The following is a 53,457-nucleotide window of genomic DNA, read 5'->3' as shown; positions in this document are numbered from 1 at the left end:
ACCCCGACCCCGACCCCCGCACGCTTCACCGGCCGGACCGTCCTCGTCACCGGCGCCGGCACCGGCTTCGGCGCCGCGATCGCCGTACGCGCCGCACAGGAGGGCGCCGATGTCGCCGTCCACTACCGGAGCTCCCGCGAGGGCGCCGAGGCGACGGCCGAGCGGGTCGCCGCGCTCGGCCGCAAGGCCTTCGTCGTCCAGGCCGACATCGCCGAGCACGACCAGATCAGGCAGCTCGCGGACGACGTCTGGGCACACTTCGGCCGCCTCGACGTGGCGGTCAACAACGTCGGCGACGTGGCCCGCGAGCAGATGTCCTGGCGGGACATCACCGAGGAGTCCATCGACCATGTGCTCGCCGTCGACATCAAGGGCACGCTGCTGTGCACCCATGAGTTCGGGGCCCGGATGCTGGAGCAGGAGGGGGGCGGCGCCATCGTCAACATCGGCTCCACGGTGGTGGTGCGCGGCAGTGCGCGGGCACCGCAGTACGCGGCCGCGAAGTACGGGATCATCGGCCTGACCAAGTCGTACGCCCATGCCTTCGCACCCCGTGTCCGGGTCAACGTCTTCGCACCCGGGTTCATCGAGACCGAGGCGACCCTCGGGCGGGACGACTGGAAGAGCGGGCGCGGCGAGGTGCTGCGCGGGGCCACGCCGATGGGTCGGATTCCCGGCCCCGAGGAGCTCGCGGGGGCCGCGCTGTTCCTGGCCACACAGGACGCGAACCACATCACCGGGGGCTTCCTCGTGGCGGACGGGGGCTACAACATGATCGGGGCCTAGCGAAGGCCCATCGACCATGACGACTCCGGCCCCCGGAACGGTGAAGCACCGTTCCGGGGGCCGAGCGCTCTTCGTGCGGTTACGCCACGGTCAGGGTGATGGCTCCCGTGTACGCGGTGCCCGCGGTGATCGCCTTGGTGGTCCCGTCGACCGTGAGCGTCACCGTCTTGCCGGACGGCGCCTCGATCGCGGCGTCCGACGCCAGGGTCAGCGCGCTCAGGTACGAGGTGCCGGTGACCGTCCAGGTGGAGCCGGCGCCCAGGGTCACCAGGACGCCGTTGTTGACGACCGCGCTCGCGGTGTTGGTGACCTCGCTGATCTCGCGGTACTCGGCCGAGGTGATCGTCGACACGCTGTGCTTGGCCGTGGACGCGGAGATGACGCCCTCGATCGTGGAGCCGGTGAGGCTCACGGTCAGGTTCTGGCCCTGGAGGCTCGCGTTGCCGCCGCCCCGCACCGAGTTGTAGAGGTCGCCGGTCAGCGCGATGTCCGTGAAGGTGGCCTTCGCGTCCGTGGACTGGGAGCTGGTGGTGGTCCAGCTGGACGACTTGGTGGGACTTCCCGTGGGTTCGGTGTAGGTGCCGATCGTCTCGGTCTTCCAGGGCTTGCCCGACACCGTCACGCTGCTGGGGCGGTCGGTGTCCATCAGCTGGAAGATGACGCCGTTCCCGGGGTTGATGGCGGCCCCGTCGGAGCCGTCGACGGTGACGGTGCCCGCGACAGCCTTGCACATGAACGTGGTCTCGGCGGTGTTGACCTGGGTGCCGCCGTCGATGGTGACGGATCCGGCCGCGTACCACAGGACCATGAATCGGCCGGAGTCGATGACGGTCGACTTCACCGGAAGGCCGCTCAACTCGGCGCTGGTGAGCCCGATCTCCAGGGACTCGTTGAGTGCGGCGACCGCGGCGGCGGTGCTGTCGCCGTAGTGGGCGGAGGCGCCCCAGTGGATGAGGGCGTAGTCGCCGACGTCGAAGGTGCAGCCGAGGAAGTGCTCGGTGACGTTGCCGATGGCGTAGGAGCCGTAGCCCTGGCCGCCGGTGTTGGCGATGGTGGAGTTGATGGCGGTGAGGGTGCAGTAGCTGCCGCCGTCGACGGACAGGGCGCCCCATTTCTCCGAGGAGATCGTGGAGTTGACGAAGGACGCGCGGGTGCTGGTGCCGAGCAGGTTGGTGGTGCGGACGTTGCCGGACAGGCCCAGCATCCACGGCACGGTGATCATGTAGCGGGTGTCGCCGGTGCCGGCGGTCGGGTACTCGGCGGGGACGGTGCCGTCGGCGCAGTGCAGGGTGGAGTTCTTGACGACGACGTTGGCGGTGGCGTCGGCGATGACCGCGGTACGGACCACGCCCACGTTGTTGATGGTGGCGCCGTCGAGGACGAGGGTGGTGCCCTCGCCGGTGCCGACGACGGAGGCGCCGTAGCCGATGAAGTCGCAGCGGCCGTTGCCGTCGAAGGCGATCTTCGGGTTGGTGAGGGTGTAGGTGCCGCCGCCGGTGACATAGACGCCGTTGAACGACTCGCCGTTGGACAGGAGTTGGATGTTCGAGGCGGAGGTGTCGGTGACGGTGCCGCCGCGTACGTCGGAGGGGACCGACTTGGCCTCGTCGACCCCGTCGGCGTCGACGTAGATCGCCTGCCGGAAGGGGAAGGTGAGGTCGCTGTAGGCGAGGTCGGTGGCCTCGGCGACCGTCAGGACGATCGTGCCGCGGTAGGTGCCCGCGGCTATCGCGACGGCCGCTCCGCCGTAGCCGTCGGTGAGGGCGGCCAGCTTGGCGCCGGTCTCCACGCCGTTGACGGTGAGGGTGAGGTTGTAGCCGTCGGGGACGGTGATGACGCCGCCCTCCGCGATGGTGAGGCGGCATGCGGTCGTCGTCTCGGTGAGCTCCAGGGTCTCCCCGGAGCCGACGGTGATGCGGGTGCCGGCCTTGGTGGACGCCGCGTGCGCGCTCGCGGGGACGACGAGCGTCGGGGCGAACGCGGCGGCCACCGCCACGAGCAGGGCGCGGGGACGGGCCCGGTAGGTGACCTCTGGGCCTGGCGCGCTGGTGCGTGTCACGTGAACTCCCTTGTTCCTAGTGGTTTTCAGGCATGGCTGACCGACGGGGGTGGCGGTCGGCCGGGGTGAGGGGTAGGTGAACCGGGCGGTCAGGGGGCCCGGTTGATCAGTTCGATGAGATTGCCGAACGGGTCGGACACGAACGCCATCCGTGCGTCCGGCCGCGGTGCGGGGCACGGGCTGATCCGTACGCCCGCGCCGGCGGCGACGAGCCGGGCGTACTCGGTGTCGACCTCGTCGGGGGTGTCGACGCTCAGGCACAGATGTCCGTAGCCGAGCGTGCCCGCGGCCTGCACGGGGCTGTCGGCCGCGATACCCGGTGCGGCGGCCGGCCGATGGAGCAGTTCGACGCGGTAGCCGCTGGGGTGACGGAGCATCACTCCGCGCAGATCGGTGCCGGGGACCGCGAAGGCGCGCTCCTCGGTGAGGTGCAGCGCCCTGCGGTACCAGATGACGGCGGCCAGCAGGTCCGGCACGGAGATGCCGATGTGGTCGAACCTGGTGGTCACCGTCGTGCCGCCGCCGGACCCGAGGGCACCTTCTCGCCGCGGATCAGTGCCAGGACGCGGGTGCGCAGTTCGGCGAAGCGGGGGTCGGCCCGGGTCGTGAGCTGGTCGCGGTCGGGGCCGAGCGGGATGGTGAGGTTGTCGAGGACCGCGGTCGGCCTGCCGCCGAGCACGATGACGCGGTCGCCGAGGTAGACGGCCTCGTCGATGTCGTGGGTGACGACGAGGACGGTGATGCCGAGTTCGCGGCGCAGTCGCAGGGTGAGGTCCTCCAGGTCGAAGCGGGACTGCGCGTCGACCGACCCGAAGGGCTCGTCCATGAGCAGTACGGGGGCGTCGTAGGCGAGTCCGCGGGCGATGGCCACCCGCTGCTGCATACCGCCGGAGAGCTGCCAGGGGTATTTGTCGCCGACGTCGGGCAGACCGACCGCCTCCAGGCACTCCAGGGCCCGCTGTCTGCGTACGGCCTTCTTCACGCCCCGCCCCTGGAGGGGGAAGGCGACGTTGTCCCAGGCGCGCAGCCAGGGCAGCAGGGAGCCGCGGTAGTCCTGGGAGACGACGGCGATGTCCGGGTGGGGCTCGGTGAGCGGTTGGTCGCCGTAGCGGACCCGGCCCGCGGTGGGGCGGGTCAGCCCGGCCAGGCAGCGCAGCAGGGTCGTCTTGCCGGCGCCGGAGGGGCCGACGATGCACACGGACTCCCCCGGGTCGACGCTCAGGGCCAGGCCGTCGAGCACCCGGTGGTCCCCGAAGGACATGGAGAGGTCCTCGACGTACAGGGTGGATCCTCGTGTCATACGGCGACTCCGTTGCTCTTGATGCTCTCGGTGACGGCCGGTCGCGGTGAGCGGGTCCGGGGTGCGCGCTCGTGGTACCAGCCGAGCAGGCGGTGTTCGACGAGGAGGAGCAGCACGCTCAGGGCGTAGCCGAGGATGCCGATGAGGATGGTTCCGGCCCAGGTCTCGGCGACGTGGAAGCTGGAGCCGCTCTGGAGGATGAAGTTGCCGAGGCCCACGGGTGAGCCGTAGATCTCGCTGACGACCATGAGGACGACGGCGATGGACAGGGCGACCCTGATGCCCGCGAGGATCTGGGGCAGTGCGCCGGGCAGGATCACCCGGCGCAGTCTGAGCGGCCAGGGGATGCGGTAGCCGCGGGCGGTCTCGTGGACGGCCGGGCCGATGGCCTGGACGCCGCTGACCGTGTTGAGCAGGATCGGCCACACCGAGCCGAGGAAGATCAGGAAGATCTTCGGTCCCGATCCGATGCCCAGGGTGAGGATGATGACGGGGACGAATCCGACCGTGGGGGTGGCGCGGGCGAAGTCGAGGAGGGGGCCGGTGGCCAGGCGCAGGGTGCGGATCTCGCCGATGACGAGTCCGGCGCCGACCCCGACGACGGTGGCCAGGGCCAGTCCGCACAGGATGTTGCGCAGGCTGAACAGCAGGTCGCCGAAGAGTCCCTCGTGCAGGAGCTCGTCCCACAGGGTGCCGAGTACCTCGGTGAGGGGCGGGAAGTAGAAGCTGGTGCTGCCCGCGGTCGCCATCAGGAGGACGGCGAACACCAGGGCGGGCAGCCAGAGTTGGCGCAGGATCGGCTTCCAGGGCACGCGGTTACTCCTCTCCCGTGTGCGTGGGCGGGCGCCAGCGCAGCAGCCGGTGCTCGGCGGACTGCGCGAGCAGGGTGATCGTGTAGCCGATGGTCCCGGCGGTCAGGATGTAGGCGTAGGCCCGTGCGGAGGCGCCCGCCTGCTGCGACTCCATGATCATGTGGCCGATGCCGGGCAGGGTGGTGAGCACCTCGACGCCGATGGAGACCAGGACCGAGGTCGTCGCCGCCAGTCGTAGCCCCGTCATGATCGAGGGGGCCGCGGCCGGCAGGACCACCCGGCGCAGTTGCAGCAGCCAGGGGATGCGGTAGCCGCGGGCGGTCTCGCGTACGGCCTGGCTGACGCTGCGGGCTCCGTACTGGGCCTGGAGCAGTACCGGGAAGACGCAGGCGATGAAGACGACGGTGGCCTTCATGCCCGGTGTCGAGCCGAGGACCAGCAGGAACACCGGGAGGAGGGCGATCACCGGGAAGGATCTGAGGATCTCCATGAGCAGCCGGGAGGATTCCTCGGCCGCCGCGTACACGCCGGTCACCAGACCGATCGGGATCCCCACGGCGATCGCCACCACCAGTCCGGTGACCGCGCCCCGCAGGGTCTCCCCCACCGCCTGCCAGAACGCTCCGCTGCCGAGCAGCTCGCCCAGGGCGGCGGCCACGGAGGCCGGGCCCGGGAGCGCGGTCGAACTGACCACGCCCACGGCGGAGACGATCGCCCACAGCAGCAACACGGCGCCGAGGGCGCCGAGTTGCAGCAGTCGGACCTTGGCCATCGTTACTCCCCGGCCGAGGTCGGGGCCTGGTCCCAGTAGACGGCCTCGTCCTTGGGCTCGTTGTCGAGCAGGTCGAACTCGTGCATCTTGGTGATCACCGTGCGCATGACGGTCGTGTTGAGGGTCCTGTCGTAGTGGTTGGTGTCGTGTGCGTCGATGAAGGCGGCCGGGACCTGGGTGTACTTCTTGTCGATCGCCTTGACGGCGGCGGGGTTCTCGTTGGCGTAGTCGATGGCCTTGGCGACGGCCTCGATGAACTTCTTCGCGGTGTCCTCGTTCTTCGACAGGTACTCCTGGCTGGAGAACAGCAGGCCCTGGACCATGCCGGGCACGTCGTTCATGCCGTTGCCGATGGAGCGCAGTCCGCTGTCGAGGCCGGCGAAGTAGAACGGGCCGAAGGAGAAGATCGCGTCCGTCTTGCCGGAGGTGGCGGCGTCGGTGAGGGAGGTCGTCGGCAGGGCGACGAACTTGACCTTCTTCGGGTCGCCGCCGTCCTTCTGCACCAGGTACTCGCAGATGAACTGGATGGTGCCGCCGAGGGCGGAGATGCCGACGGTCTTGCCCTCCAGGTCCTTGAACGACTCGATCTCGCTGCTCTTCTCGACCAGCAGTCCGTCGGTGGGGTCGGTCTTCGTGGTCGCCGACTGGAGCCCTGTCACGATTCTCAGCGGCATGTCGGCGGCGGCGCTCTTGAGGAAGCCGGAGCTGTCCGTCATGGCGAACTGGGCCTCGCCGTTGAGGACGGAGGGCGCGTTCTGGGAGGTGTCCTGGGCGCCGGCCTTGATGGTGACGTCGAGGCCGGCGTCCTTGAAGTAGCCCTGCTGCTGGGCGATGTAGAGCGGTTCGAAGATGGCTCCGTTGGAGCGCAGGACGGTGACCTTCGCCTTGCCGTCGCTGGTGGTGGCGGCGTCCGAGTCGCCGCCGCAGGCGGTGGCGGCGAGCGACAGGGTGACGGCCAGTGCGGGGAGGGCGAGCAGGGTGCGGCGCCGCGGGTTTCTCGTGGTGTGCAGGGAACGGTTGTGCATGGAACGGCTCTCCTTCAGTGGGTCCGCGCGCGTCCCGCGGCGGCGTAGGCGGTCGTGGATTCCTGCGGGGTCATATAGGTGCGGAACAGTCCGTCGGGGTCGTACAGGGAACGGATCTGTTCCAGGCGTGCGGAGTTGGCCGGGCTGAGTCCGTGGTCGAAGCGGTCGGCGAGGTTGTTGTCGGAGAACTGAAGGCCCTTGGACAGGTGCTGGATGCCGGCGAGGAGGCCGTGGGTCCAGTGCTCGTGGGCGAGGTCCTCGGCGGGGTCGGTCCAGCCGGCGTTGGGTGAGAGGTAGAGCTTGGCCTGGCTGGACCAGCAGGCGTTCGGCCGCTCCGGGAAACCGCCCCACAGCATCCACAGCACATGGCTGGTGGTGTCGGGGATGGCGTCGAACAGCGGCCGGGAGGCTTCCAGGACCTTGTCGACCGGTTCGTCGGTCCAGATCCCGTCGAGGGCCCAGCGCATACCGGGCGGGGTCATACGGTCGGCGTAGTCGTACAGCTCGGCCATGGTGGTCTCCTGCGCGACCACCGCGCGCACGGCCCGGTCCCGGAAGGGCGCGTCCTCCAGGGGGGCGAGGGGGTTCTCGTCCGTGTCGCAGAAGGCGGTGGCCGTGACGGAGACGGTCTGCCGTTCGAGCCAGGGGGAGAAGCCGACCTTCGCCGAGAACTCGACGGCGGGATCGAGGTGGTCGAGGGTGTCGTAGGACCAGGCGAGCACCTCGTCGAGCAGGTCGAGGGGGTAGGTGTGGGCGGTGCGCAGGATGCGGCGGGGCAGGTCGTGCAGGTTCAGGTGGAAGCGGGTGACCACGCCGAAGAAGCCGGGGCCGCTGCCGCGTGCCGCCCACAGCAGGTCGGGGTGGGTGTCGTCGGTGGCGTGCACGAGGGTGCCGTCGGCGAGGACGACGTCGACGGCCTCGATGCTCAGACAGGCGGGGCCCAGACGTCGTGAGTCCCAGCCGTAGCCGCCGCCGAGGAGGAAACCGCCGACGCCGACCGTGGGTGCGTGGCCGGTGGGGAAGAACAGGCCGTGCGGGGCGAGCTGTTCGAGCAACGCCGGTCCTGTCACGGCCGGTTGAACGGCGGCCGTCCGCTGCGCCGGGTCGACGGTGATGTCCGCCAGGCGTGACAGGTCGAGGAGCATGCCGCCGTCGCGCACCCCGTTGCCCACCCAGCTGTGGCCACCGGAACGGATCCCGATGGCCAGCCCCTCGCTCCGTGCGAGGCGTACGGCGGCGACCACGTCCCGCTCGCTCTCGGCGAGCACGATGACGTCCGGGTGGCGGTCGGGCTTGCGTTCGTTCCAGACCGCGTCGAGGCGGGCCCGTTCGTACGCCGGCTCGCCGCGTCGGAGGAGCCTGTCGCGGGGAAGCTCAGGCATGGCCGTTCTCCTCACGTGGGGTTCGAGTCGGGACACTACTGTCGACACTTTGGCGCTTCAAGGGATGTGACAGCGAAATACCTGGCATCTCTGCCGACACTCGTGAACTCATATCGCGCTCTCAGGAAAGTCAGGAAGCTGACGGGAAGTCATAGAGTTCGGCCGGGTTGTCGACCAGCAACCGCCGCAGATGCGCGGGGTCGGGTGCGATGCGCCCGACGAGGTCGACGAGCAGGCCGTCGTCGGGGGCCTCGCCGACGATGTTGACGTGCGGATAGTCGGTGCCCCACACCACGCGTTCCGGCGCGTGGGCCACCAGTGAGGCGGCCACGGCCACGGCGTCGCCGTAGGGCGGCCCCTGGCGCGAGATCCGGTCGACACCGCTGACCTTCACCCACACGCGTCCCGTGTCGAGCAGGGCACGCAGGCCGCGCAGCGCCTGGCTGTCGAGCCCCTCGGCGAGGTCGACGCGGCCCATGTGATCGACGACCGTGCGCCCGGGCAGAGCCCGCACGACGGCATCCAGTCCGGCGATCTCCCCACCCTGGACGTGGAGTTGGGCCGCCCAGCCGAGTCCGTCGACGCGTTCCAGCACCGAGTCGATCTCGGCCCGGGTGGGCGGGGTGCGCAGATGCGGGAGGAAGTTGAGCCGGAAGGCGCGTACCCCGGCGAGGTGGAGCCGCTCGATCTCGGCCCGGGTCGTCGTCTCGCCGACCAGCGCCACTCCCCTCAGCCGCCCGCCGCCGGACCGCAGCGCGTCCAGCAGCACGGCGTGGTCGTGGCCGTGACAGGAGGACTGGACGACCACGGCCCGGGTCAGCCCCAGGTGGGCGTGGAGCGCCCGGAGTTGTTCCTTGGGCGCGTCGAGCGGGGTGAAGGTGCGGTCGCGGGCGTACGGGAAGACGTCGGCGGGGCCGAGGACATGGCAGTGGGCGTCGCAGCTGTCCCGCGGCAGCGCCAGGACCGGCCTGCGCGGAGCCGGGTGCGGGGGCGGGCAGCCCGGGGAGGCCTGGAGGGCGGGCTCAGTCACAGCGCGCCGTCATTCCGCCGTCGACGACGATCTCCGTACCGGTGACGAAGCGCGCCTCGTCGGAGGCGAGGAAGAGTGCCGCGTACGCGGTGTCCCGGCCGTCGCCCATGAAGCCGAGCGGGATCCTGGCCTGCCGTTGGGCGAGCAGCTTCGTCACGTCACCGTCCGCGCGCTGGTGGGCGAGCCGGGCCTCGACCATCGGGGTGTGCAGCTGGCCGGGGACGACGGTGTTCACCCGGATGCGGTCGGGCGCGTACTCGACGGCCGTGACGCGGGACAGCTGGATGACCGCGGCCTTGGCCGCCGCGTACCCGACCTGTGCCGCGCCCGTCCAGCGCAGCCCGGACGCCGAGGCGGTGTTGACGATGGCGCCCCCGCCGCCGCGCCGCATGACCGGGATGACGTGCTTGCAGGCGAGGAAGGCGCTGGTCAGATTGGTACGGAGCTGACTCTCCCAGTCCTCGACGCTCAGTTCGACGGCGCCTCCGGCGCGGGAGCCGCCGACGTTGTTGACGAGGACGTCGATCCGGCCGGCCGCCCGCTCGCACTCGTCGAAGTAGGCCTCCACCGCGGTCGGTTCGGTGACGTCGAGGACCGCCGTGTGCGCGGTGCCGCCCTCCTCGCGGATCTGTCGTGCGGTGACCTCCAGGGACTCCTTGTCCCGGTCGGCCAGGAAGACGGTGGCGCCCTCGCGGGCGAAGATCACGGCGGTGGCGCGGCCGTTGCCCCAGCCGGGGCCCACGCTGCCGGCGCCGCCGATGACGGCGACCCGCCCCGCGAGGCGGCCGCGGCGTTGGTCGGGCAGGTCTTGAGTCACGGAAGCTCTCCTCCATCAGGGACTCCATCAGGGACGAAACTGTCGACAGTTTTAGCGAGGTGTCGACAGAAAGTAAACATCCAGACCAGATCTGGACCAGCGACGCAGATCTATTGCCTTTAGTGTCGACACCGAGCTTGGATGGTCGTATGGAGAAGCCACCTGTGTTCACACCGGAGGAGATCGCCCGCTTCCGCGCGGAACTCGCGCGGCGCCGCGAGCCGGGTGCCTACGAACCGGGCCGCTGGTCGGTCAGCCCGCTCAACCGCCGTACGGACGTGGTCGGTTCACTGCCGGCCTCGGTCCGGCTGCGCGACGCGACCCTGCGCTCGGTGGAGACACTGCCCGGTGTCGTCGCGTCCGCCGACACGAAGGCGGAGTTCCTGCGCCGGCTGGTGGGCAGCGGGGTGGCCGAGGTGGTGACGGCGGGCCTCGGCGGGCGGGACGGCACCGCCCTCAAGGCCGAGGTCGAACTGGTCAAGGGCGAGAACCCCGAGTGCCGGATCGTCTGCCCGCTGATGCGCTCCCCCGAGGACATCGACCGCGCCGCAGCCGCGGGCTACGACGCCGTACAGGTGTGGGTGCAGGGCTTCGGCGAGACCTCGCTCATCTACCAGGCGCCCGTCTACGCCCAGGCCTGGCGCGGCGAGGAGTGGCGCACCGGCGCGACGGCACGCGACCGGACCGCCGTGCTGACGCGCGCCGCCCGGCTGGTCACGTACGCCAGGGAGCGCGGCCTCGACGTCGTCGTACCGCTGCTCATGGTCTCCTACGCCACGGACGAGATCCACGCGGAGTCCGTCACCACGCTCGCCGCGGCGGGGGCCACGGAACTCACCCTCTTCGACGGCCCGGGAGCGATGAGTCCGGAGGCGTACGCGCATCTCGTACGGCTCACCCGGACGCTCGCGCCCGATGCCGAGGTGGGCCTGCATCCGCACAACACGTTCGGGCTGGCCGTGGGCTGCGCGGTCGCCGCCGTCCGCGCCGGAGCCACGGCCGTCGAACTGTCGGTCAACGGCTACTGCGGCGGCCCCGGCAACGCCGACCTGGCGGCGACCGCCCTCGCCTTCGAGGCGCTGTACGGCGTGCGTACGGGCATCAGAACCGACCGCCTGACCGAACTGGCCCGCACCGCCGAGGCCCTGACGGGCTATCACCCGGCGTGGAACCACCCGGTCACCGGCACCCACGCCTTCTGCTGGGGCGGCATGGACCTCATCACCCAGGAGACCGAGGTCGACCCGCTCCTGCACAACTGCCTGGAGCCGGCCCTCGTCGGCAACACACGCACCGTGCCCTTCACTCCGGACAGCGGCCCCTACACACTCACCGACAAGCTGGCGCAGGCCGGCGTCGAGCTCGCCCCCGCCCAGGTGGACGAAGTCCTCGCCCGGGCCCGGGAGTTCATGGCCACGCACGAGCGGCTGCTCACGGACGAGGAACTGGTGGCGCTGGCGGAGGAGGTGCGATGACCCGTCTGGAGCGGCTTCCTCCCTCCCGGCTCGACGCGGAGCAGGGCGTGCTCTACGCGGAGATCACCTCGGGCGCACGGGCCTCGGGACCCCAGCACTTCGCCCTCACCGACACCGAAGGGCGTCTGGAAGGGCCGTTCAACGCCATGCTGCTCAGCCCCGGTCTCGGCCGTGCGCTCCAGGACCTCGGCGCGGCGATCCGGTACCGGACCCGGCTGGAGCCACGGGTACGGGAGATCGCCGTCCTGGTGGTGGCGCAGTACTGGGACAGCGCCTTCGAGCGGCACGCGCACGAACGGGTGGGCGCGGCGGTCGGCCTGACGGAGGCCGAGCTGGCGGCCCTGCGGGAGGGCCGGGATCCACGGTTCCCGGACACCGTCGAGTGTGCGGCCTGGGAGTTCACCCGGAGGCTGGTGCGTCACGGAGGTTCGATCAGTGACACCGGGTACGAGGCCGCGCGGGCGGCCCTCGGCGAGCGCACACTCTTCGAACTGTCGACACTGGTCGGGTACTACAGCATGCTGGCTCTGCAACTGCGGCTGTTCACCGGGTGATCAGGAGCAGCAGTCGGTGTCGAGGCGGCAGAAGCACGACGCCTGGATCGGTACGTCCGCCTGTGCGACGGCGATCTTCAGCTGCTGTGCCACGATCTGTGCCTCGCCGGTCCTGCCGAGCCGCACGAGACACTCGTGGAAGCCGTGCAGCGCCCACACGTTGCCCGGGTGCTGCACCGCTCGCGGCAGCGTGTCGTCGAGTCCGAGGTCGGCGCGGTAGACCGCCTCGGCCTCCGCTACCCGTCCCTGTTCCAGGAGCAGGGCGCCGTAGGCGTGCCGGGTGGGCTGCATCCATCCCCACGGCTCGTCGTAGGGCAGGTTGTCGTCGAGGTCGACGGACCGCTCCAGCGCGGCGAACGCGGCGTCGAAGTCGCCCTTGCGGTAGTCCAGTTCGCCGTCGAGCATCGCGGACGCGATGGCCAGGACGTCGGCGCAGGTGTTGTTGAACAGCATCCGCGTCTCCGGGACCCGGGCCACCGCCTCGTGGAACAGGACGCGTTCGGCCTCGGCCTCGGCGATCCGGCCGGTGGCGGACAGGGCGACGCCGCGGGCGTAGTGCAGCATCGCCGTCGTCACGCTGTACAGCTCCTGATCGGCGGGCAGGGGCAGTGCGAGGATGTCGGTCCAGCGGCCGAAGCGGATCAGCACATGGACCCGCATGGCGAGGAAGCCCTCCAGCCAGTCGGCCATGGGCGGGCTCTGCACCCGCAGCAGTTCCTCCGGGACGCAGGCCTCCAGCCCGGCGGCGGCATCCAGGGCGGTCCGGGACCGGCCGAGGAACATCGCGCCGTAGATCTTGAAGTGGTGGTTGTGCGCCCGGTACAGGGTGTAGAAGTTCATGGCCCCGGACCGGGCGTGGACCTTCTCGTCGGCGGTGATCGCGGCGCTGTTGTCCGACACGACCCGCCGGTAGTCGCCGCACAGCACGTCGAGGTGGGTGGGCATGTGCTGGAGGTGGCCGGCGTCGGGGACCAGTCCGCGCAGCCGGTCGGCGACGGGCAGCGCCGTCTCGGGTGTCGGGGACATCTCCATCAGGTGGATGTACAGGTGCAGCGCGCCCGGATGGCGTGTGCCGGCGTCCGTCGCGACCGCGCGGTCCAGTACCGCCTTGGCCTCCAGGGTGCGGGAGCCCTCCTCCGGCTCACCGGTCCTGAGGTTCCACAGCTGCCAGGGGGTCAGGTTCATCAGGGCGTCGGCGTACAGGGTGGCGATGTCCAGGTCGTCGGGGGCGAGTTCGTGGACGGCGCGCATGCTGTCGGCGTACGGCGCGTTCCACACCGAGCAGTCCTCGACGGCCTTCGCCTGCGGGTAGCGGCTGCGCGGGGCGCCGATCAGGGCCCGCTCGACGGGCGTGGCAGCCGTCCGCGCCTTCTCGTGCGCCAACTCCACGGCGGCGTGGGTGCGCTCGACGGTCCGCAGGAGGTCCTCCCCGTCGAAGAACTCCCACGGCTTGTTGTAGTTGGGGCCGAGCGCGTACGCGATGCCCCAGTGGGCCATGGCGCAGTCGGGGTCGGCCCGGACGGCGGCCTCGAAGCAGGCGACGGCCTCCTCGTGGTGGAAGGCGTACGTCCACACGAGACCGCGGTCGAACCACAGCTGGGCTTCCGGGGACGAGGTCGTCACGGTACGGCCGTGCGTGCCGAGGTCGTAGTAGTCCATGCGCTGCCCCCGAACACGAGCCGGTCTGAGAAGGGTGACGTTACCGGTTGTTTTGATACCGAGACACCAGAAAGCGGTGACAAACGAGCAATCGGACGAAGCGGCCGCGGCACCCGCCGCGCGAAATTCCGTTGCACGCTCCCGCGCTCCCCCGCACTCTGGCCCTCATGTCCTACCTCCTGCGCCCCGCCGTGCTCGCCGACGCCCCCGCCGTCACCGAACTCCTCAACACCGTCGACGAGATCGAGATCGGCCGGCGCGAGACCGACCTGCACACCGTCGAGGCCGATCTGAAGCGGCCCGACATCGATCTGGAGCGCGACTCCTGGCTGGCCTTCGACGGAGACCTGCTGGTGGCGTACGGGCTGCTGTGGGACGACTCCGGGGACGAGCGCGTCGACATCGACCACTACGTCCTCCCCGACCACCAGCCGGCCGGCGAGCTGCTGCTGGACGCCATGCGGACCAGGGCCGTCGACAAGGCCCGGGCGAACGGTGCGGCGAGGGCGGTGGTGCATCTGCATCTCAACACCGAGCCCACGCTCGACACCTCGCTGATCGAGGCACGGGGCTGGCAGGTGGTACGCCGCTACCACGTGCTGCGGCGCCCTCTGGACCCGGCACGTGACCTCGCCCCCGAGCCGCCCGCCGGGGTACGGATACGGCCGTGTGCCACGGACGCCGACCGTGAGCGCGTCCACCGGCTCTACCAGGCCTCTTTCGCCGAGCACTTCGACTTCCAGCCGCGCACGTACGAGCAGTGGCTGCACGACGTCGACGCCGAACTCCTCGACTGGTCGCTGGTGTGGATCGCCGACACGCAGGAGTCGGGGGACTGCGGGTTCCTGATCTCCCGGGACGACCGGGAGGCGATGGGGTGGATCCGCAGCATCGGGGTGCTGCGCGAGGCCCGTGGTCTGGGTCTGGGCGGACTGCTGCTGCGGCATGCCTTCGGCGCGTTCGCCGCGCGGGGGCGGGACACCGTGGGGCTCGGCGTGGACACGGCCAACGCCACGGGTGCGCCGGAGCTGTACGGACGCAACGGCATGACGCTCCACTTCGCCGTCGACACCTGGGAGGCGGTGCTTGACTGACCGCATGTCGGATTCCTCGGTGCGGCGCTTCTACGACGATCTGGCCCGCGACTACCACCTGATCTTCGCCGACTGGGACGCGAGCATGGCCCGCCAGGCGGTGGCGCTCGACACGCTCGTCCGGCAGCGGCTCGGAGCGGGGCCGCGGCGCGTTCTCGACTGCTCCTGCGGCATCGGCACCCAGGCCATCGGGCTGGCCCGGGCCGGACACCGGGTCGTCGGCGGCGATCTGAGCGCCGTCGCCGTGGCACGTGCCACGGCCGAGGCGACGGCACGAGGCGTCGAACTCCCGGTCGTCGCCGCCGACATGCGCCAACTGCCGTTCCCCGACGCGGGGTTCGATGTCGTCGTCTGCGCCGACAATTCGCTCCCGCACCTCCTGTGCGCGCAGGACGTCATCGCCGCGCTGCGCGACATGCGACGCGTGCTGCGCGACGGCGGACTGCTGGTGCTGACCGTCCGGCCCTACGACGAGCTCCTCGCGGCCCTGCCACCGGCGCCGCCGCCACAGATCGCCGAGACCCCCGAGGGCCGGGTCGTCACCCTTCAGCTCTGGCACTGGCACGAGGACGGCGAACACTACGACCTGGAGCACCTCCAGCTCCTCCCCGCGGGCGACACCTGGACGGTTCGTACCCGCCGGACCACCTACTGGGCGCTGACGCGCGCCCGGCTCACGCGCTTCGTGGCCGAGGCCGGTTTCACCGAGGCCGAGTGGCGCGCACCGGACTCGACGGGGTTCTATCAGCCCGTGCTCACCGCGCTGCGGGCCAGCAGGTAGGCGCGGCGGGTCTCCACCTCGTGGGCGTAGTGGGTGCGTTCCAGGCGCATCTCGACCGTGAACCCGGCCTCCTCCAGCGACTCGGCGACGCGCGTCGGGTCGAGGAAGCGGAAGTCGACGTCCACCCGGTGCCCCCACCACTCGTCCACGTGCCGGATCTCCTCGCCGATGTGGAAGGAGAGCAGGACAAGGCCGGAGGGGCGCAGGACGCGTGCCATCTCCGCGAAGGCGCGGTGCAGTTCACCGGGTGCGAGATGGATGATCGTGTAGAGGGCGGTCACCGCGCCGAACTCGGCGTTCTCGGCGGGCAGTTCCACCAGATCGCCCGTACGGAACTCCACCTGCGGGAACCGGCGCCGGCCCGCCGCGACCATGCCCGGCGACAGGTCGATCCCGACCGTGCGCGCACCCATCCCGGCGAGCCGGGCGGCCACATGCCCGGGCCCGCAGCCCAGGTCGCCGATCGTGGTCCCCGGCTCCGTCTGTTCGAACAGGGCCGCGAGCAGGGCCTTGTCGAGAGGCTTGTCGTCGAGTTCGGCGTGCAGTCGCCTCGCGTACTCCTCGGCCACGGTGTCGTAGCTGCGGCGGACGGAGTCGTGCCGCACATGATCGCCCATGCGGTCAGCATCCCATGGGCGCCCGGCAGCGGGCCGACGAGTTGAGTGGACGAGTTAAGTGAACGGTTAACCAGCCGTTGACACCCGTCGGCGCCGCGGGCGAAATGGGCCGCACACAGCGCCCGACGCGCCCGGCCGACCGCCGGGCGAGACAGGGGGATTGCGCCCATGCAGGTTCCCGCTCCGTTCGAGTACCAGCGGGTGCACAGCGTCGAAGAAGCCATCTCGCTCCTGGACCGGCTGGGCGACACGGCGCGGCTGGTGGCCGGCGGGCACAGTCTGATCCCGATGATGAAGCTGCGGCTGGCCGAGTTCGAGTACCTGATCGACATCAACGAGCTGCACGGCGAGCTCGGTTACATCCGGGTCGGGCCCGACACGATCCGGATCGGCGCCATGACCCGGCACCGGGAACTGCTGGAGTCCGACGAACTCGCCGCCGCCTTCCCGATCTTCCGGGACGCCGAGCGGGTCATCGCGGATCCCGTCGTACGGAACCGGGGAACGCTCGGCGGCTCCCTGTGCCAGGCGGATCCTTCCGAGGACCTGTCCGCCGTGTGCACCACGCTCGACGCGGTGTGCGTGATCCGTGGCCGGGGCGGCGAACGGCTCGTGCCGATGGAGGACTTCCATCGCGGGCCGTACGAGACCGCGGTCGGTGACGCGGAGATCCTCACCGAGATCCGCTTCCCCGTCCGCCCCGGCGGGTCGAGCGCGTACGAGAAGGTGGAGCGGCGGGCCGGGGACTGGGCGGTCGTCTCGGCCGGAGCCGCGGTGTGGCTGGAGGGCGGGATGGTCACCGACGCCCGCGTCGGGCTCGCCGCCGTCGGCCCCAACACCGCCGGCATCCCCGGTATCGCCGAGGCCCTGCGGGGACGGCAGCCCGACGAGGAGTCGTACGCCCGGGCCGGGGACATGGCCGCCGAGGCGTGCTCGCCGGTCACCGACCGTCGCGGCAGCGCCGAGTACAAGCGCCATCTGGCACGTGAGCTGACCGTACGCGTACTGCGCCGGGCCGTGGCCCGGGCCACCGGACAGGAGGCGTGATCCATCGTGCAGGTCACCATGAACGTCAACGGGGAAGAGGTCACCCGGGAGATCGAGGGGCGGCTGCTGCTCGTCCACTTCCTGCGCGACCACCTTCAGCTGACGGGCACCCACTGGGGGTGCGACACCAGCAACTGCGGTACGTGCGTGGTGTGGCTGGACGGCGAACCGGTCAAGTCCTGCACGGTACTGGCCGCGATGGCCGGCGGACACGAGGTACGCACGGTGGAGGGGCTGGAGCAGAACGGGCAACTCGACCCCGTCCAGCAGGGGTTCATCGAGTGCCATGGACTTCAGTGCGGTTTCTGCACCCCCGGCATGATGATGACCGCGCGGGCACTGCTCGACCGTAATCCCGACCCCTCCGAGCAGGAGATCCGGGAGGCGATCTCCGGGCAGATCTGCCGCTGCACCGGATACGCCACCATCGTGCGCTCCGTCCGATGGGCGGCGGCCGAGGAAGCCGGAACACGCACCACCACGACCTCGGCGGAGGTCACCTCATGACGACCGTCTCCCCCAACGGCCACCGCACCGCGTTCGTCGACAACGACCAGAAGCCCTGCGGCCACGGCCGGATGCTGCGCAAGGAGGACCCGCGTTTCGTCCGGGGCAGGGGCCGCTACGTCGACGACCTCCAGCTGCCCGGCATGCTGCATCTGGCCGTCCTGCGCTCACCGCTCGCCCACGCGCGCGTGGTGTCCATCGACACCAGCCTCGCCGAGGCCCACCCCAAGGTCCGCCTCGTGGTGACCGGCGCCATGCTCGCCGAGAAGGGCCTGGCCTGGATGCCGACCCTCTCGGGCGACGTACAGGCGGTCCTCGCCACCGACAAGGTCCGCTTCCAGGGCCAGGAGGTCGCCTTCGTCGTCGCCGAGGACCGCTATGCCGCCCGGGACGCGCTGGAACTGATCGACGTCGAGTACGAGGCACTGGACCCCGTGATCGACGTACGCACCGCCCTCTCCCCCGACACGCCCGTCATCCGCGACGACCTGGAGGGCAAGGCCGACAATCACTGCTTCGACTGGGAGACCGGCGACGCCGCCGAGGCCGAGGCGGCCTTCGCGCGCGCCGATGTCGTGGTCGCCGAGGACATCGTCTACCCGCGCGTGCACCCGGCGCCGATGGAGACCTGCGGCGCGGTCGCCGACTACGACCCGGTCGACGGCAAGCTCACCCTGTGGTCCACGACCCAGGCGCCGCACGCCCACCGCACCCTGTACGCGCTGGTCGCCGGGCTGCCCGAGCACAAGATCCGGGTCGTCTCCCCCGACATCGGCGGCGGGTTCGGCAACAAGGTGCCGATCTACCCCGGTTATGTGTGCGCGATCGTCGGCTCGCTGCTCACCGGCAAGCCGGTGAAGTGGATGGAGGACCGCTCGGAGAACCTGATCAGCACCGGTTTCGCCCGCGACTACGTGATGCGCGGGGAGATCGCGGCGACCCGGGACGGGAAGATCCTCGCCCTGCGCACCCATGTGCTGGCCGACCACGGCGCGTTCAACGGAACGGCCGCGCCCGTGAAGTACCCGGCCGGCTTCTTCGGTGTCTTCACCGGCAGTTACGACCTCGAAGCGGCCTACTGCAAGATGACGGCCGTCTACACCAACAAGGCGCCGGGCGGGGTCGCGTACGCCTGCTCGTTCCGGATCACCGAAGCCGTGTACCTGGTCGAGCGGATGGTGGACTGTCTGGCGTACGAGCTGGGGATGGACCCGATCGAACTGCGGACGCGCAACTTCATCCGCCCCGAGCAGTTCCCGTACCGCACCAAGACCGGCTGGGTCTACGACTCCGGGAACTACGCGCCCACCATGGACCTGGCCCGGCAGATGGCCGGGTACGAGGAGTTGCGCGCCGAGCAGGCCGAGAAGCGGGCCCGCGGTGAGCTGATGGGCATCGGGGTGTCGTTCTTCACCGAGGCGGTCGGCGCGGGACCTCGCAAGGACATGGACATCCTCGGGCTCGGCATGGCCGACGGCTGCGAACTGCGGGTGCATCCGACCGGCAAGGCGGTCGTGCGGCTGTCGGTGCAGTCGCAGGGGCAGGGGCACGAGACGACGTTCGCGCAGATCGTCGCCGAGGAACTCGGCATCCCGCCGCAGGACATCGAGGTGGTGCACGGGGACACCGACCAGACACCGTTCGGGCTCGGCACGTACGGCAGCCGGTCCACACCCGTCTCCGGTGCCGCGGCGGCGCTGGTCGCCCGCAAGGTGCGGGACAAGGCCAGGCTGATCGCGTCCTCGATGCTGGAGGTGTCCGTCGCCGACCTGGAGTGGGCGAAGGGCTCCTTCCAGGTCGCGGGCGACCCCAAGGCCTCGGTCACCATCCAGGACATCGCGATGCGCGCCCACGGGGCCGGCGATCTGCCGGACGGGGTCGAGGGCGGCCTGGAGGCGCAGATCTGCTACAACCCGGAGAACCTCACCTATCCGCACGGCGCCTACATCTGCGTGGTCGACATCGACCCGGGGACGGCGAAGGTGACCGTGCGCCGGTTCGTCGCGGTCGACGACTGCGGTACCCGTATCAACCCGATGATCATCGAGGGGCAGGTGCACGGCGGGCTCACCGACGGTGTCGGCATGGCGCTCATGGAGATGATCGCCTTCGACGAGGACGGCAACTGTCTGAGCGGTTCGCTCATGGACTACCTCATCCCGACCTCGCTCGAAGTCCCGGACTGGGAGACCGGGTTCACGGTCACGCCCTCCCCGCACCATCCCATCGGGGCCAAGGGCGTCGGCGAGTCCGCGACGGTCGGTTCACCGCCCGCGATCGTCAACGCCGTGGTCGACGCCCTCAAGCCGTTCGGTGTCCGGCACGCCGACATGCCGCTCACGCCCTCGCGGGTGTGGGAGGCCATGCGGGGCCGGCCCACCCCGCCGATCTGATGGGCGGCGATGTGAGCGCGCGGGCGCTCGAACTCACCGAGCGGCGGGTGCCGTTCGTGCACGCGCGCGTGGTGCGCGCCCAGGCGCCGGCGTCCGCGCATCCGGGCGACGAGGCGATCGTGCACGGCGACGGCACGATCGACGGCTTCGTCGGCGGCCACTGCGCGGAGGGGTCGGTGCGTACGGCCGCGCTGGGCGCCCTGGTCGGCGGGGCTCCGCTGCTGCTGCGGGTGCTGCCGCAGGGCGGGACGGAGTTCCCGGAGGCGCCCGGCGCGCAGGTCGTGGTCAATCCCTGTCTGTCCGGGGGCGCGTTGGAGATCTTCCTGGAGCCGGTGCTGCCGCCGCCGCTCGTCGTGGTCGCCGGGGACACACCGATCGCCGAGGCCTTCGTCGCCCTGGCCGGAGTCCTCGGGTACACCACCGCCCGCGCCCTGTCCGAGGAGCACCCGAGTGCGGTGATCGTGGCGGGGCAGGGCCACGGCGACGAGGAGGCGGTGCGCGCCGCGCTCGACGCGGGCGTCCCGCACATCGCGCTCGTCGCCAGTCGCCGCCGCGGCGCCGCCCTCCTCGACGGACTCGCCCTCGACGCACGGCAGCGGGCCCGCGTCCACACCCCGGCCGGCCTCGACATCGGCGCCCGTACGGCACCGGAGATCGCGCTGTCGATCCTGGCGGAGGTGGTCCGGGCCGTACGGTCGCCGCGGACCGCGCTGCCTCTCGTCGAGGACGTCGCGGGACGGTGAGCGAGCTGTTCACGGACGCCGACGACGTACGCCGACGCCTCGACACGGTCGGCCACCTGGTCGACGAGGGCACCGCGACCGCCCTCTTCCTGGCGACGGTCCTCGACCGGCCGCTGCTGGTGGAGGGCGAGCCCGGGGTCGGCAAGACGAGCCTGGCCAAAGCGCTCGCCCAGGTGCTGGACACCGCGCTGATCCGGTTGCAGTGCTACGAGGGGCTCACGGCGTCCGAGGCGCTCTACGAGTGGAACTACCAGCGCCAGCTGCTCGCCATCCGGCTCACCGAGGCGCACGGGGAACGGATCGCCGACGCGGACCTGTTCACCGAGGAGTACCTGCACGACCGGCCGCTGCTGCGTGCGGTGCGGCACGCGGGTCCGCTGCCGCCCGTGCTGCTGATCGACGAGATCGACCGGGCCGACGACGAGTTCGAGGCGCTGCTCTTCGAGTTCCTCGGCGAATGGGCCATCACCATCCCGGAGTTGGGCACGTTCGCCGCCGTCCGGCCGCCGCTGGTGATCCTCACCTCCAACCGCAGTCGCGAGCTGCACGACGCGTTGCGCCGCCGCTGTCTGTACCACTGGATCGACTTCCCCTCCCCGGAGCGCGCCGCCCAGATCCTGCGCCGCTCGATACCGGCCGCGAACGAGCCGCTGATCGCCTCGGCGACGGAGTTCATCGGCCGGGTGCGCCGGCTCGATCTCGACAAGGCGCCCGGCATGGCCGAGGCCATCGACTGGGTCGCGGCCCTCGCCGCGCTGCGTGTCTCCCTGCCGGTCCGCGCGGACATCCTCGGCACGCTCAGCGCGGTCGCGAAGAGCCCGGACGACCGCACCGCCGTCATCGGGGCGCTCGACGAGCTGGGCTACCCCGAACAGGCGTCGCGGCCATGACGTTCCTGCCCGCCGTCGACCGGGCCGCCTTCGCCGTCGCGCTCGCCGACCGGCTCAGGGAGCGGGGCGTGGCCGTCGGCCTCACCGCCACGCAGGACCTCGTGCGCGCGCTGGACGCCGTCCCGCCCGCGTCACGGACGGCGCTGTACTGGACGGCCCGTATCACCCTCGTACGCGACCACGCTGACCTGGCACGCTTCGACGAGGTGTTCGACGCGGTCTTCGGCCAGGCGGTGCTCCCCGCGCCGGACCGGGGCGACCCGTCCGCGCCTCCCACCCGCGACGCGCGGACGGCCACGCCGGTGAACGGACACGACAGTCCAGGCGGCCTTCCGTGGGTGACGTTGCCGCCCGCCGCCACCCACACCGAACACCAGGAGGCCCTGGAGGCGACGGTCCCGGATCGGCTGCCCAGTGATCTGGCGGGTGTCGTGGACACTCCCTTCGAGCAACTCGGCGCTCAGGAGGCGGAGTTGCTGGGCCGGTGGCTGGAGTCGGCGCTGCGGGAGTGGCCGGTGCGCCGCTCCCGTCGGCACGCCGTACGGCCGGGTGGTCACCGGGTGGCGGTCCGCGAGACCGCGGCCCGGGCGCGGCGCACCGGCTGGGAACCGGTCCGGCTGGTCCGAACGGGCCCCGTCGACCGGCCACGCCGGGTCGTGGTGCTGTGCGACGTGAGCCGTTCGATGCAGGCGCAGGCCCAGGCGTATCTCCACCTGATGCGGGCGCTCACGCTGGGCGCCCACGCGGAGGCCTTCGCGTTCGCCACCTCCCTGACCCGCCTCACGCCGGCCCTCACCCACCGTTCGGTACGGCAGGCCCTGGCCGAGGCGACCGACCGTGTCACCGACCGCTTCGGCGGTACCCGCATCGCCCACTGCCTCACCACCCTCCTCGCCTCCCACCACGGCGGCAGCCTGCGCGGCGCGGTCGTCCTCATCGCCTCCGACGGCTGGGACGGCGACCCCGCGGAGCACCTCGCCGCGGCGATGGCCCGGCTGCGGCGCCGGGCGCACATGGTGGTCTGGCTCAATCCGCGGGCGGGGATGCCCGGGTTCGTCCCTCGCACGTCGACGATGGCCGCCGCCCTGCCGTACGTCGATCTGCTCCTGCCCGCCGGGACGTTCGGCGCGCTGCTGCGCGTGCCCGCCGAGGTGGCCCGGCATGCCCGGCGGCGCCCGTGACACCCTGGGCGCCATGGAGATCATGACGGTCCGTGGACACGCGCTGCCCACACGGCTGACCGTGCTGCTGCGGGAGGGCCGTTGGCGGCACCCCGGCGATGCGGAACTGGCGAGGCTGATCCCGTGGTTCGAGGACCCGCTCGACTTCCTGGGGAGTACGCAGGCGATGGAGCGGGAGTCGCGGTCGATGGACCTGTTCGCCGACGATCCGCTGTCCCTCGATCTCTTCCACGAGGTACGCGGCAGCACCCGGCCGGCTCCCGTGGAACTGCCCTGGCTGGACGTCGAGCAGGCGCTGCTCATCGCGGTCAACCGCAGGCCCGGTGACGACGTGGCCCTCGCCCTGGACTACCGGACCGATCCCGCCGATCCGCGTGTCGTGGGCAGCGACTTCTGGACGAACCCCCGCCAGTGCGCCTGGCGGGAGGTGGCGCCCGCCTTCTCGTCGTTCGCCGACTCCCTGGGTCTCTAGCTCCACAACGTCACGTGGATCGCCGGCCGGAACCGCCCCGCCGTCACGCCCGACCCGCGCAGCATCGCCTGGGTGGCGCGGGGTGTGGTGACGAAGCGGCGTAGTTCCGCGGCGGCTTCGGGGGCTTCGCGGTCGGCGAGGGAGAGGAGGTTCCAGGAGCCGCGGGCAGGGAGGTGGGGGCCGTTGAGCTGGTGGAGGTCCCCCGCCGCGATGTCCTTGGCGACGGAGAAGGCCACCGCGAGGGCGATTCCCTTGCCGTGCTTGGCCTCGTCCACACAGGCGGCCTGGCTCTGGAAGATGCGCTGGTTGTGGTCGGGGACGCTCAGCCGGCGCAGCACGGAGGGCAGCATGCCGGTGCGGCCGACCGCCGAGGGGCCCAGGAGCCAGGTCTGGTCGCGCAGTTCCGTGGCGCCGGCGCCGTATCCCGCGAGGGGGTGGTCGGCGCCGACGACGGCGATCACCTGGTAGTTGAGGAAGTGGGTGCAGGTCGTCGTGGACTCGACGGTGGCGGGCCTCGGGCCGATGGCCACGTCGACCGCTCGGTTCGTGAGGAGCGTGCCGAAGCGCTGGGGGTCGTGGACGCTCAGTTCCACGTCCAGGTCGGCGGCGCGGCGGGCGAACAGTTCGATCAGCCCGGGGGCGGCATGCTCGGCGAAGAGGCTGGACGCGGCGATTCGTAACTGGCGACGGCCGGACCCTGCCCGGCGTACTTCCAGGATGGTGCGGTCCTGGAGTCCCAGGAGTTCGGCGGCGCGGCTGGCCAGGCGCAGTCCGCCGGGGGTGAAGACGAGTCCGCCCGCCGTGCGGGTGAAGAGACGGTCTTCGAGTTCCCGGCGCAGATGCGCGATGTGCGTCGAGATCGCGGCCTCGGTGACCGCCAGATCGGCCGCGGCCGCCTTCACCGACCCGAGGCGTACGGTCGCCGAGAAGGCCCGCAGTTGTGCCGGGGTCAACGAGAACCTCCCGCGCTCACCACGGGTGACCGTCCACCTGTGACCTGGAGCTCAAATTAGCGCACCAGTTCGCCGAGGGCTACGGCCGCGCTCAGTCCATGAGCCCGGCGGCCAGGGTCGCGCCCAGTTCCCAGCAGGCCTCGGTGTCGGACTTGCCGGGCTCCGCGGTGACCGTCACCGCGTCCGCCGCGCGCCGCCAGCCGAGGCCCGTGGTGATCGACTCGATGCCCCGCACCGCTCCGGTGACATCGCTGCCGCCGTGCACGTAGTAGCCGAAGGGCCGGCCCCGTGTCTCGTCCAGGCACGGGTAGTAGACCTGGTCGAAGAAGTGCTTGAGGGCACCGGACATGTAGCCGAGGTTCGCCGGGGTCCCCAGCACATAGCCGTCGGCGGCCAGTACGTCGGAGGCGGTGGCCGCCAGCGCGGCCCGCCGGACGACCTGGACGTTCTCGATCTCCGGCGCGGTGGCGCCGGACACGACGGCTTCCAGCATCGCCTGGCAGTTGGGCGAGGGGGTGTGATGCACGATCAGCAGAGTAGCCACACCCCGAACCCTGCCGTCGGCCCCGCGTCGCACGCAAACGCGGCGCGTGCTTCTTCACCTCGCCGGTGAAGACGGAGGTCTCCGACTCGTAGTCGGGTGCCACCTCGATCCGGAGGAAGCTCTCCCCCTGGGGAAGTTCGCATCCCCAGGGCACGGAGAGGGACCGGCCGGCGAGGACGCTGGTGTCGGGCGGTCCGTCGAGCCCGTCGTCGTAGACGGCCTCGCCCGCCTCCTCCGTGGTGGTCCTGTCGGGGCGCTGAGGCGGCTGCGGCGGAGGCAGGTAGCCGGGCGCGGGCGGCGCTTTGGAGTTCTCGCAATGGAACTGTGCTGATCCGACGGTGCCGAGCAGGCGGTCCGCTATTCCGTGCGCAGCGCCGTCGCCGTACGGGCCTTGGCCGCCCAGCCCGCCGGAAGCAGCGCGCCCAGCACGGCGATACCGACCCCGGCCAGCCCCAGCAGGACCAGTTCGGGAGCGTCGTACACCTCAAGGACCGACGGTGGCAGCCCGGTGCCCGCGGCCTCCGCCATCTCCGGCAGGACGAAGCCGTGCAGGGCGAATCCGGCCGGCACCCCGATGAGGCCGCCGAGGATGCCGATCCCGGCCACCGAGGCGAGCACGAGGCTCACGGTCTGGCGCGGCGTCATGCCGAGCGCCTTGCAGACACCCAGGTCGTGGACGCGCTCCCGGGTGTCGAGGACCACGGAGTTGAGGACCCCGAGTCCGGCCACGGAGACGAGCATGAGGGTGAGCAGCGCGGCCATCGCGTTCACGACGATGAGCAGGTTGCCCTGCTCGGAGGGGGAGTTGGCGAAGGCGTCGGCGCCAAGTGGCTCTACGGCCGCGGCGAGCTTCTCGGCGTACTCGGTCGGTGAGACGCCCTCCTTCACGTCGACCCGGAACTCGGTGGGCGTGACGGCCGGGAAGTCGGCGATGTCCGCGTGGATCTCCAGGGTGTCGTCCGAGGTGTCGAAGGCCTCGCCCACGATCCGCAGGGTGGCCGTGTCCTTCCCGGCGGTCACCCGCACGGTGTCGCCGATGCCGGTGCCGGTGGTCTCCAGGAAACGGGAGGAGACGACGACCTGGCCGGGGCCGGTGATCCAGTGGCCGGAGATCATCGCGTAGCTGCCGGAGGCCGAGTCACCGTCGTAGAGGGTGACCCGGACGCCGCCGGAGGCTCCGGGCACCGTGGCGTCCTGCTGGGCCATGCCGTAGTACAGGGCGGTACCCGACTGCGCCTCGATGGCCGCGCTCACCTTCGCCGGGTCGGCCGGTTCGGGGACGCTCGTGCCCGGTGCGGGGACGCGTTCGCCCCTGCCGATCGTGGTGCCGCCGGCGAAGACGCTCACGTCGTTGCGGCTCTCCGGGTCCCCGGCCGCCGACACCTCGTTGAGCGACGAGGTCAGCCCCAGCGCGAAGGTCGCCGCGACCGTGCCGAAGGCCACGGCGAGCAGCATCGCGAGGGTACGGACCGGGTGGGCGAAGGGGCTCGCCAGACCGTAGGTCACCGCGCGCGGCAGCGGCAGCCGGCCCGCCGCCCGGTGCGCCCACTGGCCGCGTCCCGTACGGGGTGCCCGGCCGACCGCGATGGCCTCCACGGTCCGCAGCCGTCCGGCCCGCAGGGCGGGGACCAGTGCCGCGATCCCGACGACGAGCAGGGCGACGGCCGCCACCAGGACGTCCACCCACCAGGCGACCGTCAGTGAGACCGTGCCGTAGATCGTCTCGGTGTCCTCCAGGAGCGGCAGGGCCATGAGGTTGCCCAGGACGACGCCCAGCGCGATACCGGCGCCGGCCGGGAGGAGTGCCTGGGCGATGTAGGCGCGGACGACCTCGCGCGGAGTGAAGCCGATGGCCTTGAGGATGCCGATCCTGCGCAGGCTGGTACCGACCGCGCCGCTGATCACACTGCCGACGATGATCACCGACATGACGATGCCGAGCACCCCGAAGGCGATGAGGAACGGGATCGTCGGGGCGGCGCTCTGGTCGGCGGCGCGCTTGGTGTCCAGGTAGGACTGGCTGCCGAGGAGTGCGCCGGACGGCACGGCGGCGGCCAGCTGCTTGCGGTCTGCGGCGATCTGGCCCTTGGTGTCGGCGGAGTCGAAGCGGTAGAGCATCTGGCTCGTGACCGGGCTGTCCTTCGAGTCAAGTGCCGTGACCTGGGCGGGAGTCGTCCATGCGTCGGCGGTCTTGCCGACGGACAGGGCGAATCCGACGACCGTGAACTTCGGGCTGTCGTCGGCGTCCGAGGTCCTGAGGGTGGAGCCCGTCTTGAAGGCGGGGCCCTCGAAGGACTCCGAGAGCACGATCTCGCCGCTCTTCGTCGGCCACCGGCCCGACTTGAGGTCCAGTCGCTCCACGTCGCCGCCCGGGTCGGACCGGCCGACGAGTGTCATCGCCGGTGTCTTGCGCCCCTGGTCGTCCACCGCGTGGATCGTCGTGGACGGGTAGGGCCCGGCGGTCCCGGTGACGCCGTCCAGCCGGCCGGTGGCCGTCAGCTGGGCCTGGCTCACCTTGGCCGGGTCGAACTCCACGGTGAGATGGGCCCCGTGCTGCCGGGAGAAGGCGCGGTCGAAGGGGGCGTTGGTGGCGACCATGAGGGACCCGGCGACCACCGCGGAGGCCACGGCCATCATCGTGGCCAGGGCGATCACCACGGTCTGCACCCGGCGCCGGCCGACCCCGGACCGTACGACCCGGCCGAGGGCGCTCAACGCACGGCCTCCGTCCGGGTGTCGAGGGCGAGGTGACCGTCGACCAGGTGGATCGTGCGGCTCGCGCACGCCTCGGCGAGGGCCGGGTCGTGGGTGACGAGCACGATGGTCTGCCCGCCGCGGTGCAGGTCGACCAGCAGGTCCCGGACGTCCTGGCCCGAGGCGCTGTCGAGGGCGCCGGTCGGCTCGTCGGCGAGCAGCAGGGCCGGCCGGTTGACCAACGCCCGGGCCACCGCGACCCGTTGGCGCTCGCCGCCGGAGAGCCGGCCGGGGTAGGCGCGGGCGTGCTTCTGGATGCCCAGCACCTCCATGAGCTCCCCGGCCCGGATGGCCGCCTTGCGCCGGGAGGTACCGGTCAGCTGGGCGGGCAGCTGGATGTTGTCGGCGACGGTGAGGTCGTCGAGCAGGTTGAAGAACTGGAAGACCATGCCGATCCGCTCGCGGCGGAACCGGGCCAGGGCGTGCTCGCTCAACCGGTCGACGTGCTGTCCGGCCACGGTCACGGTGCCCGTGGTGGGCTTGTCGAGGCCCGCGACGAGGTTCAGCAGGGTGGACTTGCCGCTGCCGGAGGGGCCGGTGACGGCGAGGGCCTCGCCCTGGGAGACGCCGAGGTCGATCGGTCCGAGCGCGGGTGCGCCGGCACTGTCGTAGCGCTTGGCCACGCCCGTCAGTTCGATCACATGAGTCATGGGGTCGGTCCTCGCGTCGAAGGGGTTCAGGCTCAGCGAAGGTAGGGGCGCGGGTTCGTGCGCCGCGTCGCCCGGGACACCGACATGGGGCCCTTCCCGCGGAGGACCCGAGCGCCGGGTCATCCCTGCGAAGTACGCCCGCAGGACGGTTCACCGGCCTCCCAGGCGGACGCGGATGTGCAGGCACGGGCCGCACAATGTGCCGATGGAGACCGTGAACCGCCTGCTGCGGCAGGTGTGCGCGGCCGTGCGGCCGGAGCCGAGGCGTACCCCGCTGTCGCGGCGCGCGCTGACCGCCGACGTCGTCCTGGCGGTGCTGCTGACCGCGATCGCGCTGGTCGTGGCGGTGCGCTATCCCGGCGACGGGCCGGCCAGCTTCGGGAAGATGCAGTACAGCGTGCCGGAGCCGCCCCGTCCTCCGGTGCCACCGGGACCCGTGTCACCGGGACCGCGGTTCGTGCCGGAGGAGACGTACTCCACGTCCTGGTCGCTGGTCGTGCTCTCCGCGCTGCCGCTCGCCGCCCGGCGCAGGTTCCCGCTCGCCGCGTTCGCGGTGCTGATGACCGCGGTGCTGGCCATCGGTGACGACGCCTCCTGGATCAATGTGCTGACCTGTGTCATCGCCGCGTACAGCGCGGTCATGCACAGCCGGCACCGGACGGTGGCGACGGCGGCGATGGTCTTCGCGGCGGTGCTGGCGGGCTTCGCCTTCCGGGAGACGGAGCCCATCCTGCCGGGGTGGTCGAGCCCCGCGGTGGTCCTGCTGATCGCGGGGGTGACGGCCGGTCTCGTCCGCTACTGGCGACGGCGTCTGTCGGCCGACCGCGAGCGGCTCGCGCAGTTCCAGCGGGACCAGGAGCAGGCGACGCACCGGGCCGTGGAGGAGGAACGGGCGCGCATAGCCGCCGAGTTGCACGATGTCGTGACCCACAATGTGAGCGTGATGGTCATTCAGGCGGGGGCGGCGCGCAAGGTGATGGATGTGGCGCCGGAGCGGTCGAAGCAGGCGCTGTTGGCGGTCGAGGCGGGCGGGCGGGCCGCGATGGCCGAACTCCGGCATGTGATGGGCCTGTTGGCCGCCCCGGACGCGGAACAGCCGGACGGCCTGGAGCCCCAGCCCGGCGTCGGTCAGCTCGACGCGCTGATCGTGCGGGTGCGCGCCGCCGGAACCCCGGTCGGCGTCGCGGTCTCGCTCCCGCCGGACCCGCTGCCGCCCGGGATCGATCTGACGGCGTACCGCGTAGTGCAGGAGGCGCTGACCAACACGATCAAACACGCGCCCGGCGCGGAAGCCTCGGTCACCATCGGCTACGCCGAGGAGGTCCTCCAGATCGAGGTCATCGACACCGGAGCCGTCCGGGACGCTCCGCGGGCGGAGGGGAACGGCCGCGGACTCATCGGGCTGCGCGAGCGACTCGCGATCTACGGCGGTGAGTTGACCGCCGGTCCGACCCCCGCCGGCGGCTATCGCGTCAAGGCCCTCGTCCCCTGGCGGGCGGCATGAGCGGGCCGGGGCTGCGCGCCGTCATCGCCGACGACCAGGCCCTCGTACGGACCGGCTTCGGGATGATCCTCGCCGCGGACGGCATCGAGGTGACCGCCGAGGCCGCCGACGGGGCGGAGGCGGTCGACGCGGTCCGCCGCACCCGCCCTGACGTGGTCCTCATGGACATCCGGATGCCGGGGATGGACGGGATCGAGGCGACCCGCCGCATTCTCGCCGAGGAGGGCGCGGAGGGCCCCCGGGTCATCATCCTCACCACCTACGACCTGGACCATTACGTGTACGCCGCGCTCACCGCCGGCGCCAGCGGCTTCCTGCTCAAGGACGTCACGCCCGAGCATCTGGTGGCCGCCGTACGCCTGGTGCAGTCCGGGGACGCCCTGCTCGCGCCGGCGATCACCCGCCGGCTGATCGAGCGCTTCGCGCACCGCGAGGAGGCCCGCCCGGCTCCCGGCCCGCACCGCGACCTCTCCGGTCTGACACCGCGCGAGACGGAGGTGCTGCGGCTGCTGGCGACGGGTCTGAGCAACGCCGAGCTCGCCGACCGGCTGTTCCTCAGCCCGACCACGGTCAAGACCCACGTCGGCCGCATCCTGTCGAAGCTGGAGCTGCGGGACCGGGTCCAGGCGGTCGTCCTGGCGTACGAGACCGGGCTGATCACTCCGGGCGGTACGGACTGAACAATCGACGGACTCAACAGTCGACGGGCTGAAGGATCGACCGACTGAAAAACCGGAGGACGTCCCCGACAGCCCCGGTTACCTTTGGTCCATGGAGGTCATCGAGCACACCCACACCGCAGCCGCGCGAGCGACCAGCTCCCCGGCTGCCGACGCCTGACCTCACTCCTCCCCGGCGGCCGGAAACGGACCGCCGGTGCAGTGCGCCCTCTTCTTCCCTGTCCCCGCGGTTCTTTCCGGTCCCACGACCCGAAGGAACACCGCCATGCACACCGACCGGATCCTGCGCACCTTCACGGACTTCTACGTCGAGCGCGGACACCACCTCGTCACCGGTGGCACCCTGCTGCCACCGCCCTCGGACCCGGTGCTGTTCACCACGTCCGGCATGCACCCCCTCACCCCGTACCTGGAAGGCCGTCCGCACCCCGAGGGCCGGCGCCTGGTCAACGTCCAGCGCTGTCTGCGCACCACCGACCTCGACGAGATCGGCGACTCCACGCATCTGACCGTCTTCGAGATGCTGGGTTCCTGGTCGCTCGGCGACTACGGCCACTCACGTAGCCTGCGCTGGGGCCACGAGCTGCTGCGCGACGGATTCGGCATCCCGGACGAGCAGTTGTACGTCACGGTCTTCGGCGGGGACGAACAGGTCGGCCCCGACACCGAATCCCTGTCCACCTGGCAGGAGTTGGGGGTGCCCGTGGAACAGACCGTCGAGGACAACTGGTGGTCCAACGGCCCCGTCGGCCCGTGCGGCCCCGACTCGGAGATCTTCCTGTGGACCGGCGACACCCCACCCGTGGGCACCCCCACCACCGACCCGCGCTGGGTCGAGGTCTGGAACCACGTCAGCATGCGCTACCGCCGCCACGAGGACGGCGGCCTCTCCCCGCTGCCGCAGCCGTCCATCGACACGGGCATGGGTCTGGAACGCCTCATGACCGTCCTCCAGGGCCATGACTCGGTCTACGACACCGACCTGTTCGAGCCGTGGACGCGCCTGCTTCCGCCCCTGTGGGACCTGGACGGGACGCCGTCACTGCGGCTGGTCTGCGACCATCTGCGGTCCGGGATCGTCGTCATCGGGGACGGTGTCCGGCCGTCCAACACCGGCCGCGGCTACGTCCTGCGCCGCCTGGTCCGCCGCGTCCTCACCACCCTCTGGCGGCACGACCCCACCCGCACCCTGTCCGACCTGCCGCCGGAGCTCGTCGAGCACACCCTGGACCACTTCCGGCTGCCGGGCGGCACCACCCCGGTGCGCAAGGTGCTCCTGGACGAGGAACGCCGCTTCGGCGAGCTCCTCGACCGGGGCCGCCGCGTTCTCTCCCTGCCTCGGTACCAAGGGCGGTTGAGCGAGCAGGACTACCACTACCTGCATGACACGCACGGCCTGCCCCGCGATCTCGTCGTCGGGCTGCGCAGCCCGCAGGGCCTGGACAGTCTCCGCCGCTAGACTCCCCCGTTCATGGACATGATCACCGTGCCGGCCGGGCGGGTCACGCTGTCGGACCGCAGGACACAGCGCAGTTGGACGGTCGAGGTCGCGCCCTACGAACTCTCGGCGCACCCCGTCACCCAGGCGCTGTACGCACAGGTCACCGGCGCGCGTCCCGCCGCGGCCGAGACAGGGCGGCTGCCGGTCGAGGGCGTCTCGTGGTGGGACGCGGTCGGCTTCTGCGACGCCCTGTCCGAGCGCGACGGCCTGAAGCCCGCCTACCGCCTGTCCCCCGGCGGTGATCACGTGGACTGGGACGCCTCGGCCGACGGCTACCGGCTGCCGACCGAGGCGGAGTGGGAGCACGCGTGCCGCGCCGGGACGACCGGCCCGCGCTACGGACCCCTGGACGACATCGCGTGGTACCGCGGCAACTCGGACGAGCGGATCCACGAGGTGGGCGGAAGGCGGCCCAACGCGTGGGGGCTGTACGACACCCTCGGCAATGTGTGGGAGTGGTGCTGGGACGTGTACGACGCCGAGGTCTACGGCAGTTACCGGGTGCTGCGCGGCGGTGGCTGGTTCGACGAGCACTGGAGCTGCCGGGCCTCCGTGCGGCGCCGCAGTCATCCCACCTTCCGGGTGGACGACGTGGGGTTCCGCGTGGCCCGGTCGCGGTGACGTCGGGGGAAGTTGTGACGTCGGTGAAATCTCCGATCCATGTCTTGACATACCCCGGTAACGCTTCTTAGCTTGGGCGATCATTTAGATTCGTGAAGCCAGTTCACGGATATGAACGGAGAATGTTCATGGGCGATCGCCGACGAAGTCGCCGCCTGGCCGCCGCGCTCACCGTCACGGCGCTGGCGTTCGGAACGGCCGCCTGCGGCTCCGGTTCCGACAGCGCCGGCGACTCGGACCCGAACACACTGGAGGTGTGGACCCGCAGCAACCCGGACTCCGCCGCCACGTACGACCGGGTCTTCGCGGCCTTCACCGAGAAGACCGGCATCAAGATCGACTACCAGCCGGTCATCAACTTCGACCAGCAGCTCCAGAGCCGGGCGTCCACCAAGGACCTGCCGGACGTCATGATCAACGACACGGCACTGATGGGCAGCTATCAGAGCCAGGGGCTCCTCAAGCCGATCGACCCCGCGTCGATCGCGGGTGGCGACGAGATCACCGACAAGTCCTGGGCGTCCACCGTGGGCGTCGACGGCAAGCACTACGGAGTCCCGTACTCCCGCCAGGCCCAGACCCTGATGATCCGCACGGACTGGCTGAAGAAGCTCGGACTGAAGGCGCCGACGACCTGGCAGGAGATGCTCTCCGTCGCCAAGGCCTTCGCCACCGAGGACCCGGACGGCGACGGCAAGGCCGACACCTACGGCATCGTCGCGCCGGCCAGCGCCCAGAACGGCTACGCCGCCTGGTGGGGGTCGAGCTTCCTGTGGCAGGGCGGCGCCCGGATCGTGAAGCCGGACGGCCACGGCAAGTACACCCCGGCCATGGACTCGGCCGCCGCGGTGAACGCCGTGACCTGGATGAAGGACAACCTCTTCTGCGGTGACAACGCTGTCATCCAGCCCGGCGCGATCACCGCCGTGACGGGAACCGCCACCAACTTCCAGGACGGCAACGCCGGGATGTACATGACCGGCCCGTACAACATCACGACCTTCGACGCCGCGCTCGGCAAGGACAAGTACGAGGTCGTCCCCGCCCCCGCGGGCCCGGCGAGCGGCGATGTACTGGCCGACGGCGAGAACGTCTACCTCGGCGCCAGGACCGGCAAGGACAAGCAGGAGCTGGCACTGGCCGCGTTCCTGGTCTCCCCCGAGGGCCAGAGGATCGCCATGACCAGCGTCGACGGCCACCAGCCCGTCGTCCGCATCCCCGTCAACTCCACGCTCGACGCGGCGAAGGTCCGCGACGACGCCCGCTGGAGCGTCGTACAGAAGGCCTACGAGACCGCCTCCCAGCAGTTCCCGAACGCGCCGGACTTCGCGCCCATCAAACAGGACACCGCCGACGCGCTGAACTCGATCTTCACGTACTGCGGTGGTGACGTCCGCTCACAGCTCAACGAGCTCAACGACACCCTCGCCGGTGACCTCAAGGACCAGGGGCTGCTGAAATGACCGCGACCGTACCCGCCCCCACCGCGCGCAGGGCCTTCGACAGGAAGGCCCTCGTCCCCTGGCTCTTCCTGGCTCCGGGTCTGCTGCTCGCGCTCGTCTTCAAGTTCTGGCCGATGGCCAAGGGCATCTGGCTCAGCTTCTTCGACGTGCGGCCCTTCCTCGGCGACCGGTGGATCGGCGTCGAGAACTACACCCGGGTCCTGACCGACCACCGCTTCCAGGACGCCATCGGGCACACCCTGATCCTGGGCATGGGCCAGTCGGTCGGCGCGATCCTGCTCGGGTTCGCCCTCGCGCTGTTGCTGGAGGGCCAGACCCGCTCGCTCAAGATCCTTCGTACCGCCGTCTTCCTGCCCGCCGTCACCGCGACCGCGGTCGTCGGCGAGCTGTGGCGGCTGATGTACTACCCGACCTCCGACGGCCTGATCAACAGCGGCCTGCACTTCTTCGGACTCGGTACCGTCCAGTTCCTCGACAACCCGAACATCGCGCTGTACTCGACGATGGCGATGGGCATCTGGATCTGGGCCCCGTACAACATGGTGATCTTCCTGGCCGGTCTCGCGGGCGTGGACCGCTCGCTGTACGAGGCGGCGGCCATGGACGGCGTCTCGCTGTGGCAGCGGCTGCGCCACGTCACACTCCCGGCGATCCGTCCGGCGCTGATGATCGTGCTCACACTCGCCACGATCCGTGGTCTGCGTGTGTTCACCGAGGTCTACGTCCTCACCGGCGGCGGCCCCGCCGGGTCCACCGACGTCTGGATGACCCGCGCCTACACCCTGGGCTTCACCCGCAACGACATCGGCGGCGCCTCGGCGGCCTCGGTCGTGCTGCTGTGCGTGACGCTCCTGCTCACCGTCATGGTCAACTACCTCCGCAAGAGGGGAGAAGCGCGATGAGCGCCCCTGTCATCGACCCCGTCCGGCCGGCGGCCCCTGACACCCCGGCCGGACGGAGCGGCACGGCTCAGCGGACCACCCCGGCCCGCTTCGACACCGCCCTCGGCTGGAACGACAAGCCCGGAGTCGCCTGGGGTCTGCGGATCCTGCTCTGTGTGCTCGCCCTCGCGATCTTCGCGGCGCCCTTCCTGACGATCTTCTCGGGCGCCTTCACCACCCACCCCAGCGGCTCCTCGCTGTCCTTCCTGCCGCACGACACCACGCTGTCCAACTTCAAGATGGCCGGCGCGCAGGGCATGTGGGACTACCTCGGCAACTCGCTGGTCATCGCGGGCGGCGGCCTGCTGCTCCAGCTCGCGGTGTGCACGCTGGCCGCGTACGCGCTGGCCCGGCACCGGTTCCGGGGCCAGGCGCTGGTCATGATGCTGTTCATGATGACGCTGATGCTCCCCGAGGAGGTCATCGCAATCCCGCTGTCCCTGGTCCTCGGTGATGTGCCGGTGGTCCACCTGGACCTCAAGGGCACGGTCTGGGGCGTCATCCTGCCGCTGGGCGCCTGGGGCTTCTCGGTGATGATGCTGACCGAGTTCATGCGGGACATCCCCGACGAGATCGAGGAGGCGGCGCGTCTCGACGGCGTCGGCGAGCTGCGGATGCTGTGGCAGATCATCCTGCCGCTGTGCAGGCCCGCGCTCGGCGTGGCCGGCGTCCTCGGGTTCATCATGATCTGGGACCAGTACCTGCTGCCCCTGATCGCCGCCAAGGACCCCACCGACTACACGGTCACCGTCGCCCTGGCCACCCTGCGCACCGACCCCGTGGTCGGCTCGGGTGTGGTCCTCGCCGGTGCGGTCATCGCCCTGATCCCCAGCCTGATCGTCTATCTGCTCCTCCAGCGCTCGCTGGTCTCCGGCATCGCCGCCGGTGCCACCAAGGGCTGAGCACACCGTAGTTACGAGGGAGACATGAAGTTCCAAGGAGTGCTGTTCTTCCCGGTCACGCCGTTCGCCATGGACGGCTCGCTGGACGGGGAACGGCTCGCGCGGCACATCGAAGCCGGGGTCACGGCGGGCGCGGGCGGTGTGTTCGTCGCCTGCGGCACCGGTGAGTTCCACGCGCTGACCGCCGACGAGCTGGAGCGGGCGACGCGGATCGCGGTCGAGGCGACCGCGGGCCGGGTACCCGTCCTGGCCGCGGCGGGCGGTCCGACACCGGTCGCCCGCGACCATGCCGTCCGCGTGGCACGCGCCGGCGCCGACGGCATCCTGCTGCTGCCGCCGTACCTGGTGACGGCACCGCAGCAGGGCCTGGTGCGCTACGTCGAGGAGGTCACGGCCGTCACCGACCTCCCGGTGATCTTCTACCAGCGCGGCACGGCCCGGCTGACGGAGACGACGGCCGCCGAGATCGCCGCGCTGCCGAACGTCGTGGGCCTCAAGGACGGCCTCGGCGACATCGAGCGGATGCACCGTATCGTCCGCGCGGTGCGCGCCCTGCCCGGCGGGAAGGACTTCCGGTTCTTCAACGGCCTGCCCACCGCGGAGATGACCGCGCCCGCCTACAAGGGCATCGGCGTGGACCTGTACTCGTCGGCGGTGTTCGCCTTCGCCCCCGAGATCGCCCTGGCCTTCCACCGGGCGCTCACCGAGGGCGACGAGGCGCTGCTCTCGACGCTCCTGGACGAGTTCTACGGCCCGCTGGTCGCGCTCCGCGACGAGGTACCCGGATACGCCGTGGCCCTGGTCAAGGCGGGCGTGACCCTGCGCGGCCTGGACGTGGGCGGCGTACGGGCCCCCCTCCTGGACCCCACCCCGGAGCATGTGGCCCGCCTCGCGAAACTCATCGACCACGGCCTGGAGGTGGTCGGCGCATGAACCCCACCCGGATCAAGGAACTGATCGTCACCCCGATCGCCTTCCGTGACCCGCCGCTGCTCAACTCCAACGGCGTCCACGAGCCCCTCGCCCTGCGGATCATCCTCCAACTCGTCCTGGAGGACGGCACGGTGGGCCTGGGCGAGTCCCCGGGCGGCACGGCCCGCCTGGAGCGACTTGAGGCGGCGGCGAAGGTGGTCCCCGGCATGGACGTCTTCGACACGACGGCCATGGCGGCGGCGATCGACGCCGCCCTCCTGGCCACCGTCCCCAGCTCCCACGAACGGGGCTGGACCACCTCGGCCGTGGAGGTCGCCTGCCTCGACGCGCAGGGCAGGCTGCTCGGCCGCCCGGTCAGCGACCTGCTGGGCGGGAAGGTCCGGGACGCGGTGCCCTTCGCGGCGTATCTCTTCTACAAGTGGGCCGAGCACCCCGCCCTCGACGGTCGCGCGGCGATCGGCGACGACTGGGGCGAGGCCCTGGACCCGGCCGGGATCGTGGAGCAGGCCCGGCTGATGCAGGAGCGGTACGGCTTCCGCTCGTTCAAGCTCAAGGGCGGTGTGTTCCCTCCCGACGAGGAGATCGCCGCGATCAAGGCGCTCGCGGAGGCCTTCCCCGGCCGGCCGCTGCGCCTGGACCCCAACACGGCCTGGACGGTGGGGACGTCGCGGTACGTCGCCCGTGAACTGGACGACGTACTGGAGTACTTGGAGGATCCGACGCGAGGGATCGAGGGCATGGCCGAGGTGGCCGAGCACTCCCTTCTCCCCCTCGCGACCAACATGTGCGTGATCGCCTGGGAGCACCTGAGGCCCGCGATCGAGCGGAACGCGATCCAGGTGCTCCTCACCGACCACCACTACTGGGGCGGGCTGCGCCGCACCCGCGAACTGGCGGCCGTCTGCGAGGCGTTCGGGCTCGCCCTCTCCATGCACTCCAACTCCCACCTCGGCATCAGCCTGGCCGCCATGACCCATGTCGCCGCGGCCATCCCCAACCTCGACCACTCCTGCGACACCCACTACCCGTGGAACAGCGCCGACGACGTGATCGTCCCCGGCGCCCTGGAACTGCGCGACGGCCACGTCAAGGTCCCCACGGGCCCGGGCCTGGGCGTCGAACTGGACCACGACGCCCTGGACCGGCTCCACCGGCTGTACCTGGACTCCGGCGTACGCGCCCGCGACGACACCGGCTACATGCGGCGCTTCGACCCGTCGTACGAGTTGAGGCTGCCGCGCTGGTGACGTCAGCGCCGCTCCCGGAGGCGGACGAAGAGCGGTTCCGCCTCCGGGAGCACGCCGTCGACGGAGGTCACCTGTCGTGCGATCCGTGCGGCCGACTCCGGTACGAAGGGCCGCAGTTCGTCCGCCAGCACACGGCACGCCGTGACCAGTGCGGCGAGGACCGCGTCGAGGCGTTCGGCGGCGTCGCTGTTGCCACGGCGTTCCGCTCCGGCCAGTTCCCAGGGGCGGGTCGCGTCGATACAGCGGTTGGCCTCCTCCAGGATGTCCCAGGCGGCGTCGACGGCCCGGCGGAAGTCGAAGCCGGCCAGCGCGGCGTCGATGCGGCCGGGTGCCTCGCGGCACACGTCCAGCAGCGTGGCCACGGCGAACCGGTCGGTGCCGAGCGGCGGCACGGACCCGCCGCGGTAGCGGTGGACCATCGTGACGATCCGGTGGACCAGGTTTCCCAGTCCCCCGGCGAAGTCGGCGTCGGCGCGGGCGGTCAGCCGCTCAGTGGTGAAGTCGGCGTCCCCGACCCGGGGCACGTCGCGCAGCAGCCACCAGCGGACGGCGTCCGTGCCGTGGGCGGCGGCGAGGGAGACGGGGTCGACGGCCGTCCCGTTCCCCGACTTGCTGATCTTCCGCCCGCCGACCGTCAGATAGTCGTGGACCAGGATGTCGGTGGGCAGCGGCAGACCCGCCGACAGCAGCATGGCCGGCCAGTACACGGCGTGGAACCGTACGACGCCTTTGCCGACGAGATGGATACGACGGTCCCCGGCCGCCCACCACTGCTCGTAGGCGGGGTCGTCGGAGCCGTAGCCGAGGCTGGTGACGTAGTTGCCCAGGGCGTCCCACCACACGTAGACGACCTGCTCGGGGTCGCCGGGGACGGGGATGCCCCAGCCGCGGGCGCGGGTGTGGGAGCGGGAGACGGAGAAGTCGTGCAGACCGCCGGCGATGAGCGCGAGGACCTCGTTGCGGCGGGCGGCGGGCTCGATGCGCAGGGTGCCTTCGGTGATCAGGTCGTGGAGGCGATCGGCGTACCGGGACAGCCGGAAGAACCAGTTCTCCTCCGCCACGAGCTGGGGTTCGGTGCCGTGCTCGGCACATCTGCCGTCGACGAGTTCGTCCGGCGTCCAGAACTGCTCGCAGCCGACGCAGTACAGGCCCTCGTACTCCTTGCGGTACAGGTCGCCCGCCGCCGCGCAGCGACGCCACAGCCGCTCCACGCCGGTGCGGTGGCGGGGGTCGCTGCTGGTGCGGATGAAGTCGTCCAGGGACAGTGCGAGCGGGTCGCGCAGCGCGGCGAACGCGTCGGCGTTGCGGTCGACGAACTCCCGCACACCGACGCCCTCGGCCTCGGCGGCGAGGACGTTCTTCAGGGAGTTGTCGTCCGTCCCGCTCAGCAGCCGCACCTGCCCGCCGCGGTGCCGGTGGTGGCGGGCCAGTGTGTCCGCCTGCACGAGTTCCAGGGCGAAGCCCAGGTGCGGTCGGGCGTTGACGTAGGGAATGGTCGTGGTGATGTAGTGCCGTGGTCCGGTCATCGGTCCTCCTGCCCGGCGACGGGACCTGATCCGCTCCACGCGTGAAGGCCCCGTTCCGGGGCCTCGGTATCGGTGCGCGTGCGCGCTCAGCAGCCCCGGTGCGGGGGCATCATGCGGCGCTGAGGCGTGGGCGTGATCATGGGGCCGAGGGTAGCAACGGGGTCCGTCGCCGGGCATCCGGTTTTACCGGTCCCGCCCGGCCGCAGCCGTACGACTGCGGCCGGGCGGGCGGCCCGCGTTCACGGTCAGCGGCTCGCGCCGAACTCCTGGAGCCGGGCGTAGAAGTGGTCACGGACCCGGTGCAGCCAGGCCTCGACCGCCGCCTCGTCGGGGTGGTCCGGCAGCACCGTGCGGGTCTCGTCGAACGCCGTCTCGTAGTAGGCGAGCAGGGGGCGTGCCACCGAGGCGTCGGCGGCGACCCGTTCGCCGAACTCCCGGTATTCCTCGGGGTTCTCGACGCGGATCGTGAGGTGGCCGGTGGCGTAGAGCTCCAGGCCTTGGTGGCACAGTCGCTTGAGGTGGCGGGCGTGCTTGGACGTGCGTTTGCGGGTGTCCGCGGAGGAGGAGCGGTCGGCCCGGTTCTCCAGTCGGCGGAACTGCTGGGTGGCGTAGCCGAGATAGGCGTCGCGGATCCGCTTCGCGCTCAGGAACGATGTGCGCAGGGCGATGAGTTCGTCGCCGAGCGGGGTGCGGACCTCGTACAACTCCGTCGGCAGCCAGGCGAGTTCCATGGCGGTCGGGTTGCCGCCCAGGGCGAGCCGGCACCACTTCGCGGCCTCGTGCAGGGTGCGGTCCGGGGCCGTGCTGACGTGGGACTCCTTCGGCCCGTGGAGGCCGAGCAGGGACTCGGTGGGTGCGGCGAACATGCCGAGGCGGTCCACGTCGGAGCCCTCGTGGGCGAGGCCGTAGGCGGTGGAGCCGACGATGCCGGACAGCAGTACGTTCGGGACGGTCACGTCGGCCACCTTTCGGATCGGGGGTATGGCGCTCCATTGTGCTGACCTGCGGGGATGCGGTCATCCGGTTTTTCCCGGCACCGGGTCGGCGTAGGCACCTCCCGGGTACGGGCTGTCGGTGGCCTCCGCTAATGTGTGCGCCCTGAACCGAGGGGAGACATCGAAGTGCTGGTCAGGGCGGGGAATGCGGGGCGTCGGATGGCTTGTGTGGCCTTGCTGGCGGGGGTGTTGGCGGGCTGTTCCGAGGCCGCCGACGACAAGAAGGACGCGAAGTCGTCGGCGAGCGCGTCGGCGAGCGCCGGCCGGACCGTCGAGAGCGGCGACAGCATCGGGGCGGCGGGCTCGGCGTGCGAGCTGCCCGTGAGCTTCGACCTCGCCAAGGACTGGGAGGCGGAGGCCATCGACTCCGCGGCGGCCCAGGACGAGGCCTCCTCGACCGGTTCCGGAGATCTCGACGAGGAACTCTCCGAGGAGATCCTCGACTCCATCCTCCGCCAGGGTCCGGTGGCCGCCGCGTGCGAGGTCGACGCCAAGCCGGCCGGCTACATCGGCTTCCTGCGGATCTGGACCGGTGAGCCCGGCGACGACGACGCGCGCACCGTGCTGGAGGAGTTCGTCGCGGCCGAGGACGGCGCGAGCAAGGCGAAGTACACCTCGTTCACGTCGGGTGACGTCGCCGGTGTCGAGGTGCAGTACGTCGTCACGAGCGAGCTCCTGGACGAGACGAAGAAGGAGAGCGCCTTCGCCGTCACCACCCCGGACGGCCCCGTCGTCGTGCATCTGGGCGGTATGGACACCGAGGAGCACGAGAAGATGGCCCCGGCGTTCGAACTGGCGAAGAAGACCCTCCAGACCGTCTGACGGACGGGCCGTGAGTGTGTGGCCACGGCCCGTCGCTCCCGGGACATCGGAATACCGGGACAAGGTGCAACCTTTTCCCCAAGGGGGTTGTCTGGAGAGATATCAGACACATGAACCCCGGGGGACATCATGCGACGAAGCAGAACGACATGGGCCACCGTCGCTCTCATGGGTGCGACGCTCGGTGTGGCCGCGGTACCCGCGCAGGCCGCCACCACCTGCCCCACCGGCTGGGGCAGCCTCGACAAGACCCAAACCGTCAGCACGGCGGAATCCGTGACGAACGCGCGGACCGGAAGGCACGCCTGCTACGACCGGCTGGTCGTGGACGTTCCGGGCGCGGCGAAGGCCGACCTCGGCTACTCCGTCCGGTACGTCGACCGTCTCCACCAGGACGGATCGGGCCGGCTGATACCGGTCGGCGGCGGCGCCGTCCTGGAGGTACGGGTGGCCGCACCCGCCTACGACGTCGAGACCGGCGCCCCGACCTATCCCGGACGGGTGAGCCGTCCGCTGCCGGGGGTGGACCTCGACGGGTACCGCACCTTCAGGGACACCCGGTTCGCCGGCAGTTTCGAAGGGGACACCCAGTTCGGCCTCGGTGTCCGCGCCCGGCTCCCGTTCCGGGTCCTGCGGGTGGACGACCGGGTCGTGGTGGACGTGGCCCACTCATGGAGCGCCAAGCCCTGACCCTGTGCCGGGTCGGCCCCCGCACACCGCGACGGGACCGACCCGGGCCGCACGGCGCCGCCGCCGCGAGCCTCGTCGGGGCCGCTATTGCCCCGTGTAGGCCCCGATCGTCGCCGTCGTCGTGGCCGTCACCGTCTCCGGATCGGCGCCCGAGGCGGCGTAGGCCGCGCCCCACTCCTCGCCGGACCGTCTGAAGAAGTCCTTGGCCTCGGCCGTGCCCTGCCAGGCCTCGGACTCCTCGCGGCTCATCCCGCGGCCCGCGAGGTGCATGCCGAGGCCCAGGGCGATGCTGTCCCAGCCGATGCCGACCGCACCCGGCCCGAACTGCTTCCAGAAGTCCTCCGGCACCACGGCGACGTGCTCCACCTCGAAGACCGTCCGCCCCTCACCGTCCGGCGTGAGCCGCACCTCGACCTCGCTGAAGCCCGGGTCCGGCCCGTACAGCCAGCTCACCCGCAGCCGCTCCGGCGCCACGCACGCGAGGATCTCGCCCCCGGCATGGCCCTCCAGCTGATAGCGCCCGCCGAGCCGGAACTCCCCGGAGACCGGCAGGAACCACCGCCCGATCCGCTCGGGAGAGGTCACCGCGCCCCAGACGTCGGCGATCCCGGCGTCATAGGCGCGCCGCAGCAGGACCGCGTGGGCCTCTCCCGCCTCGATCTCACGGGTGGCGACCTCCCGGTGCCCGCGCTCGATCTGGTCGACGATCTCACTCATCCCCGCTCACTTCCTCTCTCGGCGCGCTGCCCCGGCGCCCGGACGCGCGCACCTGGGGCCACGCTCGCACAAAGGTGCCGGGATCGCCTGATCCCGACCCCGTGCGTCCTCGGAGCCAGATGCGCGGCCGACGGCGAAGCGAAAGGCTGAGGTGAGGCAGGGCGGGATGACGATGACCGGGCCGCGGAAGCCGCCACCGATCGGCAGGCCCCGGACGAACTCGTCGGCCGTGCCAGCGGGCGGGCGGCAGGCGGAGGAGGCCTTTGTGTCAGGCGCCGAACCACGCGCGGGCGAGCCCGGCGAGGGTTCCTTCGGCGGGACCCTCCAACTCCCTCAGGTACCAGGGCAAGTTGCTGTACACGTGCAGCAGTGTGTAGGCGAGGGCGTGGGCCGGGTCGACGGTGCATCCGTACGCCGTGCTGAGCCGGGCGAGGAGGTGCGGGTCTCCGCGGGTGACGAACAGGCCCACGCCCACGAAGTCGTACGCGGCGTCGCCGATCATGGCGGGCTCGAAGTCGAAGAGGCCGGTCAGGCGCCAGCCGTCGGGGTCGACCAGGAAGTGCTGCTGCATGACCTCGGTGTGCAGCAGCGAGCGCCGTGGGGTGCGGGGCAGCGGGACCGAGGCGAGGAAGTCGGGGATCTGCTCCAGCCAGGTGTCCGACAGTCCGTGGCCGCGCTGCCGGGCCACGGCGTTCGCGCGCTGCCGGTCGAGGAAGGCGCCCCAGTCGCCGGGCCCGAGGACGTCCTCCAGCGGGGCCGGGTCGAGCGAGTGGAGGGCGGCGAGGGCCTCGCCGATCTCGGTGGCGAGGCGTTCCCGGTCGGGCCGCGGGATGCGGTGCCAGGCCCGGGCGAGGTTCTCGCCGGGCAGCCGGGACATCAGGACGTACCGCCAGCCGTTCTCGTACGACCCGAAGCCGTCCACCCCGGGCGTCGGTACGGGGAGTTGCCCGTGCAGCCGGGACAGGACACGGCCTTCGGCGATGCCGTCCTGGGCGGCGGAGGTGGGGAAGAGCTTGAGGACCCGGTCCTCGCCCACCGCGTAGACCGGTTGCGAGCCGTCCGGGAAGCGGGTCAGGGGCGCGTCGCCGAGTCCGAGGCGGGCTAGGAGGTCCTCCGCGCCGGCCCGCATCAGCTTCTCGTCCCCGACGACCTCGTCCCACTCTTCGTCGGTCTCCACCACGGGCAACATGATCGCGACCGTAGGCCGGGCGGTGGCGGCGGGGCAAACGGTTTTGGACGTGCGCGAACGCCCCGCCGGGACCCCGTGCGAACCTGCGATCGGCCGACGCCCCAGACGAAGTCCAGCAGGTCCCTGGGGCCGGGGGCGACGACCTCGGCACGCCGGGCGAGTTCGTCGGCGACGGTCCGCGGGTCGCCGTCCACGCCGATGCCGAGCGGGGCCGTCGCCTGGCCGCCCCTGACCCTCGGGGCGGCGACACCGCCGGCCGACGAACGGCCGCACGCCGGAAAGGTCAACGGGCCTGCGGTGATCCTTCCGCAGGGCTGATCCGAGCACCGGGGAAGGGGTCAACTCGCCTTCACCACGCGGCATTTCAGACAGTCGACGCAGAAGCGAACAGAGGGCGTTCGGTTTCTGATCGAAGTCTCGATCAGCCGTGCGAGAAGGGTCGGCGACGGTGTGTACTGTCCTGCGAGCGCCTTGTCACCGGGCCTCGGACCCACCCCTGCCCGCCTTCCCCCTGGAAACCGATTCGATGATCGAACTACCGGACCTGGCCGTCGGCGGACTCGCCGTCGGCACACTGTCCGCGCTGGCCCTCGGCGGCGGTCTGCTGCGCACACGGCGCCGACTGACCCGGCAGCGCACCGAGACGGACGCCCTGCGCTCCCGACTCGACGGCGCGCTCCAGGTGTTGACGGCCGAGGTCGAGCACCTGGCGGCCCAGCGCGCACCCGCCGCCGCCCGCCAACTCGCCCACCCGCACATGGCCGTGCCGGGCCCGCTCCAGCCGCACACCGCGGGAACGCCCCTGGGTATCGCCCTGGAAGGCGTCCTGCTGGGGCTGCGCGCCGAACTCCTCGCACAGCGCACCCGTATCGACGCGGCCGCACAGGCCGGGATGCGCGGCGCCACCCGGGAGATCCAGGCGGCCCTCTACCGCCTCCAGGACGCCCTGCGCCAGCTGCAACAGCGCTACGACGACCCGGAGTTGGCACAGACCCTCTTCCAACTGGACCACGAGAACGAGCAGTCGCTGCGCCGGGCGCAGGTCGCCGCCGTGGTGTGCGGGGCCTGGGTGGGGCTGGCGCGCGAGGAGTCGCACCTGGTGGACGCGGTGACCGGCGGACAGTCGCGGCTCGCGGGCTACCACCGGGTCAAGGTGCACAACCATCTGGAGACCGGCACCGCCCTGGTGTCGCACGCCGTCGAGCCGGTCGCCATCATAGTGGCCGAGCTCCTCGACAACGCGTTGCGTCACTCCGCACCCGACACCGACGTCGTGGTCAACCTGGAGCACGTCCATCACGGAGTCTGCGTCACCGTCGACGACGCGGGCGTGGGCATGACCCAGGACGAACGGGCCCACGCCCAGCGGACGGTGGCCGGTACCGAGCCGATCCTGCTCACCGACCTCGGCGATCCGCCACGCATGGGCCTCGCCGCGATCGGCCAGCTGACCCGGCAGTTCGATCTCGGCGTCGATCTCTCCTCACCGTCCCCGTACGGCGGGGTCCGCGCGGTGCTGAGGGTCGAGAGTCATCTCCTCAGCCGTATCGACCCCGCCGAGCAGCCACCCGCGGTCAGCACCGCGCGCTCGACGCGCAAGGCCGCGGCGGAGACGTCCCACGGCTACGGCACCGAGGACGAAGCCGCCATCTCCGGGCACCACGACGAGCTGCCGCAGCGCCGCCGGCGTACCCGCACCGCCGCTCCGGAGGCACCCGCGGCCGAGCACGCCGCACGCAGCCCGGAGGACGCCGCCGCCGCGCTCGGCGCCCTCCAGTCCGGCACCGCCGCGGCCCGCGCGGACAGCACCGCCACCGACGTACCGACGAACGAGACCGACCACGAGGGGGGACCGGCTCGATGACCAGCCGCGACGCAGGCGACACGGCATGGGTGCTGGAACCGATCCTCGAGGTGCCGCATGTCGTGGCCGCCGTCCTCCTCACCCGGGACGGCCTGGTGAGGGGATACACGGACGCGCTGTCACAGGCCTCGGCCGAGCGGGTGGCCGCGATCACCAGCACCGTGCAGGGGGCGTGCCGGACCGCCGCGGCCGCGTTCGCCGACCGGGAGGGGGCCGAGATCCGGCAGGTCGTCATCGAGTCGGACCACGGGTACGTCCTCATCGTGCCGACCGACCACGGCACCTGTGTGGCCGCGTACGGCAGCGGCGAGGTGCGTCTGGACCTGCTCGCGCACCGTGTGCACTCGCAGGTGGCACGGCTGGGCGAGAAGGCCATGGCCGCCGCACCCCGAGGGAGCGACGACGGCGCTCCGGCATGACCGGCCGCCCCCTGGTCCCGGCGTATCTGTCCACCGGCGGTCTCGCCCGGCCCAGCCGCCCGCACCTGGAACGGCTGTCGGTCCTCACCACCAGCGGCACCCCGGTGCCGGCCGGCCTCCCGGCAGCCGAACTGGCCCTCCTGGACGCGCTGGAGGAGGGCTCGCTGACGGTGGTGGAGGCCGCGGCCCTGCTCCGGCTGCCGGTCTCCGCCGTCCGTGTCCTGGCCGGCGCCCTCCTCGACCGGGACCTGGTGGCGGCCCGCGCCCCGGTCCCGCCCGCCGAACGGTTCGACCCCGACCTGCTGAAGAGAGTGGCCGATGGCCTCCGCGCCCTCAAGCACAGCTAGCAGCGCCCCCGGCGCACCCGGCCGCATCCATCTGCCGGACACCGCCCGCGACCTGGTGAAGATCCTGGTCACGGGACCCTTCGGGGTGGGCAAGACGACCCTGATCGACTCGGTGTCCGAGATCGTGCCCCTGCACACCGAGGAACAGCTCACCGAAGCGTCCACGCAGGTGGACGATCTGGAAGGGGTGCGGGACAAGTCGACGACCACCGTCGCCATCGACTTCGGGCGGATCAGCCTGGCGGGCGGCGTCGTCCTGTACCTGTTCGGCACGCCCGGACAGGAGCGGTTCCGCTCCTTGTGGGACGACATCGCCTACGGCGCGCTGGGCGCCCTCGTCCTGGTCGACAGCCGACGGATCGACGCGTCCTTCGACGTGCTGGGCCTGGTGGAGGAGACCGGGCTGCCGTACACGGTCGCCTTCAACACGTTTCCGGACGCGCCGAGCCACCACACCGAGGAACAGCTGCGGGCCGCCCTGGACCTGGAGCCGGGCACCCCGATGGTCACCTGTGACGCGCGGGACCCGAACTCCTCGATCGACGCCCTGCTCACGCTGGTCCAGCACCTCATCGACCGCGACCCTTCGGAGAGCCGGTGACCACCTATCCCCCTGCCCGTCAGGACTTCTCCCGCTCCGCGCCCGTGCGGCTGTGGGAGGACGGGTTCGCCCTCGACCCCTACCGCTACTACGACGACCTGCGGGCCCAGGGCCCGGTCGGCTGGGCGGAGTTGGCGCCGGGAGTGCCCGCGTACGTCGTCACCGACCGGCGGGCCGCGCTGGAACTGCTGCACGACGCGGAGACGTTCTCGCACGACCCGCGGCCGTGGGAGTCGACGGTCGCCGACGACTCGCCCGTGCTCGGCATGATGCGCTGGCGCCCCAACTCCCTGTTCGCGGACGGCGCCGCCCACGCCCGCTACCGCACCACGCTGATCGACACCTTCGACCTGGTCGAGCCCCACGACCTGCGGGCCCGCGTGCACCGGGCGGTGCATCTGCTGGTCAGCCGGATCGGACCGCAGGGCGAGGCCGATCTGGTGGGCGAGTTCGCCCGGCCGCTGATGGCCCTGGTCTTCAACAGCCTCTTCGGGCTGCCCGACAGCCAGAGCGAGCGGCTCAACCAGGCGCTCGGCAAGATGATGGAGGGCGGCGCCCAGGCGGCGGCGGGCGAGGCCGAGTTCGGCGGCTACGTACTGGAGTTGATCGCCGCCAAGGCCGAGCGGCGCGGCGACGACCTGCCCAGCCACCTCCTGGACCACCCGGCGGGGCTCACCCCGGAGGAGGTCACCTGGCAGGTGTTCCTCACCCTCGGCGCCGGCCACGAGCCGACCGCGAACCTGGTGTCCAACGCGCTGTCCCGCATCCTCGGCAACCCGGTCTACTACTCCACCCTCACCAACGGCGCCCGTCCGGTCATGGACGCCGTGGTCGAGGTGCTGCACCACGAGACCCCGCTCGCGAACTACGGCGTCCACTACGCTCGTCGGCCGATGACCTTCCATGGAACGTGGATCAGGGCGGCGGTGCCGGTCGTGGTGTCGTACGGGGCGCTCGCGTACTTCGCCGAGCGGGAGGTCGTCGAGGGCCGCCACCCCAAGGACGCCTCGCACCTGTCCTGGTCGGCCGGCCCGCACGCCTGCCCGGTCAAGCAGCACACGCTGCTCATCGCCACCGAGGCGATCGAGCGGCTCACCCAGTGGCTGCCCGACCTCGAACCCGTGCTGCCGCGCGAGCGACTCTCCTGGCGGCCGGGCCCGTTCCACCGTTCGCTGACGGCGCTGCCCGTCAGGTTCAGCCCTCGCTCCCCCGACCAGCCTGGAGATCCGTCGTGACCGTGACCGACCGCATCGACCGCTTTGTCATCGACCCGTTCGGATCCGACATCGCGGCCGAATGCGCCCGGCTGCGCGCCCTCGGCCCGATCGTCCCCGTCGAGCTTCCCGGCGGTATCCCCGCCTGGGCGCCCACGAACTACGACACGCTCAAGGAGCTCATCCTCGACCCGCGGGTCAGCAAGGACCCGCGGCTGCACTGGCGGCTCTGGCCCGAGCTCGGCGAACACCCTTCGTGGGGCTGGGTCCTCGGCTGGATCGGCGTGGTCAACATGCTCTCCACCTACGGCGCCGACCACACGCGGCTGCGCAAGCTGGTGGCGCCGAGCTTCACCCACCGGCGCACCGAGTCGATGCGCTCCCGGGTGGAGGCGATCACGGCGGAGCTGCTCGACGCGGTGGCCGCGGACGACGCCGAGGTGATCGACCTGCGCGCGGCCCTCGCCCATGCGCTGCCGATGCGGATCATCTGCGAACTCTTCGGTGTCCCCGACGAGTTGGTGGCCGACACGGCGCGGATGATAGCGGCCATCATGGACACGTCCGACCCGACGCCCGAGCACGCGGCATTCGTGCAGCGGCAGATCGGCACGGTGCTTCCCGCGCTGATCGCCCACCGCAGCGAACACCCCGGCGACGACCTGACCACCGAGCTGATCCGGGTCCGGGACGAGGACGGGGACCGGCTCAGCGACGAGGAGCTGCTGTACACGCTGCTGCTGGTCATCGGCGCCGGCTTCGAGACGACCGTCAACCTCATCGGCAACGCGGTCGTCGCCCTGCTGCTGCACCCGGAGCAGCTGGCCGCGGTGCGGGCCGGGCGGATCGGCTGGGACGCCGTCGTCGACGAGACGCTGCGGCTGCAGCCCTCCATCGCCTCGCTGCCGCTGCGGTTCGCGGTCAGTGACGTCAAGGTCGGCGAGGTGACCGTCCCGGCGGGCGACGCCATCATCACGACCTTCGCCGCCGCCGGGCTCGACCCCGCCCACTACGGACCGGACGCGGACTCCTTCGACGCCGCGCGCGGGGCGGACGACCATCTGGCGTTCGGGATGGGCGTGCACCGGTGCATCGGCGCACCGCTCGCCCGGGTGGAGGCCCTGACGGCGCTGCCCGCCCTCTTCGACCGCTTCCCCGACCTGCGTCTCGCGGTCGGCGAGGAGGAGCTGCGGCAGGTGCCGTCGTTCATCGCGTTCGGCTGGCAGGAGGTGCCGGTGCGGCCGCACGGCTGACAACGCGAACAGGGGCAGGACCGGTCCCCCGTTCCGGTCGTGCCCCTGCGGCCCGTCGAACTTACGTGAACAAGGGAGCGGTTGTGAACCGCAGCGGTGCCCGCCCGGGGGCCCTGAGGACTCACTTGTGCACAGGTGAGTCCGAATGGCACGTTTTCTACGCGGCCAGCCGGGGTGGTTCCAGCTCTCCTGTCGCCAGATGGGCCAGGACGACCTCGTAGAGATCGCTCCCCGCGGCCAGCAGCTGCCGTTCCAGGACGGGCTCCGCACTGCGGACGTGTTCGCGCACGGTCTGCGCGTGGACGCCGAGAGCCTGCGCGGTCCGCTCGGAGTTCCCGCCGGCGGCGATCCAGGTGCGCAGGGTGCGGCGCAGATCGCGGGCGTCCGGGTCGAGGCGGCCCAGCAGGTCCAGGGCCCAGGTGCGCAGGGCGGGCCCGGACAGCACGTCCCCGAGCGGGACGGGCGCCGACCGCTCCGTGCCGGGCCGCTGTTCCATGCCGGCCTGGGTGTTCAGTGCCAGGTGGACCAGGGCACGGGCGGTGAGGTCGGAGAAGTCCGTGCCGAGCAGCCCCTCCACGCGGTCCATGCGGGCGCGCACGGTGTTGCGGCTGACGCCCAGGACCTTGGCCGCGCTGACGGCGGTGAACTCCAGGCCGAGCCGGGTGGTGGCGAGGAGTTCACCGTGGGTGTGGTGGGCCAGTACGTCGAGCGGGCGCAGCAGGTCCGCGGTCCAGGTGTGCAGGAGCGCCGGGTCCATGAGGCGTTCGGGGTGGGTGCGCTCGGCGTAGACCGCGGCGTTGTCGGGCCGGAAGTGGGCGACGGCGAGGGCGCTGACGGCCTGTCCGTAGGCGGTGGCGGTCCGGGCCAGGGTCTGCCGGGAGCTGCCGCCGATGAAGGTGTCGGGGCGCCCTTCGACCAGTGAGCGCAGCTCCCGGGCGGCGGTCTCGTCGGGGATCAGGACGATCACATGCCGGTCCACGGCCGGGCAGCGCACGACCAGTGCCTGATCCTCGGTGGCGTCCGCGCACTCCTCGGCCAGCCGGTCGCGCTTGTCGACGGTGCCTTCCACGACGTAGACGCACGCGGAGTCCGTGTCGAGCAGCCCCGGCCACAGGCCCGCGGCGACGCGGCGCGCGGAGACGATGTCCTCCACCATCAGCAGTTGCAGGATCGCCAGCCGCAGGTCGGCGGTGGCCTGTGCGAGCCGGAGCCCGGCGGTGGTCGTCTCGCGTGCCCTGAGCAGGAGTTCGACGACCTGGGCGGTGTGCGTCAGCATGTCGGCGGCCCGCCGGTCGAACGGCGCCGGCCGGGACACGGCCAGCACGCCCGCCGTCGCGGAGTGCGGCTGCTCCACCCTGACCAGGCGCTGGTGGCGTCCCTCGCCCTCCCAGGCGGCGGAGGCGATCCGGCCCGCGATGATCTCGGCGACCAGGTCCTCGTCGAGCGGGACCCGGGTTCCGGCGAGCAGGGCGCCATCGGCGTCCTGGAGGGCGGCCGTCCCGTCCACGCCGTCCGCGAGCCAGGCGACGATCCGGCGGACGTCCCGTCCGGTGGGCCGCAGATGGTCGAGCAGTTCCTCCGCCCACGGCGCGTCGGCGCCCTTCACCGGACCGTCCCCTCTGCCAGCCACGGCACCCGTCTCCTCGTCCCTCGCATCGACCTCGGCACAGTGGTCCGGGACGTTACCTCACCGATGGCCTGGGGTCTTCCCGCCCCGGGCGGTGGGACGGGCGGACCGGTGGGACGGGCGGACCGGTGGCCGGGGCCTGCGTCGCCGCCGTCCCGGGACGGCATAAGCTCGGCAGATGGCGAAGTACTTCGACGTGCACCCCGACAACCCCCAGCCGCGCACCATCTCCCAGGTCGCCGACAGCATCCGCGACGGGGCGCTCATCGCGTATCCGACGGACTCCTGCTACGCGCTCGGCTGCAAGCTGGGCAGCCGTGACGGCATCGACCGGATCCGGACGATCCGCAAGCTGGACGACCGGCACCACTTCACCCTCGTCTGCCAGGACTTCGCGCAGCTCGGCCAGTTCGTACGGGTCGACAACGACGTGTTCCGCGCGATCAAGGCGTCGACGCCGGGCAGTTACACCTTCATCCTCCCGGCGACGAGGGAGGTGCCGCGGATGCTCCAGCACCCCAAGAAGAAGACGGTCGGGGTGCGTATCCCCGACCATGTGGTCACGCAGGCCCTGCTCACCGAGCTCGGGGAGCCGCTGCTGTCCAGCACGCTGCTGCTGCCCGACGAGGACGAGCCGCTGACCCAGGGCTGGGAGATCAAGGACCGGCTCGACCATGTGCTGGACGCGGTGGTCGACTCCGGCGAGTGCGGCACCGAGCCGACGACGGTCATCGACTTCTCGAACGGCGAGGCGGAGATCATCCGGCACGGAGCGGGCGACACGACCCGGTTCGAATAGGGCCCAGGGGGCGCCGCGACACAGTTGGATGGCGGGTGAAACCATATCGGCGGCCCCACCTTCCCGGGCCGGTGAACCACGCGCCGTCCATTGCGCAGAGAGGCAGCCCCCATGACCTCCGTCCAGGGAACATCCGTCGACATCCCCACCGAGGACGGTGTCGCCGACGCCTACCTCGCCCACCCCGGCGACGGCCTTGCCCACCCGGGCGTCCTGCTCTACCAGGACGCCTTCGGCCTGCGCCCGCACCTGAGGGCGATGGCCGACCGGCTCGCCGGGGCCGGCTACACGGTGCTCGTCCCCAATGTCTTCTACCGTCACGGGCGCTCACCCGTCTTCGAGCTGCCCGAGTTCATCGACACCCACAGCCGGCCCGACCTCTGGGACAGCATCGGCCCGGTCATGCAGTCCCTGACCCCGGAGCTCGCGATGCGCGACGCCGGCGCCTACCTGGAGTGGCTGGCCGCCAGTCCGCTCGCCGCCGACGGACCCGTGGCGCTGACCGGCTACTGCATGGGCGCCCGGCTCTCCCTGCTCACCGCGGGCACCTACCCGGACCGGGTCGCGGCCGCGGCCGGCTTCCACGGCGGGCGCCTGGCGACCGACGCCCCGGACAGCCCGCACCTGGTGGCCGAACACATCACCGCCGAGCTGTACTTCGGCCACGCCGACGAGGACCCCTCGCTGCCGCCGGAGCAGATCCAGCTCCTGGAGGACACGTTCACCAAGGCGGGCGTACGGCACGTCTGCGAGGTCTACCCGAGCGCGCACCACGGCTTCACCCAGGCCGACACCGCCGCGTACCACCGCGAGGGCGACGAGCGGCACTGGGCGGCGCTGCTCGATCTGTTGAAGCGCACGTTCTGAAACGCACGTCGTGAAGCGCACGTTCTGAACCACGCGTTCCGACTCGGGTGTCCGTGATCTTCACGGGCACCCGAGTTCTGTCGATGTCATTGACATGCCCGCGTCGCAGCGCAACTCTGAGAGCGCTCTCAAGACTGGTACGGACCAATCCACCCATCCATGTCCCCCACACCCGGAGGTGGAGAGTGCTCGGACGACTCAGGCACCAACTCCTCGCCACAGCCGCCGCGGCCACCCTGCTCGGCGGACTGCTGGCGCTCGGAGCGGCGCGGCCCGCGAGCGGCGCGGTGCCGGCCACGATCCCCCTGAAGCTCACCAACAACTCCGGCCGCGGCGACGCGGTCTACGTCTACAACCTCGGCACCAACCTCGCGACGGGCCAGCAGGGCTGGGCCGACGCCAACGGCACGTTCCACGCCTGGCCCGCGGGCGGCAACC

The 53,457-nt window shown here is 71.4% G+C and carries 52 protein-coding genes and 1 pseudogene; 32 read left to right on the top strand and 21 right to left on the bottom strand.

What is annotated here, in order from left to right; all coding sequences use genetic code 11:
* The coding region (locus HLK59_RS18620) for an SDR family oxidoreductase (protein ID WP_171142578.1) at positions 1-786 on the top strand (786 nt) is incomplete at its 5' end.
* A 79-nt stretch (positions 787-865) separates the two neighbouring features.
* On the opposite strand, the gene HLK59_RS18615 is transcribed toward HLK59_RS18620, so the two are convergent.
* The 9 genes from HLK59_RS18615 to HLK59_RS18575 form a co-directional block, all read right to left on the bottom strand.
* On the bottom strand, positions 866-2,845 hold the full coding sequence (locus HLK59_RS18615) for a hypothetical protein (RefSeq protein WP_171142577.1): 1,980 nt from the start codon (positions 2,843-2,845) through the stop codon (positions 866-868).
* 89 nt (positions 2,846-2,934) lie between these two features.
* Entirely contained in the window at positions 2,935-3,354 is a 420-nt protein-coding gene (locus HLK59_RS18610) for a VOC family protein (protein ID WP_171142576.1), read from the bottom strand.
* Positions 3,351-4,106: an ABC transporter ATP-binding protein gene (locus HLK59_RS18605; protein ID WP_240982495.1), complete on the bottom strand. Its 756-nt coding sequence runs from the start codon at positions 4,104-4,106 to the stop codon at positions 3,351-3,353. The genes HLK59_RS18610 and HLK59_RS18605 overlap by 4 nt, the downstream gene beginning before the upstream one ends.
* Before the next feature lie 35 nt (positions 4,107-4,141).
* Complete coding sequence (locus HLK59_RS18600) at positions 4,142-4,957, bottom strand: ABC transporter permease (RefSeq protein WP_346779762.1); 816 nt, start codon at positions 4,955-4,957, stop codon at positions 4,142-4,144.
* 4 nt (positions 4,958-4,961) lie between these two features.
* Positions 4,962-5,729, bottom strand: coding sequence for an ABC transporter permease (locus HLK59_RS18595; RefSeq protein WP_171142574.1), 768 nt, complete (start codon positions 5,727-5,729; stop codon positions 4,962-4,964).
* A 2-nt stretch (positions 5,730-5,731) separates the two neighbouring features.
* Complete coding sequence (locus tag HLK59_RS18590) at positions 5,732-6,754, bottom strand: ABC transporter substrate-binding protein (RefSeq protein WP_171142573.1); 1,023 nt, start codon at positions 6,752-6,754, stop codon at positions 5,732-5,734.
* A 14-nt stretch (positions 6,755-6,768) separates the two neighbouring features.
* Entirely contained in the window at positions 6,769-8,136 is a 1,368-nt protein-coding gene (locus HLK59_RS18585; protein WP_171142572.1) for an FAD-binding oxidoreductase, read from the bottom strand.
* A gap of 130 nt (positions 8,137-8,266) precedes the next feature.
* Positions 8,267-9,166 carry an amidohydrolase family protein gene (locus HLK59_RS18580; RefSeq protein WP_171142571.1) on the bottom strand — a complete coding sequence of 300 codons (900 nt, stop codon included), beginning with the start codon at positions 9,164-9,166 and terminating at the stop codon, positions 8,267-8,269.
* Positions 9,159-9,983: an SDR family NAD(P)-dependent oxidoreductase gene (locus HLK59_RS18575; protein ID WP_171142570.1), complete on the bottom strand. Its 825-nt coding sequence runs from the start codon at positions 9,981-9,983 to the stop codon at positions 9,159-9,161. Before HLK59_RS18575 ends, HLK59_RS18580 begins: the two co-directional genes overlap by 8 nt.
* Before the next feature lie 149 nt (positions 9,984-10,132).
* On the opposite strand from HLK59_RS18575, the gene HLK59_RS18570 reads away from it, so the two are divergent.
* Positions 10,133-11,458: a hypothetical protein gene (locus HLK59_RS18570; protein WP_171142569.1), complete on the top strand. Its 1,326-nt coding sequence runs from the start codon at positions 10,133-10,135 to the stop codon at positions 11,456-11,458.
* Positions 11,455-12,012 (top strand): carboxymuconolactone decarboxylase family protein, encoded by a 558-nt coding sequence (locus HLK59_RS18565; protein WP_171142568.1) that lies wholly within the window; start codon positions 11,455-11,457, stop codon positions 12,010-12,012. The genes HLK59_RS18570 and HLK59_RS18565 overlap by 4 nt, the downstream gene beginning before the upstream one ends.
* Here the strand turns inward: HLK59_RS18565 and HLK59_RS18560 are convergent, their stop codons facing one another.
* Positions 12,013-13,671 (bottom strand): hypothetical protein, encoded by a 1,659-nt coding sequence (locus HLK59_RS18560; protein ID WP_171142567.1) that lies wholly within the window; start codon positions 13,669-13,671, stop codon positions 12,013-12,015. It abuts the gene before it with no gap.
* Between the two features lie 167 nt (positions 13,672-13,838).
* Here HLK59_RS18560 and HLK59_RS18555 point away from each other — a divergent pair, with 167 nt between their 5' ends.
* Together HLK59_RS18555 and HLK59_RS18550 are read left to right on the top strand one after the other, a co-directional pair.
* Complete coding sequence (locus HLK59_RS18555; protein ID WP_171142566.1) at positions 13,839-14,765, top strand: GNAT family N-acetyltransferase; 927 nt, start codon at positions 13,839-13,841, stop codon at positions 14,763-14,765.
* Between the two features lie 4 nt (positions 14,766-14,769).
* Positions 14,770-15,546 carry a class I SAM-dependent methyltransferase gene (locus tag HLK59_RS18550; protein ID WP_171142565.1) on the top strand — a complete coding sequence of 259 codons (777 nt, stop codon included), beginning with the start codon at positions 14,770-14,772 and terminating at the stop codon, positions 15,544-15,546.
* Here HLK59_RS18550 and HLK59_RS18545 read toward each other — a convergent pair.
* Positions 15,510-16,163 (bottom strand): class I SAM-dependent methyltransferase, encoded by a 654-nt coding sequence (locus HLK59_RS18545; protein ID WP_171142564.1) that lies wholly within the window; start codon positions 16,161-16,163, stop codon positions 15,510-15,512. The two genes, HLK59_RS18550 and HLK59_RS18545, sit on opposite strands and share 37 nt — an antisense overlap.
* Positions 16,164-16,331: 168 nt before the next feature.
* Between HLK59_RS18545 and HLK59_RS18540 the strand changes: the two genes are divergently transcribed.
* The 7 genes from HLK59_RS18540 to HLK59_RS18510 are packed head-to-tail and all read left to right on the top strand — an operon-like array spanning position 16,332 to position 23,396.
* A complete protein-coding gene (locus HLK59_RS18540) occupies positions 16,332-17,210 on the top strand; it encodes a xanthine dehydrogenase family protein subunit M (protein ID WP_171142563.1) in 879 nt (292 codons plus the stop codon).
* Positions 17,211-17,216: 6 nt separating this feature from the next.
* Positions 17,217-17,717: a (2Fe-2S)-binding protein gene (locus HLK59_RS18535; RefSeq protein ID WP_346779761.1), complete on the top strand. Its 501-nt coding sequence runs from the start codon at positions 17,217-17,219 to the stop codon at positions 17,715-17,717.
* The gene (locus tag HLK59_RS18530) at positions 17,714-20,110 is read left to right on the top strand and encodes an aerobic carbon-monoxide dehydrogenase large subunit (protein WP_171142562.1); all 2,397 of its coding nucleotides are present in this window, start codon (positions 17,714-17,716) and stop codon (positions 20,108-20,110) included. The genes HLK59_RS18535 and HLK59_RS18530 overlap by 4 nt, the downstream gene beginning before the upstream one ends.
* Positions 20,071-20,853 (top strand): XdhC family protein, encoded by a 783-nt coding sequence (locus tag HLK59_RS18525; protein ID WP_346779760.1) that lies wholly within the window; start codon positions 20,071-20,073, stop codon positions 20,851-20,853. Before HLK59_RS18530 ends, HLK59_RS18525 begins: the two co-directional genes overlap by 40 nt.
* Complete coding sequence (locus HLK59_RS18520) at positions 20,850-21,743, top strand: MoxR family ATPase (protein WP_171142561.1); 894 nt, start codon at positions 20,850-20,852, stop codon at positions 21,741-21,743. Before HLK59_RS18525 ends, HLK59_RS18520 begins: the two co-directional genes overlap by 4 nt.
* Positions 21,740-22,924 (top strand): VWA domain-containing protein, encoded by a 1,185-nt coding sequence (locus HLK59_RS18515; protein WP_171142560.1) that lies wholly within the window; start codon positions 21,740-21,742, stop codon positions 22,922-22,924. Before HLK59_RS18520 ends, HLK59_RS18515 begins: the two co-directional genes overlap by 4 nt.
* The gene (locus tag HLK59_RS18510) at positions 22,905-23,396 is read left to right on the top strand and encodes a hypothetical protein (RefSeq protein WP_206327284.1); all 492 of its coding nucleotides are present in this window, start codon (positions 22,905-22,907) and stop codon (positions 23,394-23,396) included. Before HLK59_RS18515 ends, HLK59_RS18510 begins: the two co-directional genes overlap by 20 nt.
* Here the strand turns inward: HLK59_RS18510 and HLK59_RS18505 are convergent.
* The 4 genes from HLK59_RS18505 to HLK59_RS18490 all read right to left on the bottom strand — a co-directional run bounded on the left by HLK59_RS18505 (position 23,393) and on the right by HLK59_RS18490 (position 28,297).
* Complete coding sequence (locus HLK59_RS18505; protein ID WP_171142559.1) at positions 23,393-24,349, bottom strand: LysR family transcriptional regulator; 957 nt, start codon at positions 24,347-24,349, stop codon at positions 23,393-23,395. The genes HLK59_RS18510 and HLK59_RS18505 overlap by 4 nt on opposite strands.
* 91 nt (positions 24,350-24,440) lie before the next feature.
* A complete protein-coding gene (locus HLK59_RS18500; RefSeq protein ID WP_171142558.1) occupies positions 24,441-24,893 on the bottom strand; it encodes an NAD(P)H-dependent oxidoreductase in 453 nt (150 codons plus the stop codon).
* Between the two features lie 357 nt (positions 24,894-25,250).
* Positions 25,251-27,608 (bottom strand): FtsX-like permease family protein, encoded by a 2,358-nt coding sequence (locus HLK59_RS18495; protein ID WP_240982491.1) that lies wholly within the window; start codon positions 27,606-27,608, stop codon positions 25,251-25,253.
* On the bottom strand, positions 27,605-28,297 hold the full coding sequence (locus HLK59_RS18490) for an ABC transporter ATP-binding protein (RefSeq protein ID WP_171142557.1): 693 nt from the start codon (positions 28,295-28,297) through the stop codon (positions 27,605-27,607). The genes HLK59_RS18495 and HLK59_RS18490 overlap by 4 nt, the downstream gene beginning before the upstream one ends.
* A 205-nt stretch (positions 28,298-28,502) precedes the next feature.
* Between HLK59_RS18490 and HLK59_RS18485 the strand changes: the two genes are divergently transcribed.
* The 9 genes from HLK59_RS18485 to HLK59_RS18445 all read left to right on the top strand — a co-directional run bounded on the left by HLK59_RS18485 (position 28,503) and on the right by HLK59_RS18445 (position 38,089).
* Positions 28,503-29,801 carry a histidine kinase gene (locus HLK59_RS18485; protein WP_171142556.1) on the top strand — a complete coding sequence of 433 codons (1,299 nt, stop codon included), beginning with the start codon at positions 28,503-28,505 and terminating at the stop codon, positions 29,799-29,801.
* Positions 29,798-30,481: a response regulator transcription factor gene (locus HLK59_RS18480; protein ID WP_171142555.1), complete on the top strand. Its 684-nt coding sequence runs from the start codon at positions 29,798-29,800 to the stop codon at positions 30,479-30,481. The genes HLK59_RS18485 and HLK59_RS18480 overlap by 4 nt, the downstream gene beginning before the upstream one ends.
* Positions 30,482-30,746: 265 nt before the next feature.
* Positions 30,747-31,940: an alanine--tRNA ligase-related protein gene (locus tag HLK59_RS18475; protein ID WP_171142554.1), complete on the top strand. Its 1,194-nt coding sequence runs from the start codon at positions 30,747-30,749 to the stop codon at positions 31,938-31,940.
* A gap of 18 nt (positions 31,941-31,958) precedes the next feature.
* On the top strand, positions 31,959-32,603 hold the full coding sequence (locus HLK59_RS18470) for a formylglycine-generating enzyme family protein (RefSeq protein ID WP_171142579.1): 645 nt from the start codon (positions 31,959-31,961) through the stop codon (positions 32,601-32,603).
* A 128-nt stretch (positions 32,604-32,731) separates the two neighbouring features.
* Positions 32,732-34,066: a sugar ABC transporter substrate-binding protein gene (locus tag HLK59_RS18465; protein WP_240982490.1), complete on the top strand. Its 1,335-nt coding sequence runs from the start codon at positions 32,732-32,734 to the stop codon at positions 34,064-34,066.
* Complete coding sequence (locus tag HLK59_RS18460) at positions 34,063-34,968, top strand: sugar ABC transporter permease (protein ID WP_171142552.1); 906 nt, start codon at positions 34,063-34,065, stop codon at positions 34,966-34,968. Before HLK59_RS18465 ends, HLK59_RS18460 begins: the two co-directional genes overlap by 4 nt.
* The gene (locus HLK59_RS18455; RefSeq protein WP_171142551.1) at positions 34,965-35,909 is read left to right on the top strand and encodes a carbohydrate ABC transporter permease; all 945 of its coding nucleotides are present in this window, start codon (positions 34,965-34,967) and stop codon (positions 35,907-35,909) included. The genes HLK59_RS18460 and HLK59_RS18455 overlap by 4 nt, the downstream gene beginning before the upstream one ends.
* Before the next feature lie 24 nt (positions 35,910-35,933).
* Positions 35,934-36,842 (top strand): 5-dehydro-4-deoxyglucarate dehydratase, encoded by a 909-nt coding sequence (locus HLK59_RS18450; protein ID WP_171142550.1) that lies wholly within the window; start codon positions 35,934-35,936, stop codon positions 36,840-36,842.
* Positions 36,839-38,089: a glucarate dehydratase family protein gene (locus HLK59_RS18445; RefSeq protein ID WP_171142549.1), complete on the top strand. Its 1,251-nt coding sequence runs from the start codon at positions 36,839-36,841 to the stop codon at positions 38,087-38,089. The genes HLK59_RS18450 and HLK59_RS18445 overlap by 4 nt, the downstream gene beginning before the upstream one ends.
* 2 nt (positions 38,090-38,091) lie before the next feature.
* Here HLK59_RS18445 and HLK59_RS18440 read toward each other — a convergent pair whose 3' ends face one another.
* Together HLK59_RS18440 and HLK59_RS18435 are read right to left on the bottom strand one after the other, a co-directional pair.
* Positions 38,092-39,615 (bottom strand): methionine--tRNA ligase, encoded by a 1,524-nt coding sequence (locus HLK59_RS18440; RefSeq protein WP_171142548.1) that lies wholly within the window; start codon positions 39,613-39,615, stop codon positions 38,092-38,094.
* A 245-nt stretch (positions 39,616-39,860) separates the two neighbouring features.
* Positions 39,861-40,571 carry a nucleotidyltransferase domain-containing protein gene (locus HLK59_RS18435; protein ID WP_171142547.1) on the bottom strand — a complete coding sequence of 237 codons (711 nt, stop codon included), beginning with the start codon at positions 40,569-40,571 and terminating at the stop codon, positions 39,861-39,863.
* A gap of 198 nt (positions 40,572-40,769) precedes the next feature.
* Here HLK59_RS18435 and HLK59_RS18430 point away from each other — a divergent pair, with 198 nt between their 5' ends.
* The gene (locus HLK59_RS18430) at positions 40,770-41,432 is read left to right on the top strand and encodes a lipoprotein (RefSeq protein WP_171142546.1); all 663 of its coding nucleotides are present in this window, start codon (positions 40,770-40,772) and stop codon (positions 41,430-41,432) included.
* Between the two features lie 168 nt (positions 41,433-41,600).
* Complete coding sequence (locus tag HLK59_RS18425; RefSeq protein ID WP_240982489.1) at positions 41,601-42,122, top strand: hypothetical protein; 522 nt, start codon at positions 41,601-41,603, stop codon at positions 42,120-42,122.
* Positions 42,123-42,206: 84 nt separating this feature from the next.
* On the opposite strand, the gene HLK59_RS18420 is transcribed toward HLK59_RS18425, so the two are convergent.
* From HLK59_RS18420 to HLK59_RS52405, 3 genes and pseudogenes are all read right to left on the bottom strand, one after another.
* On the bottom strand, positions 42,207-42,839 hold the full coding sequence (locus tag HLK59_RS18420; RefSeq protein WP_171142544.1) for an SRPBCC family protein: 633 nt from the start codon (positions 42,837-42,839) through the stop codon (positions 42,207-42,209).
* A gap of 268 nt (positions 42,840-43,107) precedes the next feature.
* Positions 43,108-44,028, bottom strand: a complete 921-nt coding sequence (locus tag HLK59_RS18415) for an aminoglycoside phosphotransferase family protein (protein WP_171142543.1) — start codon at positions 44,026-44,028, stop codon at positions 43,108-43,110.
* A gap of 104 nt (positions 44,029-44,132) precedes the next feature.
* A pseudogene (locus HLK59_RS52405) lies at positions 44,133-44,255 on the bottom strand (AsnC family transcriptional regulator); the annotation flags it as partial.
* Positions 44,256-44,554: 299 nt separating this feature from the next.
* Between HLK59_RS52405 and HLK59_RS18410 the strand changes: the two are divergent.
* From HLK59_RS18410 to HLK59_RS18385, 6 genes are read left to right on the top strand one after another with little or no spacing between them, the layout of a single operon-like run.
* Positions 44,555-45,892 (top strand): sensor histidine kinase, encoded by a 1,338-nt coding sequence (locus HLK59_RS18410; protein WP_171142542.1) that lies wholly within the window; start codon positions 44,555-44,557, stop codon positions 45,890-45,892.
* Positions 45,889-46,311 carry a roadblock/LC7 domain-containing protein gene (locus HLK59_RS18405; protein ID WP_171142541.1) on the top strand — a complete coding sequence of 141 codons (423 nt, stop codon included), beginning with the start codon at positions 45,889-45,891 and terminating at the stop codon, positions 46,309-46,311. Before HLK59_RS18410 ends, HLK59_RS18405 begins: the two co-directional genes overlap by 4 nt.
* The gene (locus HLK59_RS18400; RefSeq protein WP_171142540.1) at positions 46,308-46,658 is read left to right on the top strand and encodes a DUF742 domain-containing protein; all 351 of its coding nucleotides are present in this window, start codon (positions 46,308-46,310) and stop codon (positions 46,656-46,658) included. Before HLK59_RS18405 ends, HLK59_RS18400 begins: the two co-directional genes overlap by 4 nt.
* The gene (locus tag HLK59_RS18395) at positions 46,630-47,259 is read left to right on the top strand and encodes an ATP/GTP-binding protein (RefSeq protein WP_171142539.1); all 630 of its coding nucleotides are present in this window, start codon (positions 46,630-46,632) and stop codon (positions 47,257-47,259) included. The genes HLK59_RS18400 and HLK59_RS18395 overlap by 29 nt, the downstream gene beginning before the upstream one ends.
* Positions 47,256-48,494: a cytochrome P450 gene (locus tag HLK59_RS18390; protein WP_171142538.1), complete on the top strand. Its 1,239-nt coding sequence runs from the start codon at positions 47,256-47,258 to the stop codon at positions 48,492-48,494. Before HLK59_RS18395 ends, HLK59_RS18390 begins: the two co-directional genes overlap by 4 nt.
* The gene (locus tag HLK59_RS18385) at positions 48,491-49,726 is read left to right on the top strand and encodes a cytochrome P450 (protein WP_171142537.1); all 1,236 of its coding nucleotides are present in this window, start codon (positions 48,491-48,493) and stop codon (positions 49,724-49,726) included. Before HLK59_RS18390 ends, HLK59_RS18385 begins: the two co-directional genes overlap by 4 nt.
* Positions 49,727-49,883: 157 nt before the next feature.
* On the opposite strand, the gene HLK59_RS18380 is transcribed toward HLK59_RS18385, so the two are convergent.
* Entirely contained in the window at positions 49,884-51,356 is a 1,473-nt protein-coding gene (locus tag HLK59_RS18380) for a PucR family transcriptional regulator (RefSeq protein ID WP_171142536.1), read from the bottom strand.
* Positions 51,357-51,531: 175 nt separating this feature from the next.
* Here HLK59_RS18380 and HLK59_RS18375 point away from each other — a divergent pair, with 175 nt between their 5' ends.
* From HLK59_RS18375 to HLK59_RS18365, 3 genes are all read left to right on the top strand, one after another.
* Positions 51,532-52,152, top strand: a complete 621-nt coding sequence (locus HLK59_RS18375; protein WP_171142535.1) for an L-threonylcarbamoyladenylate synthase — start codon at positions 51,532-51,534, stop codon at positions 52,150-52,152.
* Between the two features lie 111 nt (positions 52,153-52,263).
* Positions 52,264-53,019, top strand: a complete 756-nt coding sequence (locus HLK59_RS18370; protein ID WP_171142534.1) for a dienelactone hydrolase family protein — start codon at positions 52,264-52,266, stop codon at positions 53,017-53,019.
* 185 nt (positions 53,020-53,204) lie between these two features.
* On the top strand, positions 53,205-53,457 hold a 253-nt coding region (locus tag HLK59_RS18365), incomplete at its 3' end, for a beta-1,3-glucanase family protein (protein ID WP_346779759.1).

The organism is Streptomyces sp. S3(2020), from assembly GCF_013044505.1.
GTDB lineage: Bacteria > Actinomycetota > Actinomycetes > Streptomycetales > Streptomycetaceae > Streptomyces.
The sequence above is the reverse complement of the archived record's forward strand: the minus strand, read 5'-3'. Positions and strand labels throughout refer to the sequence as shown.

Coding starts and splice junctions, on each gene's coding strand:
- HLK59_RS18490 (WP_171142557.1), bottom strand. CDS start 28,297: ATGACTCATGTGATCGAACTGACGGGCGTGGCCAAGCGCTACGACAGT.
- HLK59_RS18480 (WP_171142555.1), top strand. CDS start 29,798: ATGAGCGGGCCGGGGCTGCGCGCCGTCATCGCCGACGACCAGGCCCTC.
- HLK59_RS18415 (WP_171142543.1), bottom strand. CDS start 44,028: ATGTTGCCCGTGGTGGAGACCGACGAAGAGTGGGACGAGGTCGTCGGG.
- HLK59_RS18565 (WP_171142568.1), top strand. CDS start 11,455: ATGACCCGTCTGGAGCGGCTTCCTCCCTCCCGGCTCGACGCGGAGCAG.
- HLK59_RS18440 (WP_171142548.1), bottom strand. CDS start 39,615: ATGACCGGACCACGGCACTACATCACCACGACCATTCCCTACGTCAAC.
- HLK59_RS18450 (WP_171142550.1), top strand. CDS start 35,934: ATGAAGTTCCAAGGAGTGCTGTTCTTCCCGGTCACGCCGTTCGCCATG.
- HLK59_RS18515 (WP_171142560.1), top strand. CDS start 21,740: ATGACGTTCCTGCCCGCCGTCGACCGGGCCGCCTTCGCCGTCGCGCTC.
- HLK59_RS18605 (WP_240982495.1), bottom strand. CDS start 4,106: ATGTCCTTCGGGGACCACCGGGTGCTCGACGGCCTGGCCCTGAGCGTC.
- HLK59_RS18555 (WP_171142566.1), top strand. CDS start 13,839: ATGTCCTACCTCCTGCGCCCCGCCGTGCTCGCCGACGCCCCCGCCGTC.
- HLK59_RS18445 (WP_171142549.1), top strand. CDS start 36,839: ATGAACCCCACCCGGATCAAGGAACTGATCGTCACCCCGATCGCCTTC.
- HLK59_RS18405 (WP_171142541.1), top strand. CDS start 45,889: ATGACCAGCCGCGACGCAGGCGACACGGCATGGGTGCTGGAACCGATC.
- HLK59_RS18420 (WP_171142544.1), bottom strand. CDS start 42,839: ATGAGTGAGATCGTCGACCAGATCGAGCGCGGGCACCGGGAGGTCGCC.
- HLK59_RS18510 (WP_206327284.1), top strand. CDS start 22,905: ATGCCCGGCGGCGCCCGTGACACCCTGGGCGCCATGGAGATCATGACG.
- HLK59_RS18425 (WP_240982489.1), top strand. CDS start 41,601: ATGGGTGCGACGCTCGGTGTGGCCGCGGTACCCGCGCAGGCCGCCACC.
- HLK59_RS18570 (WP_171142569.1), top strand. CDS start 10,133: ATGGAGAAGCCACCTGTGTTCACACCGGAGGAGATCGCCCGCTTCCGC.
- HLK59_RS18545 (WP_171142564.1), bottom strand. CDS start 16,163: ATGGGCGATCATGTGCGGCACGACTCCGTCCGCCGCAGCTACGACACC.
- HLK59_RS18410 (WP_171142542.1), top strand. CDS start 44,555: ATGATCGAACTACCGGACCTGGCCGTCGGCGGACTCGCCGTCGGCACA.
- HLK59_RS18530 (WP_171142562.1), top strand. CDS start 17,714: ATGACGACCGTCTCCCCCAACGGCCACCGCACCGCGTTCGTCGACAAC.
- HLK59_RS18430 (WP_171142546.1), top strand. CDS start 40,770: ATGGCTTGTGTGGCCTTGCTGGCGGGGGTGTTGGCGGGCTGTTCCGAG.
- HLK59_RS18375 (WP_171142535.1), top strand. CDS start 51,532: ATGGCGAAGTACTTCGACGTGCACCCCGACAACCCCCAGCCGCGCACC.
- HLK59_RS18400 (WP_171142540.1), top strand. CDS start 46,308: ATGACCGGCCGCCCCCTGGTCCCGGCGTATCTGTCCACCGGCGGTCTC.
- HLK59_RS18465 (WP_240982490.1), top strand. CDS start 32,732: ATGGGCGATCGCCGACGAAGTCGCCGCCTGGCCGCCGCGCTCACCGTC.
- HLK59_RS18370 (WP_171142534.1), top strand. CDS start 52,264: ATGACCTCCGTCCAGGGAACATCCGTCGACATCCCCACCGAGGACGGT.
- HLK59_RS18470 (WP_171142579.1), top strand. CDS start 31,959: ATGATCACCGTGCCGGCCGGGCGGGTCACGCTGTCGGACCGCAGGACA.
- HLK59_RS18595 (WP_171142574.1), bottom strand. CDS start 5,729: ATGGCCAAGGTCCGACTGCTGCAACTCGGCGCCCTCGGCGCCGTGTTG.
- HLK59_RS18395 (WP_171142539.1), top strand. CDS start 46,630: ATGGCCTCCGCGCCCTCAAGCACAGCTAGCAGCGCCCCCGGCGCACCC.
- HLK59_RS18550 (WP_171142565.1), top strand. CDS start 14,770: ATGTCGGATTCCTCGGTGCGGCGCTTCTACGACGATCTGGCCCGCGAC.
- HLK59_RS18475 (WP_171142554.1), top strand. CDS start 30,747: ATGCACACCGACCGGATCCTGCGCACCTTCACGGACTTCTACGTCGAG.
- HLK59_RS18460 (WP_171142552.1), top strand. CDS start 34,063: ATGACCGCGACCGTACCCGCCCCCACCGCGCGCAGGGCCTTCGACAGG.
- HLK59_RS18455 (WP_171142551.1), top strand. CDS start 34,965: ATGAGCGCCCCTGTCATCGACCCCGTCCGGCCGGCGGCCCCTGACACC.
- HLK59_RS18540 (WP_171142563.1), top strand. CDS start 16,332: ATGCAGGTTCCCGCTCCGTTCGAGTACCAGCGGGTGCACAGCGTCGAA.
- HLK59_RS18560 (WP_171142567.1), bottom strand. CDS start 13,671: ATGGACTACTACGACCTCGGCACGCACGGCCGTACCGTGACGACCTCG.
- HLK59_RS18585 (WP_171142572.1), bottom strand. CDS start 8,136: ATGCCTGAGCTTCCCCGCGACAGGCTCCTCCGACGCGGCGAGCCGGCG.
- HLK59_RS18485 (WP_171142556.1), top strand. CDS start 28,503: ATGGAGACCGTGAACCGCCTGCTGCGGCAGGTGTGCGCGGCCGTGCGG.
- HLK59_RS18590 (WP_171142573.1), bottom strand. CDS start 6,754: ATGCACAACCGTTCCCTGCACACCACGAGAAACCCGCGGCGCCGCACC.